Origin of the sequence: Nocardia takedensis NBRC 100417, assembly GCF_000308695.1 — a bacterium.
Classification (GTDB): domain Bacteria; phylum Actinomycetota; class Actinomycetes; order Mycobacteriales; family Mycobacteriaceae; genus Nocardia; species Nocardia takedensis.
In genome coordinates, this window is sequence record NZ_BAGG01000002.1 from 1 (window position 1) to 57671 (window position 57671).

Annotated in this window: 52 protein-coding genes, 1 tRNA gene and 1 pseudogene (1 of these 54 running past the window's edge); 25 read left to right on the top strand and 29 right to left on the bottom strand. The window is 69.8% G+C overall.

Going from position 1 to position 57671, the window contains the following annotated elements; translation table 11 throughout:
* A pseudogene (locus ON30_RS00180) lies at nt 1-785 on the bottom strand (adenylate/guanylate cyclase domain-containing protein); the annotation flags it as partial.
* Nucleotides 786-955: 170 nt separating this feature from the next.
* On the bottom strand, nt 956-2605 hold the full coding sequence (locus ON30_RS00185) for a DUF4407 domain-containing protein (protein WP_051028771.1): 1650 nt from the start codon (nt 2603-2605) through the stop codon (nt 956-958).
* A gap of 1128 nt (nt 2606-3733) precedes the next feature.
* On the opposite strand from ON30_RS00185, the gene gltB reads away from it, so the two are divergent.
* Nucleotides 3734-8386, top strand: a complete 4653-nt coding sequence (gltB, locus tag ON30_RS00190) for a glutamate synthase large subunit (RefSeq protein ID WP_040703196.1) — start codon at nt 3734-3736, stop codon at nt 8384-8386.
* 44 nt (nt 8387-8430) lie between these two features.
* Nucleotides 8431-9900, top strand: coding sequence for a glutamate synthase subunit beta (locus tag ON30_RS00195; RefSeq protein ID WP_040703197.1), 1470 nt, complete (start codon nt 8431-8433; stop codon nt 9898-9900).
* Nucleotides 9901-9956: 56 nt separating this feature from the next.
* On the opposite strand, the gene ON30_RS00200 is transcribed toward ON30_RS00195, so the two are convergent.
* Nucleotides 9957-10142, bottom strand: a complete 186-nt coding sequence (locus ON30_RS00200) for a hypothetical protein (RefSeq protein ID WP_157183562.1) — start codon at nt 10140-10142, stop codon at nt 9957-9959.
* A gap of 269 nt (nt 10143-10411) precedes the next feature.
* On the opposite strand from ON30_RS00200, the gene ON30_RS00205 reads away from it, so the two are divergent.
* A complete protein-coding gene (locus ON30_RS00205) occupies nt 10412-11308 on the top strand; it encodes a cutinase family protein (protein WP_040703199.1) in 897 nt (298 codons plus the stop codon).
* Between the two features lie 76 nt (nt 11309-11384).
* Here ON30_RS00205 and ON30_RS00210 read toward each other — a convergent pair whose 3' ends face one another.
* From ON30_RS00210 to lysX, 3 genes are all read right to left on the bottom strand, one after another.
* Nucleotides 11385-12011 carry a histidine phosphatase family protein gene (locus ON30_RS00210; protein ID WP_040703201.1) on the bottom strand — a complete coding sequence of 209 codons (627 nt, stop codon included), beginning with the start codon at nt 12009-12011 and terminating at the stop codon, nt 11385-11387.
* Between the two features lie 56 nt (nt 12012-12067).
* The gene (locus ON30_RS00215) at nt 12068-12304 is read right to left on the bottom strand and encodes a hypothetical protein (protein ID WP_040703203.1); all 237 of its coding nucleotides are present in this window, start codon (nt 12302-12304) and stop codon (nt 12068-12070) included.
* Nucleotides 12305-12441: 137 nt separating this feature from the next.
* On the bottom strand, nt 12442-15765 hold the full coding sequence (lysX, locus tag ON30_RS00220) for a bifunctional lysylphosphatidylglycerol synthetase/lysine--tRNA ligase LysX (protein WP_218006220.1): 3324 nt from the start codon (nt 15763-15765) through the stop codon (nt 12442-12444).
* Nucleotides 15766-15874: 109 nt separating this feature from the next.
* Between lysX and ON30_RS00225 the strand changes: the two genes are divergently transcribed.
* Nucleotides 15875-16096: an RNA-binding S4 domain-containing protein gene (locus ON30_RS00225; protein WP_040703207.1), complete on the top strand. Its 222-nt coding sequence runs from the start codon at nt 15875-15877 to the stop codon at nt 16094-16096.
* A 1-nt stretch (nt 16097) separates the two neighbouring features.
* Here ON30_RS00225 and rraA read toward each other — a convergent pair whose 3' ends face one another.
* The 6 genes from rraA to ON30_RS00255 all read right to left on the bottom strand — a co-directional run bounded on the left by rraA (nt 16098) and on the right by ON30_RS00255 (nt 20080).
* Nucleotides 16098-16574 (bottom strand): ribonuclease E activity regulator RraA, encoded by a 477-nt coding sequence (gene rraA / locus ON30_RS00230; protein ID WP_040703209.1) that lies wholly within the window; start codon nt 16572-16574, stop codon nt 16098-16100.
* 124 nt (nt 16575-16698) lie between these two features.
* Nucleotides 16699-17631 (bottom strand): CopD family protein, encoded by a 933-nt coding sequence (locus ON30_RS00235; protein WP_083911056.1) that lies wholly within the window; start codon nt 17629-17631, stop codon nt 16699-16701.
* 9 nt (nt 17632-17640) lie between these two features.
* A complete protein-coding gene (locus tag ON30_RS00240) occupies nt 17641-18174 on the bottom strand; it encodes a copper resistance CopC family protein (RefSeq protein ID WP_040703213.1) in 534 nt (177 codons plus the stop codon).
* Entirely contained in the window at nt 18171-18869 is a 699-nt protein-coding gene (locus tag ON30_RS00245) for a YcnI family copper-binding membrane protein (protein ID WP_083911068.1), read from the bottom strand. Before ON30_RS00245 ends, ON30_RS00240 begins: the two co-directional genes overlap by 4 nt.
* Before the next feature lie 46 nt (nt 18870-18915).
* Nucleotides 18916-19437: a hypothetical protein gene (locus ON30_RS00250; protein ID WP_051028772.1), complete on the bottom strand. Its 522-nt coding sequence runs from the start codon at nt 19435-19437 to the stop codon at nt 18916-18918.
* 10 nt (nt 19438-19447) lie between these two features.
* Nucleotides 19448-20080, bottom strand: a complete 633-nt coding sequence (locus tag ON30_RS00255) for a DUF6474 family protein (protein WP_040703215.1) — start codon at nt 20078-20080, stop codon at nt 19448-19450.
* Between the two features lie 185 nt (nt 20081-20265).
* Here ON30_RS00255 and ON30_RS00260 point away from each other — a divergent pair, with 185 nt between their 5' ends.
* From ON30_RS00260 to ON30_RS00270, 3 genes are all read left to right on the top strand, one after another.
* Nucleotides 20266-22047, top strand: a complete 1782-nt coding sequence (locus ON30_RS00260) for a TM0106 family RecB-like putative nuclease (protein ID WP_083911057.1) — start codon at nt 20266-20268, stop codon at nt 22045-22047.
* 38 nt (nt 22048-22085) lie between these two features.
* Nucleotides 22086-24041 (top strand): molecular chaperone HtpG, encoded by a 1956-nt coding sequence (gene htpG, locus ON30_RS00265; RefSeq protein ID WP_040703216.1) that lies wholly within the window; start codon nt 22086-22088, stop codon nt 24039-24041.
* Between the two features lie 178 nt (nt 24042-24219).
* Nucleotides 24220-25041, top strand: a complete 822-nt coding sequence (locus tag ON30_RS00270; protein WP_040703217.1) for a class I SAM-dependent methyltransferase — start codon at nt 24220-24222, stop codon at nt 25039-25041.
* A 68-nt stretch (nt 25042-25109) separates the two neighbouring features.
* On the opposite strand, the gene ON30_RS00275 is transcribed toward ON30_RS00270, so the two are convergent.
* Nucleotides 25110-25877, bottom strand: a complete 768-nt coding sequence (locus tag ON30_RS00275) for an SDR family NAD(P)-dependent oxidoreductase (protein ID WP_040703416.1) — start codon at nt 25875-25877, stop codon at nt 25110-25112.
* Nucleotides 25878-26029: 152 nt separating this feature from the next.
* On the opposite strand from ON30_RS00275, the gene ON30_RS00280 reads away from it, so the two are divergent.
* Entirely contained in the window at nt 26030-26908 is an 879-nt protein-coding gene (locus ON30_RS00280) for an SDR family NAD(P)-dependent oxidoreductase (protein ID WP_040703218.1), read from the top strand.
* A 24-nt stretch (nt 26909-26932) separates the two neighbouring features.
* Nucleotides 26933-27592: a TetR/AcrR family transcriptional regulator gene (locus ON30_RS00285; protein ID WP_040703220.1), complete on the top strand. Its 660-nt coding sequence runs from the start codon at nt 26933-26935 to the stop codon at nt 27590-27592.
* Here the strand turns inward: ON30_RS00285 and ON30_RS00290 are convergent.
* The 4 genes from ON30_RS00290 to ON30_RS00305 all read right to left on the bottom strand — a co-directional run bounded on the left by ON30_RS00290 (nt 27585) and on the right by ON30_RS00305 (nt 30718).
* Complete coding sequence (locus tag ON30_RS00290) at nt 27585-28289, bottom strand: TMEM165/GDT1 family protein (protein WP_040703221.1); 705 nt, start codon at nt 28287-28289, stop codon at nt 27585-27587. The two genes, ON30_RS00285 and ON30_RS00290, sit on opposite strands and share 8 nt — an antisense overlap.
* 240 nt (nt 28290-28529) lie before the next feature.
* A complete protein-coding gene (locus tag ON30_RS00295; protein WP_040703223.1) occupies nt 28530-29057 on the bottom strand; it encodes a hypothetical protein in 528 nt (175 codons plus the stop codon).
* A gap of 180 nt (nt 29058-29237) precedes the next feature.
* Nucleotides 29238-29861 carry a superoxide dismutase gene (locus ON30_RS00300; RefSeq protein ID WP_040703225.1) on the bottom strand — a complete coding sequence of 208 codons (624 nt, stop codon included), beginning with the start codon at nt 29859-29861 and terminating at the stop codon, nt 29238-29240.
* 245 nt (nt 29862-30106) lie between these two features.
* Nucleotides 30107-30718 (bottom strand): hypothetical protein, encoded by a 612-nt coding sequence (locus tag ON30_RS00305; RefSeq protein ID WP_040703227.1) that lies wholly within the window; start codon nt 30716-30718, stop codon nt 30107-30109.
* A 493-nt stretch (nt 30719-31211) separates the two neighbouring features.
* On the opposite strand from ON30_RS00305, the gene ON30_RS00310 reads away from it, so the two are divergent.
* From ON30_RS00310 to ON30_RS00325, 4 genes are all read left to right on the top strand, one after another.
* Entirely contained in the window at nt 31212-31568 is a 357-nt protein-coding gene (locus ON30_RS00310; protein ID WP_051028773.1) for a rhodanese-like domain-containing protein, read from the top strand.
* A gap of 60 nt (nt 31569-31628) precedes the next feature.
* Nucleotides 31629-32717 (top strand): DUF4328 domain-containing protein, encoded by a 1089-nt coding sequence (locus ON30_RS00315; RefSeq protein WP_040703228.1) that lies wholly within the window; start codon nt 31629-31631, stop codon nt 32715-32717.
* Nucleotides 32714-33475 carry a glycerophosphodiester phosphodiesterase gene (locus ON30_RS00320; RefSeq protein WP_040703229.1) on the top strand — a complete coding sequence of 254 codons (762 nt, stop codon included), beginning with the start codon at nt 32714-32716 and terminating at the stop codon, nt 33473-33475. The genes ON30_RS00315 and ON30_RS00320 overlap by 4 nt, the downstream gene beginning before the upstream one ends.
* Nucleotides 33476-33546: 71 nt before the next feature.
* A complete protein-coding gene (locus ON30_RS00325; RefSeq protein ID WP_040703230.1) occupies nt 33547-34467 on the top strand; it encodes a DUF5926 family protein in 921 nt (306 codons plus the stop codon).
* A gap of 328 nt (nt 34468-34795) precedes the next feature.
* Here the strand turns inward: ON30_RS00325 and ON30_RS00330 are convergent, their stop codons facing one another.
* The 4 genes from ON30_RS00330 to ON30_RS00345 all read right to left on the bottom strand — a co-directional run bounded on the left by ON30_RS00330 (nt 34796) and on the right by ON30_RS00345 (nt 38712).
* Complete coding sequence (locus tag ON30_RS00330) at nt 34796-35344, bottom strand: ferritin (RefSeq protein WP_040703231.1); 549 nt, start codon at nt 35342-35344, stop codon at nt 34796-34798.
* A gap of 112 nt (nt 35345-35456) precedes the next feature.
* The gene (locus tag ON30_RS37025; protein WP_083911059.1) at nt 35457-36929 is read right to left on the bottom strand and encodes an LCP family protein; all 1473 of its coding nucleotides are present in this window, start codon (nt 36927-36929) and stop codon (nt 35457-35459) included.
* 97 nt (nt 36930-37026) lie between these two features.
* Complete coding sequence (locus ON30_RS00340; protein WP_040703233.1) at nt 37027-37815, bottom strand: CPBP family intramembrane glutamic endopeptidase; 789 nt, start codon at nt 37813-37815, stop codon at nt 37027-37029.
* 135 nt (nt 37816-37950) lie between these two features.
* A complete protein-coding gene (locus ON30_RS00345) occupies nt 37951-38712 on the bottom strand; it encodes a DUF2470 domain-containing protein (RefSeq protein ID WP_040703236.1) in 762 nt (253 codons plus the stop codon).
* A gap of 126 nt (nt 38713-38838) precedes the next feature.
* Here ON30_RS00345 and ON30_RS00350 point away from each other — a divergent pair, with 126 nt between their 5' ends.
* Genes ON30_RS00350 through ON30_RS00360 form a run of 3 tightly spaced genes read left to right on the top strand, consistent with a single transcriptional unit; the run spans nt 38839 to nt 40882 of the window.
* Nucleotides 38839-39261 carry a hypothetical protein gene (locus ON30_RS00350; protein ID WP_040703420.1) on the top strand — a complete coding sequence of 141 codons (423 nt, stop codon included), beginning with the start codon at nt 38839-38841 and terminating at the stop codon, nt 39259-39261.
* Between the two features lie 47 nt (nt 39262-39308).
* The gene (gene pheA, locus ON30_RS00355; RefSeq protein ID WP_040703238.1) at nt 39309-40223 is read left to right on the top strand and encodes a prephenate dehydratase; all 915 of its coding nucleotides are present in this window, start codon (nt 39309-39311) and stop codon (nt 40221-40223) included.
* Entirely contained in the window at nt 40220-40882 is a 663-nt protein-coding gene (locus ON30_RS00360; protein WP_040703240.1) for a histidine phosphatase family protein, read from the top strand. The genes pheA and ON30_RS00360 overlap by 4 nt, the downstream gene beginning before the upstream one ends.
* Before the next feature lie 13 nt (nt 40883-40895).
* Here ON30_RS00360 and ON30_RS00365 read toward each other — a convergent pair whose 3' ends face one another.
* The 5 genes from ON30_RS00365 to ON30_RS00385 all read right to left on the bottom strand — a co-directional run bounded on the left by ON30_RS00365 (nt 40896) and on the right by ON30_RS00385 (nt 44963).
* A complete protein-coding gene (locus ON30_RS00365; protein ID WP_051028775.1) occupies nt 40896-41729 on the bottom strand; it encodes an ESX secretion-associated protein EspG in 834 nt (277 codons plus the stop codon).
* Nucleotides 41726-42898: a PPE domain-containing protein gene (locus tag ON30_RS00370; protein ID WP_040703241.1), complete on the bottom strand. Its 1173-nt coding sequence runs from the start codon at nt 42896-42898 to the stop codon at nt 41726-41728. The genes ON30_RS00365 and ON30_RS00370 overlap by 4 nt, the downstream gene beginning before the upstream one ends.
* Before the next feature lie 46 nt (nt 42899-42944).
* Nucleotides 42945-43268, bottom strand: coding sequence for a PE domain-containing protein (locus ON30_RS00375; RefSeq protein WP_040703242.1), 324 nt, complete (start codon nt 43266-43268; stop codon nt 42945-42947).
* A gap of 214 nt (nt 43269-43482) precedes the next feature.
* Entirely contained in the window at nt 43483-43833 is a 351-nt protein-coding gene (locus ON30_RS00380) for a metallopeptidase family protein (RefSeq protein WP_040703243.1), read from the bottom strand.
* 2 nt (nt 43834-43835) lie between these two features.
* The gene (locus ON30_RS00385; protein ID WP_051028776.1) at nt 43836-44963 is read right to left on the bottom strand and encodes a septum formation family protein; all 1128 of its coding nucleotides are present in this window, start codon (nt 44961-44963) and stop codon (nt 43836-43838) included.
* 106 nt (nt 44964-45069) lie between these two features.
* Here ON30_RS00385 and serS point away from each other — a divergent pair, with 106 nt between their 5' ends.
* The 6 genes from serS to ON30_RS00415 all read left to right on the top strand — a co-directional run bounded on the left by serS (nt 45070) and on the right by ON30_RS00415 (nt 52356).
* Nucleotides 45070-46332, top strand: a complete 1263-nt coding sequence (serS, locus tag ON30_RS00390) for a serine--tRNA ligase (protein WP_040703245.1) — start codon at nt 45070-45072, stop codon at nt 46330-46332.
* A gap of 84 nt (nt 46333-46416) precedes the next feature.
* On the top strand, nt 46417-48267 hold the full coding sequence (locus tag ON30_RS00395) for a putative bifunctional diguanylate cyclase/phosphodiesterase (protein WP_245553881.1): 1851 nt from the start codon (nt 46417-46419) through the stop codon (nt 48265-48267).
* Nucleotides 48268-48393: 126 nt separating this feature from the next.
* Complete coding sequence (locus ON30_RS00400) at nt 48394-49713, top strand: MFS transporter (protein WP_174387334.1); 1320 nt, start codon at nt 48394-48396, stop codon at nt 49711-49713.
* Nucleotides 49714-49748: 35 nt separating this feature from the next.
* Entirely contained in the window at nt 49749-50714 is a 966-nt protein-coding gene (locus tag ON30_RS00405) for a DMT family transporter (RefSeq protein WP_245553882.1), read from the top strand.
* 91 nt (nt 50715-50805) lie between these two features.
* On the top strand, nt 50806-51837 hold the full coding sequence (locus ON30_RS35775; RefSeq protein ID WP_051028777.1) for a MauE/DoxX family redox-associated membrane protein: 1032 nt from the start codon (nt 50806-50808) through the stop codon (nt 51835-51837).
* A gap of 180 nt (nt 51838-52017) precedes the next feature.
* Nucleotides 52018-52356, top strand: coding sequence for a BP74-related protein (locus tag ON30_RS00415; RefSeq protein WP_040703249.1), 339 nt, complete (start codon nt 52018-52020; stop codon nt 52354-52356).
* A gap of 54 nt (nt 52357-52410) precedes the next feature.
* On the opposite strand, the gene ON30_RS00420 is transcribed toward ON30_RS00415, so the two are convergent.
* Nucleotides 52411-53946 carry an MBL fold metallo-hydrolase gene (locus ON30_RS00420; RefSeq protein ID WP_040703251.1) on the bottom strand — a complete coding sequence of 512 codons (1536 nt, stop codon included), beginning with the start codon at nt 53944-53946 and terminating at the stop codon, nt 52411-52413.
* 68 nt (nt 53947-54014) lie between these two features.
* Nucleotides 54015-54926: a hypothetical protein gene (locus tag ON30_RS00425; RefSeq protein WP_051028778.1), complete on the bottom strand. Its 912-nt coding sequence runs from the start codon at nt 54924-54926 to the stop codon at nt 54015-54017.
* A 108-nt stretch (nt 54927-55034) separates the two neighbouring features.
* Here ON30_RS00425 and ON30_RS00430 point away from each other — a divergent pair, with 108 nt between their 5' ends.
* The 3 genes from ON30_RS00430 (at nt 55035) to ON30_RS00440 (ending at nt 56382) form a co-directional block, all read left to right on the top strand.
* On the top strand, nt 55035-55826 hold the full coding sequence (locus ON30_RS00430; RefSeq protein WP_040703252.1) for a lysophospholipid acyltransferase family protein: 792 nt from the start codon (nt 55035-55037) through the stop codon (nt 55824-55826).
* Between the two features lie 100 nt (nt 55827-55926).
* Nucleotides 55927-55999 (top strand) — tRNA-Gly (locus ON30_RS00435).
* Nucleotides 56000-56202: 203 nt separating this feature from the next.
* A complete protein-coding gene (locus tag ON30_RS00440) occupies nt 56203-56382 on the top strand; it encodes a hypothetical protein (RefSeq protein WP_040703253.1) in 180 nt (59 codons plus the stop codon).
* 34 nt (nt 56383-56416) lie between these two features.
* On the opposite strand, the gene ON30_RS00445 is transcribed toward ON30_RS00440, so the two are convergent.
* On the bottom strand, nt 56417-57671 hold the 3' portion of the coding sequence (locus tag ON30_RS00445; RefSeq protein ID WP_040703254.1) for a heavy metal translocating P-type ATPase. Its footprint extends 995 nt past the window's final position; only the last 1255 of its 2250 coding nucleotides appear in the window; its start codon lies beyond the right edge, outside the window; its stop codon occupies nt 56417-56419.

Below are 57671 nucleotides of genomic sequence, written 5' to 3' on the forward strand. Positions count from 1 at the left end.
AGGGTCTGGATCATCAGCATCGACCCGAACAGCAGCGTCGCGCTGCCCAGCGCCAACACGCAGATCGCGAGGCGTTCGGTGCTGACCTCGTCGGTGGACAGCGCCAGCACCGCCAGCACCATCGCCCCCGCGACGGGGACGCCGGAACCCAGGAACCAGACCAGCAGCGACCGCCCGAACACGCCGATGCCGCGGGTGCGCCGGGTGCTGGCCGCCTCCAGTACGCGCGCGGTGACCGGCCGCAGCGCGAATTCGACGATCAGGTAGCTGTTGGCGCACACGACGATCGCGCTGAACACGACGCCGAACGCGACCTTGGGGATCAGTTTCGGGTCGGCCAGGCCGTAGAGCGTGGTCAGCGCGACGAGTCCGCCGAACCACAGCACGGCCTGCACGGTGACCAGGCGGCGCGGCACCGCGATCGAGGCTTCCTGTTCGGCCTCGTCCGGCACGTGGTCGGGGTCGATGGCCCAGCGCAGTGCGCGCAGTCCGCCCCTGGTGCCCCACCACGCGCCGCAGACGATCGCCACCACCGAGTAGATCGGCGCGGCGAGCACGTCGAGCATGAGCAGGTCGCCGGTGAACACCGACGGGCCGGGCAGGACGAAGCCGACCAGCACGATCGTGACGACCATCCCGGTCACGTTGGCGACCAGCAGCGGCAGCGTCAGCAGCAGTTGGATGCGGACCCGGCGCACACCGGAGGGCTCGGCGGGCGTGCCGAGCAGCCGCGACCCCCACGGTGCGGGCGCGGGCGGTGTCCGGCCGGGTGTCGTCTGGGCCATCAGTGCAGAGTAGGGCGAACGGCGGGGACGGCGGGAGAATCGGGTCGCGGGCGGCCCACCCGGCTCCGGAAGCGGGTCGGCGCGCGAAGTGTTCTCCACACGCACACGGGCGACCGTGGGATGCCTCGCGGCCTGCGGGATGTCTCGGGCGCGGCCCGGTCGCCGTGCGGTCAGCTGCCCGGGGGGAGTTCGCGGGTGCCGCGTCCGCGGTGGACGGCCGCGCCGCGCGAGCCGCCGACCTCTCCGCGCGGGGGTTCCGCGTCGATGACGTACCCGTCGACCACTTCGGCGGCGACCTGTCGGGCGTAGGACGCCCGCGCCTGCTCGGGACCGGTGATCGGCGTGCCGTGCGGATCGACCGTGATCGGGGTGTCGACGGTGACCTTGCGGGTGCGGCGCAGCGTGAAGGTGATCTCCTCGGCTTCCTCGAAGACCTGGCGCACCGTGCGCAACGGGTGGGTGGCGGTGTCGATGGCCTCGGCGACGAAACCGGGCACCAACGGGCGGATCCAGCGCGCGGCGGTGTCGGTGAACGGCACCTGCCCGATGATCGGCAGGGCCAGGCCGCCCTGTGGCGCGGGCTGGGCGGGCACGGCGGCGGGTAGGTGGCTGGGGCGCTCGGTCACGATGTCGTCCTTCGGGTCGGCGGCGGGCAGTTCCGCGAGGCGCGGCGTCGCGTCGATCCCGCGGGTCTCGCCGCCGCGGCGGGGTTCGGTGATGCCGAGTTCGAGGCCGCCGATGGCGGCGATGACGCGGGTGCGCTGCCGTTCCCGGTCGATGGCCGTGTCGGCTTCGACGGCCAGCCTGGTGGCGGTCAGTTCCTGGTCGGCGCGCAGCGCCTCGGCTTCGGCGCGCACCTGCGCGCGTTTGCGCGCGATGGCGGTGTCGGCCTCGAGTTCGGCCTGTTCGGTGACCGCGCGGTAGGCGGCCCTGCGGTCGTGCGAGGTCTCCCCGCGCCACCAGCGCAGGATCAGCGGCAGCAGCGCGAGCAGTACGAAGGCGGCGAGGGTGAGAAGCCGCAGCAGCAGAGTGCCCGCGTCGCCGAGGCTGCGGTCGTGCAGCGCGAGCCAGCGCGCGCCCAGTCCGCGGTCGGACTCGGCGAAGGCCGCGCGCTCGGCGGCGGTGCGGGCGAGGTCGCGCTCGGCGACGCGGTCGTCCACGGCGCCGACGCGGGCGCGGGCGGCGGCGAGTTGGGCGCGCGAGTCCTCGAGCATCGACTCGGCGGTCCTGGCCTCGGGGCCGCGGCCGGGTACGCCGGTGATCCGGGTCTGCGGGCATTCGGGCGTCGGATTGAATTCGCAGCGGGCGATGATCAGCGCGCGGTCGATGTCGGTCTGCGCGGCGGTGATCTCGCGGTCGAGGGCGGCGCGTTCGGCGCGCGCGGCGTCCAGCGCGGTGGTGGCGGCCAGGACGCCGGGCGCGGCGGCGACTTCGCGCTGCGCCTGCTCGTCGAGCAGGCGGTCCACGGTGCCGTCGAACAGGACGGTGCAGGCCAGTTCGCCGACGAGCAGGCCCGCGACGACGCCGACGCCGATCCGCGCGCCGAGGCCGAACCGGTCGGGGACGTGGCCGGGGCGGCGGGTGGCCAGCGCGCGGCCCAGGGTGGCGGCCAGCACGGCGGTGAGCAGGGCGAGGGCGATGATCCCGGCGGCGGGCCAGCGGTGCGCGAGGTGGACGGCCAGTGCCGTGACCACGCCGGTGACGGCGGCGAACAGCAGGACACCGAGCCCGGTGACGACGTACCCCGACCGTTCGTGACCTTCGGGCAGGTCCCGGGCCGGACCTCCGCCGAGCCAGGCGAGCGGGCCGGTGACGGTCATGGGGATCTCACATCCTCTCCGAACCGGTCGGGACGGCGTAGCGCGGAAACCGTCGCGCATTCGTTGTGACAGCGTGACAGGCGGTGGCCCGACACAGCGAGTACGGGCCGCGGTATGTGGGAAGGCTCACAGATCATCGGGTCACCGACCGGTGTGACCTCGAGTTTCGGCGTCCGCGACGGGGTCGATCGGCGGTCCGGCGACGGGCTCGCACCTTCGTGGCTAATCTCCGCCAACCGAGGGCCGCGGCCCCGGTCGGACGGGGCGATCGGGACGCGTTCGAGTGCGGCGAAGGCCACTTCCCCGGCGCGTCGCGTCGCGACACGAACTATGTGGCGAATGCCACCCCCGGGGGTAACCAGAAGTGTGCTGATGGCCACTGAACGGAAAAGAACCCGGACGGTCGGATCTGGTTGCCCGCTCGTCGCGACGGTATCGGAACGGTTTCGGCGCACCGTCCGTGTCGATAGCCGTTACCAGGTGGTTTGTCCCGACCCGGGCCGGGGAAATCCAGTTCGACGCAGGTGAGCGCCGGTTCGCCCGTCGGCAGGCGGGCTCCTCGTCGGCGAGCCCGACACCCGTCGTCGCTGGTCGGTGCCCGGTATCCGGGGATCGATCCCGGTGCGTTCGCTGCTTTACACTGGAAAACGCGCACAAGTGGAGGACGGAAAGAATTGGCCCAGCTAGACCGGTTTATTAGTACAACCTAAGTTGGTCGGGCCCCGGACCTGACTTATCGTTTGCTCTTACGCCGAACACAAAAACGGTCGGCGACATCGCCCGCTCGGGCTCACCAAGCCGGTGCCCAGAGTAGCGGGCGAACACCCGCGAGGGAGTAAGGAACGCGTAAGCGTTCCGTTACCTCCGAGCACCCCACTACGTAACAACAAACGCGGGTGGACAACTGGAGACGTGACTGTACCCGCGGTGCGAACCAGGGCTCGAGGAGGAAGCATGCGAAACCACGCAGAGCCCGGCGAAACCGTTCAGAGCCCCTGAGCACCGCAAATCCTGGACAGAGACCATCAGCGCGGCTGGTTTCCTGGAACGTACGGGCGCAGTCTTGACGAAGGCGTTCGACGAAAGGCCCCTTTTTCATCGAAGGCCGACTTTCTTGAAGGCAGAGGCATGACGCAACTTCCTGGCCACAGGTCACCTGGACCCATCGGTCTCTACGACCCGGCGAACGAACACGACGCCTGCGGCGTCGCGTTCGTCGTCGACATGCACGGCCGCCGCAGCCGTGACATCGTCGACAAGGCTATTACGGCTCTGTTGAACCTGGAGCACCGCGGTGCTGCGGGCGCGGAACCGAACTCCGGCGACGGCGCGGGCATCCTGTTGCAGATCCCGGATCGTTTCTTCCGGGCGATCGTCGATTTCGAGTTGCCGCCCGAGGGCTCCTACGCCTCGGGTATCGCTTTCCTGCCGCAGGCCCGTCGCGAGGCCGCCCGCGCCGCGTACGGCGTGGAGAAGATCGTCAAGGAGGAGGGCCTCGAGGTCCTCGGTTGGCGCGAGGTGCCGATCGACGAATCCTCGCTGGGCGCGCTCGCGCGCGACGCGATGCCGACCTTCCGGCAGATCTTCGTCGCCTCCCCCAAGGGCGGCGCCGAGCAGTTGACCGGCATGGACCTCGAGCGCCGCGCCTACGTGGTGCGCAAGCGCATCGAGCACGAACTCGGCAAGTCGGGCGCGGGTGAGGGCGCGGTCGGCAAGGAGTCGGTCTACTTCCCGAGCCTGTCCGGCCAGACCTTCGTCTACAAGGGCATGTTCACCACGCCCCAGTTGCGCGCGTTCTACCTCGACCTGCAGGACGACCGCGTCGAATCGGCGCTGGGCATCGTGCACTCGCGCTTCTCCACCAACACCTTCCCGTCCTGGCCGCTGGCCCACCCGTTCCGCCGCGTCGCGCACAACGGTGAGATCAACACCGTCACCGGCAACGAGAACTGGATGCGCGCCCGCGAGGCGCTGCTGCGCTCGGACGTCTTCGGCGTCGACGAGGCGGGCAAGAACCGACTACAGAAGATCTTCCCGGTCTGTACGCCGGGGGCCAGCGACACCGCCCGCTTCGACGAGGTGCTCGAACTGCTGCACCTCGGCGGGCGCAGCCTGCCCCACGCGGTGCTGATGATGATTCCCGAGGCGTGGGAGCGCAACGAGAACATGGACCCGCAGCGGCGGGCGTTCTACCGCTACCACTCCATGGTCATGGAAGCCTGGGACGGCCCCGCCTCGGTCTGCTTCTCCGACGGCACGGTCGTCGGCGCGGTGCTCGACCGCAACGGCCTGCGCCCCAGCCGCATCTGGGTCACCGAGGACGGCCTGGTCGTGATGGCCTCCGAGGTCGGCGTCCTGGACATCGACCCGGCCAAGGTGGTCCGCAAGGTCCGGTTGCAGCCGGGCCGCATGTTCCTGGTCGACACCTCCCAGGGCCGTATCGTCGGCGACGAGGAGCTCAAGTCCCAGCTCGCCGGTGAGCACCCGTACCAGGAATGGCTGGACGCGGGCGTCACCAAGCTGGCCGACCTGCCCGACCGCCCGCACGTGCACATGTCGCACGACCGCGTGCTGATCCGTCAGCAGATCTTCGGATACACCACCGAGGAACTGAATCTGCTGCTCTCGCCGATGGCCAAGACCGGCGGCGAAGCGCTCGGCTCGATGGGCACCGACACCCCGATCGCGGTGCTGTCCTCGCGTCCGCGCCTGCTGTTCGACTACTTCTCCCAACTGTTCGCGCAGGTCACCAACCCGCCGCTGGACGCTATCCGCGAAGAGGTCGTCACCAGCCTGCGCCGGGCCCTCGGCCCGGAGTCCGACCTGCTGCATCCGAGCCCGGAGTCCTGCAAGCAGATCACCATCCCGCAGCCGATCCTGGACAACGACGAGCTGGCCAAGCTCGTACACATCAACGACGACGGCTCCCACCCGGGTCTGCGGTCGGTCGTGGTGCGCGGTCTGTACCCGGTGAAGAAGGGCGGCAAGGGCCTGCGCAAGGCGCTCGAGGCCATCAACATCCAGATCTCGGCCGCCATCGACGGCGGCGCGCGCATCATCGTGCTGTCCGACCGCGAATCCAACGAGAAGCTGGCCCCGATCCCGTCGCTGCTGCTCACCGCGTCGGTGCACCACCACTTGGTGCGCGAGCGGACCCGCACGATGGTCGGTCTGGTCGTGGAGGCCGGTGACGCCCGCGAGGTGCACCACATGGCGATGCTGGTCGGCTTCGGCGCGGCCTGCATCAACCCCTACATGGCCTTCGAGACCATCGAGGACATGCTCGAGCGCGGCGGGCTCGCCATGCCGGGCAGCACCGGCGATCTGGCCGCCGACTACACCGCGGCCGTCGCGAACTACATCAAGGCCGCGAGCAAGGGCGTGCTGAAGGTGATGTCCAAGATGGGCATCTCCACCATCGCCTCCTACACCGGCGCGCAGTTGTTCCAGGTGATCGGCCTGTCGCAGGAACTGGTCGACGAGTACTTCACCGGCCTGCGCTCGCATCTGGACGGCATCGGCCTGGACGAGATCGCCACCGACGTGGCGGCTCGGCACCGGGTGGCCTTCCTGGAGAACCGCAACGAGCGCGCGCACCGCGAACTCGAGGTGGGCGGCGAGTACCAGTGGCGGCGCGAGGGTGAATACCACCTGTTCAACCCGGACACCGTCTTCAAGCTCCAGCACGCCACCCGCGCCGGCCAGTACTCGATCTTCAAGGAGTACACCAAGCTGGTCGACGACCAGTCCGAGCGGCTGGCCTCGCTGCGCGGTCTGTTCGAGTTCAAGAAGGGCGAGCGCGCGCCGATCCCGATCGACGAGGTCGAGCCCGCCGCCGAGATCGTCAAGCGGTTCTCCACCGGCGCGATGAGCTACGGCTCCATCTCGGCCGAGGCGCACGAGACCTTGGCGATCGCGATGAACCGGCTCGGTGGCCGCTCCAACTCCGGTGAGGGCGGCGAGCATCCGGCTCGCTTCGAGGTGGAGGAGAACGGCGACTGGCGTCGGTCGGCGATCAAGCAGGTGGCCTCCGGCCGCTTCGGCGTGACCGCGCACTACCTGACCAACTGCACCGACATCCAGATCAAGATGGCCCAGGGCGCCAAGCCGGGCGAGGGCGGTCAGCTGCCCGCGCACAAGGTGTACCCGTGGGTCGCCGAGGTACGGCACTCGACGCCGGGCGTCGGCTTGATCTCGCCGCCGCCGCACCACGACATCTATTCGATCGAGGATCTGGCCCAGCTGATCCACGACCTGAAGAACGCGAACCCGCAGGCGCGGATTCACGTGAAACTCGTCGCGGAACCGGGTGTCGGCACCGTCGCCGCAGGCGTGTCCAAGGCGCACGCCGACGTGGTGCTGATCTCGGGCCACGACGGCGGCACCGGCGCCTCGCCGCTGACCTCGCTCAAGCACGCGGGCGGTCCCTGGGAGCTCGGCCTGGCCGAGACCCAGCAGACGTTGCTGCTCAACGGTCTGCGCGACCGCATCGTCGTGCAGGTCGACGGCCAGATGAAGACCGGCCGCGACGTGATGATCGCCGCGCTGCTCGGAGCCGAGGAGTACGGCTTCGCCACCGCGCCGCTGGTGGTCTCGGGCTGCATCATGATGCGGGTGTGTCACCTCGACACCTGTCCGGTCGGCGTCGCGACGCAGAACCCGGTGCTGCGCGAACGCTTCACCGGCAAGCCGGAGTTCGTCGAGAACTTCATGCTCTACATCGCCGAGGAAGTCCGGGAACTGCTGGCGCAGTTGGGCTTCCGCACGCTGGACGAGGCCATCGGCCGGGTCGACCTGCTCGACACCAGCAAGGCCAAGCAGCACTGGAAGGCGAGCAAGCTGGATCTGTCGCCGATCCTGGACAACGTCGAGACGGCGTTCATGTACCAGGACCGTCGCCGCACCAAGACCCAGGACCACGGCCTGGACAAGGCGCTGGACCAGCAGTTGATCACGCAGAGCCGCGACGCGCTCGAGCGCGGCGCCGCGGTGAAGTTCGAGACCAAGATCACCAACGTCAACCGGACGGTCGGCACCATGCTCGGCCACGAGGTGACCAAGCTCTACGGCGGCGCGGGCCTGCCCGACGAGACGATCGACATCACCTTCACCGGTTCGGCGGGCAACAGCTTCGGCGCGTTCGTCCCGGCGGGCATCACGCTGCGGGTCAACGGCGACGCCAACGACTATGTCGGCAAGGGCCTCTCGGGCGGCCACCTGGTGGTGCGTCCCTCGCTCAACGCCCCGGCCGATTTCGCCGCGGACGAGAACATCATCGCGGGCAACGTGATCCTGTTCGGCGCGACCAGCGGCAACGCGTTCATCAGCGGCATCGTCGGTGAGCGGTTCGCGGTGCGCAATTCCGGCGCGATCGCGGTGGTCGAAGGCGTCGGCGACCACGGTTGCGAATATATGACCGGTGGCCGCGTGGTCATCCTCGGCGATACCGGACGCAATTTCGGCGCCGGTATGTCGGGTGGTCTCGCCTTCGTCTACGACCCGAACGGCACCTTCGCCGATCGGGTCAATCCGGAGCAGAGCGACGCGATCGAGCAGTTGTCCGGCGACGATTTCACGTGGCTGCGCGACATCATCACCCAGCATCGTGACCAGACGGGTTCGGCGGTCGCCGAACGCATTCTCGGCGATTGGTCGCAGCAGGTGAACCATTTCGTGAAGGTCATGCCGCGCGAATACAAGAAGGTCCTGCTCGCCATTTCCGAGGCCGAGAAGAGCGGTAAGGACGTGGACGCCGCGATCATGGAGGCCGCTCGTGGCTGACCGACTCTGCCCCCTATCGTTCGGAGAGAATACGGAGGCCGCTCGTGGCTGACCCGCAGGGATTTCTGAAGCACACATCGCGGGAACTGCCGAAGCGCCGTCCGGTTCCGCTGCGCCTGATGGACTGGAAAGAGGTCTACGAGGAGGGTTTCGAGCATTCGACCCTGCAACGTCAGGCCGCGCGCTGCATGGATTGCGGCATTCCGTTCTGTCACAACGGTTGTCCGCTGGGCAATCTGATCCCGGAATGGAACGACCTGGTCTACAAGGGCCAGTGGCGTGACGGCATCGATCGTCTGCACGCGACCAACAACTTCCCGGAGTTCACCGGGCGGTTGTGCCCGGCCCCGTGTGAGGCGTCGTGTGTGCTGGGGATCAACCAGGACCCGGTGACCATCAAGCAGGTCGAGGTCGAACTCATCGAGAACGCCTTCGACGAGGGTTGGGTCGCGCCGGTCTACCCGACGCGCATCACCGGCAAGAAGGTCGCCGTGGTCGGTTCCGGCCCGGCCGGTCTGGCCGCCGCCCAGCAGTTGACCCGCGCGGGCCACACCGTGACGGTGTTCGAGCGGGCCGACCGCATCGGCGGCCTGCTGCGCTACGGCATCCCGGAATTCAAGATGGAGAAGCGCTTCATCGATCGCAGGCTCGCGCAGATGGAGGCCGAGGGCACCATCTTCAAGACCGGCGTGAACGTGGGCGTCGACATCACCGCGGAGGAACTGCGCGAGCGGTTCGACGCCGTGGTGCTCGCGGGCGGCGCCACCCTGGCGCGCGACCTGCCGATCCCGGGCCGCGAACTCGACGGCATCCACCAGGCGATGGAGTTCCTGCCCTGGGCCAACCGGGTGCAGCACGGCGACGACGTCACCGATGCCGAGGGCCTGCCGCCGATCCACGCGCGCGGCAAGAAGGTCGTCATCATCGGCGGCGGCGACACGGGCGCGGACTGCCTGGGCACCTCGCACCGGCAGGGCGCGGAGTCGGTCCACCAGTTCGAGATCATGCCGCGTCCGCCGGAGGAGCGCGCCGGGTCGACCCCGTGGCCGACCTACCCGCTGATGTACCGCGTCTCCTCCGCGCACGAGGAGGGCGGCGAACGCGTGTTCTCGGTGAACACCGAGCGTTTCGTCGGCGCCGACGGCAAGGTGACGGGTCTCGAGGCGCACGAGGTCAAGATGGTCAGCGGGCGTTTCGAGAAGGTCGAGGGCACCGAGTTCACCCTCGAGGCCGATCTGGTGCTGCTGGCGATGGGCTTCGTCGGCCCGGAGAAGCGCGGCCTGCTCGAGGATCTGGGCGTCGGCTACGACCAGCGCGGCAATGTCCAGCGCGACAAGGGTTGGTCGACCAATGTGCCGGGCGTGTTCGTCGCGGGCGACATGGGTCGCGGTCAGTCGCTGATCGTGTGGGCGATCGCCGAGGGTCGCGCCGCCGCGTCCGCGGTGGACACCTACCTGGAGGGTGAGACGGCGCTGCCCGCGCCGATCACGCCGTCCATGGTCGCCCAGCGCTGACCCACTGAACGCCGGAACGGCGCTCACGGACTCCGGTCCGTGAGCGCCGTTTCTTTTCACCGGTACCGCCGGCGACACGACAGCGATGATTTGCCCGCGCCTCGTCGGGATGTGTCGGTGATCGTGCCGTGATCGGGCGCGACGTCGATCACGGACGCGACGGTGATGTCCGACGCGCACCGCTCGCGCGGGATTCGCGCCACGCCGATGGCATCGGACACGCGGAACACGATCCGGCGCACCGACACTCACATCCCCGGTCGGCGGTCGGGTCGGGTGTCGGAATTCCGACACGTCCCGGGGTTGGAATGGCGTCCGTGCCGACGTGGCTCTATTGTGATCAGCGGCGTGACGCGGACTGTGGGAAGTGCAACGGGTCACTGCCGCGCATTGTGGGTAACTTCAGTTAACCGTCTGTGCACTGGCGTGACATCCGTCGAGTTCAGCATGGTTAGCGGCAAACGTGTCGGGATTGCTCCCGTGGTGGGGCAGAGTGTCGAACTGGAGCAGTATGCGGTGGAAGAAGGTTGTCGCGGCCCTCGGTGCGTCCGCGACGGTGGCGTCGGGCCTGGTCCTCGGTAGCGCGTCCGCGAGCGCGGACACCTGCCCCAGCCTGTACGTGGTGGCGATCCCCGGCACCTGGGAGACCGGACACGAGAAGACCCCGCAGCCGGGCATGCTCGCGGGCGTCACCCGCGGTCTGCCGCGCTCGGTCGAGGTCGACTACGTGACCTACGCGGCCACCGCGTTCCCGTGGGAGGGCGACGTCTACGGCGCCTCCAAGAAAGAGGCCACCGACAACGCGCGCGGGCTGGCCCTCGATATGGCCCAGCGCTGCGGCGGCACGAACATCGCCCTGGTCGGCTACAGCCAGGGCGCCGACGCGGCAGGCGATCTGGCCGCCGAGATCGGCACCGGTGTCAGCCCGATCCGCCCCGAGCGCATCGCCGGCGTCGGCCTGATCTCCGATCCGCGCCGTTCGCCCACCGACATCCAGATCGGCCCGCCCGCGGGCGGCGCGGGCGCGGGCGGCCCCCGGGTCGGCGGCTTCGGCTGGGTCAGCGACCGCACCCGCACGATCTGCGCGGTCGACGATCTGTATTGCGCCACGGCCGACGACGATTTCGTCACCCGTTTCGCGGGCTTCCTGGCGCAGAGTTCGGACGCCAACCCGGCCAACATCTGGCGCTACCAGCTCGAAGCGGGCGCGATCATGAACGATCTGATGGCCAACGGCGGTATCCCGCTGTTGCAGTCCCAGCTCACCGAGTCGGCGACCCAGCGGCGCGCGCAGGATCTGGAGAACTTCTACCGCTCGCAGTCGCACACCCTCTACGGCAGCTACAACGTGGGCGGCGGGCAGACGGCGATCAGTTGGATGCACAACTGGATCGCCGGAATGGCCTGATCCCACCGGTACTCGAACGGGCCCGCTCCCCACGGAGCGGGCCCGTTTCGCGTTTCGGGCGGTGGCGCGGCCGGCCTCAGCCCGTGGTGCGCTGGGCGATGTTGCGCGGCAGCAGGTCCCAGACGTGGCCGTTCTCGTTGACGGTGGCGGCGGTGCGCCTGCCGGTGCGCGAGAACAGGATCCGGGTGATCGAGCCGTAGTCGATCGGGAAGGTCAGCGGCCTCGCCAGCCCGAGGACGTCCTGGAGCAGCACGTTGACGACCCCGCCGTGGGCGAAGGCGACGACGGTGTCGGCCGGGTCGGTGGACGCCGCGATCTCGGTGACCGCGTCGCGTACGCGGGTGACGAAGGCCGGGCCGTCGATCTGGTCGGGCAGGTAGCCCGCTTTGATCCGTTCGTAGGCGGCCCGGAATTCGGTCTTGGCGTCCTCGATCGGGATGTAGGCGGGCAGGTCGCGGTCGTATTCGGCGAGATCGTCGACGACCTCGACCGGCAGTCCGAGTTTCGCGGCGGTCGGGACGGCGGTTTCGCGGGCCCGGCGTTGCGGACTGCTCAGGACCCGCGCGATCCGGTGGTGACCCAGGGCGGCGGGCACTCGTTCGGCCTGTTCGCGCCCGATCTCGGAGAGTTCGGGGTCGGCGGGCCCGGCCGCCGCGTTGTCGATCCGGAGCGGCTGCGCGTGGCGAACGAGTATCAACTGCACTCTGACACTCTGCCGTATCGCTCAGCCGACCACGAGGTCGGATCGCGCGGGGTCGGTCAGTTGTTCTTCTTGCGCTTGGTGAACAGCACGATCGCGACGATGATCGCGACGACCACGAGCACACAGCAGATCAGGCCGAAGATCAGGCCGCCGCCGCCCTTTTTCTTCTTCTTGGCGGCCAGTTCCATCGCGGTGTTCCAGGTGTCGGAGCCGACCAGATCGGGGCTCGCCCAGACGGTGTGGTCGAAGGTGGTCGCGGTGGCCAGCAGGTCCAAGTACATGGTGTTCCCCATCTCGTCGGTGAACGGCCTCCTCCCGGGCCGAATCTTCCAAGGTTATCGGCCCGTGACCGGCGGCGTTAACGGTTCGGTCCGCGACCGTTCACGCCGAATTCCGCGCCGCGTCGGGCCCCTCGCCGGATCGGGGCAGCTCAGCGCGGTTTCACCAGCGGGAAGGGCAGGGTCTCGCGAATGCTGCGGCCGGTGATCAGCATGACCACGCGGTCGACGCCCATGCCGAGTCCGCCGGTGGGCGGCATCGCGTGTTCGAGGGCTTGCAGGAAGTCCTCGTCCAGTTCCATCGCCTCCGGATCGCCGTTGGCCGCGAGCATCGACTGCTCGGTGAGCCTGCGCCGCTGTTCGATCGGGTCGGTGAGTTCGCTGTAGGCGGTGCCGAGTTCGACGCCCCAGGCCACCAGGTCCCAGCGTTCGGTGACGCCGGTCTTGGTGCGGTGGGCGCGGGTGAGCGGGGAGACCGAGGTGGGGAAGTCGATGTAGAAGGTGGGCGCTTCGGTGCGCGCCTCGACCAGGTGCTCGTACATCTCCAGCACGATCTGCCCGGCGTCCCAGCCGTGCTGGTAGGCGATGCCCGCCTTGTCGCACAGCGCCCGCAGATCCTCCAGCGAGGTCTTGGCGGTGACCCGCGAGCCGATGGCCTCGGTGACCGCGCCGTGCACCGTCTTGACCGTCCACTCCCCGGAGATGTCGACCTGCTCGAATTCGCCGTCCGCCGAGGGACGCAACGCCACCTCCGCGCCGTTGGCCGCCAGCGCCGCGTTCTGGATGAGTTCGCGGCAGGTGTGCATCATGCGTTCGTAGTCGCTGTGCGCCTCGTAGGCTTCCAGGATCGTGAATTCGGGGTTGTGGCTGAAGTCGACGCCCTCGTTGCGGAAGGTGCGCCCGATCTCGAACACCTTCTCCATACCGCCCACGCACAGCCGCTTGAGATACAACTCGGGAGCGATGCGCAGGTACAGGTCGAGGTCGTAGGCGTTGATGTGGGTGCGGAACGGGGTGGCGTTGGCTCCGCCGTGGACCTGTTGCAGGATCGGCGTCTCCACCTCGAGGTAGCCCCGGGCGTCGAGTGAATCGCGCAGCGACCGCAGTACCGCGCTGCGTTTGGCCAACACCTCGCGGGTCTCCGGGTTGATCGCCATGTCCACGTAGCGCTGACGGACCTTGGCCTCCGGGTCGGCCAGTCCCTTCCACTTGTCCGGCAGGGGGTGCAGGCATTTGCCGTTCATCCGCCAGTCCGCTGCCAGCAGCGACAACTCGCCGCGGCGGCTGAGCCCGATCTGCCCGCTGACCTCGATGAGGTCGCCGAGGTCGAAGTACTCGCCGAATTCGGCGCTGCGGCGCGCGCCGACCCGGTCCCGGTCGATGACCAGTTGGATCTCGTCGGACCAGTCCCGCAGCACCGCGAAGATGACCCCGCCGTAGTCGCGGATGCGCAGCAGTCGTCCGCAGACCCGCACGGTGGTGCCGCGCGGGGAGCGTCGCGCGGCGGCGACGGTGTGGGTCGGGGGATAGGCGACGGGGTAGGCGTCGATCCCGTCGGCGGTCATCCTGGCGAGTTTGTCCATGCGCACCCGCACCTGCTCCGGGCGGCGGGCGACCGGTTCGGCCAGTTCGGTCTCGGCGAGGATCGGCGCGCGGCCGTCGGGATTGAGTCCGGTGAGGGTGCCGGGCACCGCGCTGTGCAGGCCGGTGTGCGCGGAGGTGACCGGTTGCTTGCCGAAGCGGGGTAGGAACCCTTCGGCCAAGCCGCTGGCCATCGCGACGCGCGGCAGGTGCCTGCGCTCCTCGAACAGGAAGAACCGCGGCACCCAATTCGGTTGGTACTTCACGTTGGAGCGGTACAGCGCCTCCAACTGCCACCAGCGCGAGAAGAACAGCAGCACCCCGCGCCACAGTCGCAGCACCGGGCCCGCGCCGATGCGGCCGCCCTCCTCGAAGACCGAACGGAACACCGCGAAGTTCAGCGAGACCCGGGTGATCCCGAACTGCTCGGAGTTCAGCGCCAGTTGCGAGACCATCAGTTCCATCACGCCGTTGGGGCCGCCCGGGTCGCGGCGCATCAGCTCCAGCGACACCCCGGTGCGCCCCCACGGCACCAGCGACAGCATCGCCAGCACCCGGTCCTGGGCGTTGACGGCCTCGACCAGCAGGCAGTCGCCGTCCAGCGGATCGCCGAGTCGGCCCAGCGCCATGGAGAAGCCGCGTTCGGTCTCGGTGTCGCGCCACGCCTCGGCGCGCCCGACGATGTGCGGGAACTCCTCGGCCGGGATGTCGCGGTGCCGCCGGATCCGCACGGTCAGACCGTGTTTGCGCAGCCGGTTGGCGGCCTGGCGCACCTGTTTCATCTCCGGCCCGGCCAGCGAGAACGTGCGCGTGTCCAGGACCGCTTCGTCGCCGAGGCGCAGCGCCGACATCCCCGCCCGCCGATAGGCTTGCGCGCCGAGTTCACTCGCGCCCATCACCGCGGGCGCCCACCCGAACCGGTCGGCCAGTCGCAGCCAGGCGTCGATGGCCTGCGGCCAGGTCTCGCGCAACCCGATCGGGTCGCCGCTGGCCAGGCACACCCCGAGTTCCACGCGGTAGGTGATGGCGGCCTTGCCGCTGGGCGCGAACACCACCGCCTTGTCGCGGCGGGTCGCGAAATAGCCCAGGGAGTCCTCGATGTCGGAGCGTTCCAGCAGACCGCGGATCGCCGACTCGTCGGTACCGGTCATCGCGTTCTCGGCGCGCTGGGAGCGCAGCAGCACGATCACCGCCGCCAGCAGCGCGAGCGCGCCGAACAGGCCCAGCAGGAAGTTGACGAACCCGGGCGGATGCCCGTCGAAATGCTCGTTGTCGACCAGGATCGCCGCCGTCACCCGGTAGACCGCCCAGCCGGGCCGCTGCCACCCGCCCGGCAGCGAACCCGGGAACAGTTCCACCAGACCCCAGCCGACCAGGCAGCCGACCGCAAGTCCGCCGACCAGCACGCCCAGCGCCCGCCACCCGGCCCCGCGCCGGACCTTGGTGTAGAACTCGCCCCACGCGGCGATCAGGACACCGATCACCGCCAGTTGCGCGACCAGGCCGACCAGCGCGTTGACGTTGTGTCGCGTGACGAAGTCGAGCACGTTGGTCAGCCCGAACAGCGCCAGGTAGCCGACCAGCAGCCACCACGCGATCCGTTTGCGGCCCGCCACCGCGCCCGCCATCAAGCCGACGATCAACGCCCACATCAGGTTGGTGTCGGGGGCGTCGAAGAAATAGTCGTCGATGTAGCGGCGCGGCACCTGGGTCAGGAACCGCAGCGCGGGCGAGAGGCTCCACAGGAAACAGGCCACCGCGATGACGCCGAGCACCGTCCCCGCGATGTGGGGGACCTCGGAGAGTTTGCCGCGCCCCCGGTGGGGGACCGGTGGCGTGGGTCTGGCCGGCTGAGCTTCGAGGTCCGTGCGCGGAGCGGCGTGCGTGGATGTCACCGAACCAGTGTGTACGGTCGCCTCCCGACTCCGTCCCAAGGCCGGCCGGGATGTCGGGAAGCGGTGCCCGGCGTGGCGGCGCAATCCGGACAGGGTAAGGATGTATCCCATGTCAGAACCAGTCGATGTACCGATCGATGACGACGTCATCCGGCTCGGTCAGTTCCTGAAGCTGGCCAACCTGATCGAGTCCGGCGCCGAGGCGAAGACGGTCATCGCGGCCGGACTCGTCCGGGTCAACGACGAGGTCGAACTGCGCCGGGGGCGACAGTTGCAGGCGGGCGACGTGGTCGCCCTGGCCGGTCACCGGGCCCGGGTGTCGCCCGTGTGAGTCAGTCCTCGGCGCGGACCACGACGCCGTCGTGGTCGCTGTAGAGCATTTCGCCGGGAACGAAACGCACACCGCCGAATTCGACGGGCACATCCCGTTCGCCGCTGCCGGTCTGGGTGCTCTTGCGGGGATTGGTGCCCAGCGCCTTCACGCCGATGTCGAGGGTGGCCAGGATCGCCGAGTCGCGGACCGCGCCGTTGACGATCACGCCCGCCCAGCCGTTGTCGACGCCGCGGCCCGCGATGATGTCGCCGACCAGTGCGGTGTGCACGCTCGCGTCGCCGTCGACCACGAGGACGCCGCCGTTGCCCGGTTCGCTCAGGGTCTGCTTGACGAGCAGGTTGTCCTGGAAGCAGCGGATGGTGGTGATCCGGCCGGAGAACACCGCGCGACCGCCGAACTGGCGGAACTGCGTATCGCAGCTGCGGATCTCGGGTCCGATCTCGTCGGCAAGGTCTGCGGTGGCAACTTCGTCCATGGCTCGATCTTGCCGTGCCCGCGTTCGCCGCGGGTTCGCGACCCCGCCGCGACGGGAGGTGGGTCACAACGACGGCGGCGCGGGTCGCCGCACCCTCTCACCGCTCGCGGTGGAACGCGGCGATCTACGCGGTGACCGCCAGCGCCGCGGCCAGCCCGAAGGCGACCGCCATCACCGCCACTTCGGCCACGGCGCGGCGCAGCGAGGCGTCCGCGCCCATCCGGTGGTCGGCGGCGGGCCGCACCCAGGTGCGCCGCCACCACCAGCCAAGGCCGAGCAGGACCAGCAGGATCGCGGTCTTGGCGAGCAGGATGCGCCCGTAGCCGGTCCCGAACAGCGCGTCCACGCCGCCGACCCGGACCAACCCGTTGACGATCCCGGTCAGCGCGACCACACCGACCAGCGGCAGCGCCACGGCCGAGTACTTCGGCAGCGCCGTCGCCCATTCCCCGCGCGTGCGCACTGCGAGCGCCATCGCCACCAGCAGGCCGAACCAGGTCGCGGCGGCCAAGGCGTGCACCGCGGCCAGGACCGATCCGAATGCCTGCTGGGACATGTGCCCGGTGATCGGCCGCAGCGCGAGCGCGACCGCGGTGAACACCAGCACCAGATCGGGCGAGGCGTTCTCGGGCCGCCGATAGGACAGCGCGCCGTAACCGGCGACCGCGGCGGCCGCGAGCAGGATCGCGATCCCGATCTGTCCGCCGCTGATCTCGGTCAGGAAGGTGGCGAACCGGTCGGCGTCCAGATCGCGCAGGGGAACACCGACGACCTCGGCGGCCTCGAACAGCAGCACCGCGAACTCCGCGCAGCACCACAGTCCGGCGAGGCCGGCCAGCAGTCGCCAGCGCGGTTCGGCGCGCGGATGCAGACGCGGCAAGGCGGCCAAGCCGAGCACGCTCGCGCCCGCGCAGTCGGCGAAGACCCGCGCGACTCCCGCCGCGGGGGCCGGGCCCGGCACGGTCAGCAGCCAGGCCAGCCCGACCCCCAGCAAAGCCGCGGGAACGACCAGCAGCAATGACCGGAGGTCGCCGCCGCCGGTCGTCCCACTTCGCACGGTTCTCGCCTAACTCTTGGTCCGCCCGCGACCGCCGAACAGGGCGAACGCGAGTCCGCCGCCGAACAGGACCACGCCGCCGACGATGAACACCCACAGCGGCACGCCGTCGTCGTCACCCTCGCCCGATGCCTTGGCGTCGGGACGCGGTCCGGGCGTGCCGTTGCCCGGGGTGGTCAGGGTGAAGGCGCGCTTGCCGCTGACCGGATGCCCGTCGGCCGAGGTGACCCGGTAGGCGACGGTGTACTGCCCGGCGGGGCCGAGATCGCCGACCTGGACCGCCACGGATCGGCCCGTCACGACCGGTTCGCCCTTGGACCACAGGTTGCCGTCCGGGCCGACCACCGTCAGCGACGGGAAATTGGTCTGGAGTTCCTCGTTGAAGGTGATGCTGACCTGCGCCGGACCCGTCGCGACGCTCGCGCCGTCCTCGGGCACGCTCGACACCGGCGCGGAATGCGCCGCCGCCGGTCCGGCGGCCGCGAGTCCGCCGCCGACCAGCGCGAGGCCGGCCGCCAGCGCGGCCAGCAGGCGGCGGCTCACGATCGCCGTCCGCGCAGCACGTTGCCCAGGCCCAGGGCGACGCCGAGCAGGCCCAGCGCCAAGCCGATGCCGCCGAGCCACCGCGCGGTCTGATCCTTGTCGTCGGCGGAGTCCGCACCGGCGGCGTCGGCATGCTCGGAACCACCGCCGTGGGCGTGGCCGTCCGCTTCGCTGGCCTGCGCGAGCGTCACCGTCGGCGCGGGGTGCTCGGGTTCGGACCCGTCGGGGCCCGCGGGCTGATCCCAGGCCACGACCTTGCCGTCGCTATAGGTCTGGCGGGCCGCGAAACTGACGCTGTCCTGTTTCGGCAGCGGGCCGAGCGAGACCACGAAACGCTGGAACTGGCCCGGCCCGACACCGGGGTTGCCCGGTTCGGCGGTCCAGGTCACCGCGACGGCGTCGGACTTGTCGTTGCGGTCGACGGTGGCCCGCCAGCCCGGAAGGGGTTCGGTGCGCGCGCTTTTCACCGCGGGCAGGGTGACGGTCAGCGCCGTGGTGGCGGCGGTGTCCGATTCGGTGGGCACCCGGAAGGTGACCACCGAGTACCCCCCTTGCTGTGCGCCGGGCGCGTCGGCGGTGACGTGCGCCGCGGCGATGCCGCCCCCGAGCAGGATCAGGCCGGCGGTGGCCGCCGTCGCGCCGCAGGCACGCAGGGCCGTGGTCGTGCCGCGGGCGCGCAGAACTGAACTTCGCATGATGGAATGCTTTCTCTCCGAATGGAAATGGTGCGAGATGTGCGGGTCACCGGAAGGCCGGTGGCGCGCGCGGTCCGATCGCACCGTTCGGGGAGAGCGAGGGGAGGGCGAACCCGGCGGGGACCGGGGCCGCGAGTCGGGGGAGCGGGTCGACGCCCGGACGTGTGGTCACCGCGCGCAGCGCGGTGGTGACGACGGCGTAGAGACGGTGGGCGAGCAGGATCAGCGCGCCGCAGACGACTGTCGCGACGGCGTGCGCGAAGGTCATCCACAGGCCGGGCGGACCGTCGGTCTCGGCGTGCCCGTGCCCGACCAGACCGCCGAGGACGGTGTGGGCCGCGCCCTGACCGGCCGCCAGCAGACCGAACACCGCGAGTCGATTCGCGGGCAGGGCGGCGACCAGCGCGCCCGTGAGCACCGCGGCGAGCAGGACGAACGCGCCCTCGGTGGAATCGGGGAGACCGCCGCCCGCCGCGCCGTGCGCGGCGACCGCGAGCACCGCCACCGACGCGCCGACGGCACCGCCGCGCACGGCGGCGGTGCTCGAATCCCCGCGCGGCGCGGTCATCCCGGTCCGGTCAGTTCACGCCGAGGCGGGCCAGCACGTCGGCTTCGATACCGGACAGCTCGTGGGAGATCGAGGTGTGCACGGCGCGGCGGCGCTGCGCGGGCATCTGCTCGGCGGTGCGCACGGCCGCGGTCAGGCCCGCCAGCCGCTCCTCGGTGGCGGCGACGAATTTCTTGTCCTCGGACTTGCCGCCGGAGATCTTCTCCAGCGCCGCTTCGACATTGACGATGCGGGCCTGGAGCTTGCCGCCGTGGCCCGCGAAATCGCCGAGTTGTTCGACGCCGACGCCGAGTTGGTGGGCGCGCCGGTTGTCGAGTTGGGCGCGCAACAACGTGGCGCCGCGGTAGGCCAACGGGGCCAGCACCGGGACGAGCACGCGCGCGACGCCGAGATACTTCTTGACCTGGCCAGGGCTGAACGGATCGCGTTCGGCCTTGGCCGCCACCTTCAGCGCGGCCTTCTCCTCGGCCTGGAACGCGGCGATCTGCGCCTTGGCGACCTTGCGGTCGGTGCGGGCCTGCTGCCGCTGGGCCTTGCGTTCGTTGCGCGCACCGAGCTTGGCCTCCAGACCGGCCTTGTGCTTGAGGGCCTTGGCCTCGGCCCGGCGGCTCGGCCGCGGCTTGCGCTTGGTGAACAACCCCATCGAAGGCCTCCGTCATGCTGGTTCGCCATGGCAGGACGACGCCGGGGAACGTTCGTCCGCCCATGTCACACGGTTCGCCGTAACACTATCGGGTCGACGCGCCGCGTCGCGAGTGGGTGAGTCGTCCACGGGCCGGCGATCATGCGGTGCGCGGGCTTGTCGGGGGCAGGGACCATACTGCTTACGTGGAATCGGGCATCGGTGACAGGAGTGAGCGCGTCGAGGGCGGTGCGATCGACGCGGACGCGGCCGCCACCGGTCGGGCCGAATCCGGTCCGACCGTGTTCATCGATGCCCGCGCGCTGATCGGGTGCAGACATCGCCTGCACCTCACCGCGACCCACCCCGAGATGCTCACCGACGTGGTCGAGGACCCGGGTGTCCGGCAGCGCCGTGAGGCCGCGAGCGACCATCGCGCCAAGGTGCGCGCGGCGCTGGTCGGGGCCGATCCCGCGGGTTGGCTGGTGATCGATCCCACGCTGCGGGCGCGTGAGCGGGCCGCGGCCACGCTGCGCGCGTGCGCCGAGGGCGAACGCAACATCTGGGGCGGTCTGCTGCCGCAGGAACCCGACACGGGCAGGCGCGGCGGCTCGGAAATCCTGCTGCGCGACCGGGATCGGGGCGGCTACATCCCCGTCATCGTGGTCAACCACAAGGTCAGTGATCCGCGCAAACCCGAACCCGCGGACTTCCATCCCACCACCACCGCCCCGTATCACTGGGCCCCGCAACCGGATCCGTACCACAAGCTGCGCCAGCAGCCCCGCGATCTGCAACGCCTGGCCCACCTCTACCGCATGTTGCAGCGCCACGGCCTGGCCAGTCCCGCGCTGGTGGGCGGGGTGATCGGCTACCAGTTCGGTCGCGACGACGCCCCGCGCCGCGACGACGCGCGTCCGGGCGCGCCCGCGCCGGGCGGCTACGACCCCGACCGCATCCTGGTCCACGATCTCGGCCCCGTGCTCGCCGACTACGACCTGCGCTACGCCGACCGGATCGCGGTGGTGCGCAACGAATTGCCGACCACGCCCTCCAAGGTCCCGGAGTGCAGGCAGTGCCCGTGGTGGCAGCGCGGCCCCGAGGGCGGCGTGAGCTGCGAGGGCTGGTTGATCGAACACCGCGACGTCAGCGTGGTGGCCCCCGGATCGCGCGCCGACGTGCTGCGCGGCCACGACGTGCAGACCATCGATGAACTGGCCGGCTGGGTCGGCGCGGGGCCCGAGGATTGGCAGCACGGCCCCTTCGAGGAGGCCGTGGTCACCGCGCGGGCCTGGCTGGCGGGCGCGCCGCTGGTACGCCGCGGCGAGAAGGTGTGGGTGCGCCGCGCCGACGTCGAGGTCGACGTCGACCTGGAGAGCTATCAGGAGTACGGGGCCTACCTGTGGGGCACCCTGCTCGACGGCGTCTACCGGCCGTTCGTCACCTGGGACCCGCTGCCCACCGAGGACGAGGGCCGTTCCTTCGCCGAGTTCTGGACGTGGTTGATGACGGTGCGCGCGGGGGCGATCGCGGCGGGCCGCAGCTTCGCCGCCTACTGCTATTCGCGCACCGCCGAGGACAAGTGGCTCTACGAGTCGGCCCGGCGCTTCGCGGGCAGGCCCGGGGTGCCCACCGTCGACCAGGTGCGCGCCTTCGTGGACGGCCCGGAGTGGGTCGACATGTTCCAGGCCGTCTCCGAACAGTTCATCTGCCCGAACGGCAAGGGCCTGAAGAAGATCGCGCCGGTCGCCGGCTTCGCCTGGCGCGACCCGGAGGCGGGCGGCGAGGCGTCGATGAGCTGGTACCGCCGCGCGGTCGGCTACGACGCCGAACCCGACCTGTCCCAGCGCACCCGGCTGTTCGAATACAACGAGGACGATGTGCGGGCCACGATGGTGCTGCGGGAGTGGATGTGCCCGCGCACCGAGGTCGAGCACTGCGCCGAACGCGAAGTGCCCGGTCTCGCCGATTTCCGCGCCTGGGTGTAGTGCCGAACGGGCCCCTCGGTGCGAGGTAATATCGCGACGTGACAGAGCACGTCGAACAACTCGAGTTCCAGGCCGAGACCCATCAGCTGCTCGAGCTGATGATCCACTCGGTCTACTCCAACAAAGACACGTTCCTGCGGGAGCTGATCTCGAACGCTTCCGACGCCCTGGACAAGCTACGGCTCGAATCCTTCAAGGACAAGGATCTCCAGGTCGACACCTCCGATCTGCACGTCGAGTTGGAGGTCGACAAGGACGCGCGGATCCTGACCGTCCGGGACAACGGCATCGGCATGTCCCGCGCCGAGGTGGTGGATCTGATCGGCACGCTGGCCAAATCGGGCACCGCCGAGCTGCGCAAGAAGCTCAACGAGGCGAAGTCCGAGGCCGCCGCGGAGGAGCTGATCGGCCAGTTCGGCATCGGCTTCTACTCCACCTTCATGGTCGCCGACAAGGTCGCGCTGACCACCCGCAAGGCGGGCGAGACGGAAGGCACCCGCTGGGAGTCCGAGGGCAAGTCCACGTACACGATCGAGACCGTGGACGACGCCCCGCAGGGCACCGCGGTCACCCTGCACCTCAAGCCCGCCGACGAGGACGACCACCTCTTCGACTACACGCTGGAGTGGAAGCTCCGCGAGATCGTCAAGAAGTACTCCGACTTCATCGCCTGGCCGGTGCGGATGAGCGTGGAGCGCACCGTCACCGAGGGCGAGGGCGAGGAACAGACCGAGAAGACGATCGTCGAGGAGCAGACGCTCAACTCGATGAAGGCGTTGTGGACCAGGCCCAAGAGCGAGGTCTCCGACGAGGAGTACAAGGAGTTCTACAAGCACGTCAGCCACGGCTGGGACGAGCCGCTGGAGATCATCCCGCTCAAGGCCGAGGGCACCTTCGAATACCAGGCGCTGCTGTTCATCCCCTCGCACGCCCCGTTCGACCTGTTCACCCGCGAGCACAAGCGCGGCGTGCAGCTCTACGTCAAGCGGGTGTTCATCATGGACAACTGCGAGGAGCTGATGCCGGAGTACCTGCGCTTCGTCAAGGGCGTGGTGGACGCGCAGGATCTCTCGCTCAACGTCTCGCGCGAGATCCTCCAGCAGGACCGCCAGATCCAGATGATCCGCAAGCGGCTGGTCCGCAAGGTGCTCTCCACCGTCAAGGACATCCAGGGCGCCGAGGACAAGACGAACTACCAGACCTTCTGGAAGGAGTTCGGCCGCGTCCTGAAGGAGGGTCTGCTCTCCGATTTCGACAACCGCGAGACGTTGTTGCAGGTGTCCTCGTTCGCCTCGACCCATTCGGAGTCCGAGCCGACGACGCTGGCCGAGTACGTCGAGCGGATGGCCGAGGGCCAGGAGTCGATCTACTACATGACCGGCGAGAGCCGTCAGCAGATCGAGTCGTCCCCGCATATCGAGGCGTTCAAGGACAAGGGCCGCGAGGTGCTGATCCTGACCGACCCGGTGGACGAGATGTGGGTCGGTTCGGTGACCGACTTCGAGGGCAAGCCGTTCCAGTCCATCGCCAAGGGCGAGGTGGATCTGGAGACCGAGGAGGAGAAGAAGGCCTCCGAGGCGCTGCGCGAACAGCAGGACAAGGATTTCGCGGACGTGCTCGGCTGGCTGGGCAAGACGCTGGAGGACAGCGTCAAGGAGGTGCGCCTGACCAGCAGGCTCACCACTTCGCCCGCGTGCCTGGTCGGTGACGTCTACGACTTCACCCCGATGCTCGAGCGCATGTACCGGGCCTCGGGGCAGGCTGTGCCGGAGAGCAAGCGCATCCTGGAGCTGAATCCGACGCATCCGCTGGTCACCGGCCTGCGTGAGGCGTACTTCAGCCGTAAGGAGGACGCCGACGCGGACAAGGTTCCTGAGTTGTCCGAGACGGCGGAGCTGCTCTACGGCACCGCGGTGCTGGCCGAGGGCGGTGAGTTGAAGGATCCGGCGCGTTTCGCCCACATCCTGACCGATCGCCTGACCCGCACGCTCTGACGCGGGGTTCGGGGGTCGCCGCCCGACCGGCCGTCGACCCCCGAACACCACCGCCGAAACCGTCCGGTCTATTACGATCTTCGAAGGCATTCGGCCACAGCGGTATTCGCCCCCGTTTCCGGGTTTGCGGGGCGATCGCGCGCGTAGCCTGATGCGGTCGAAAGGATCGTCGAGAACCATGTCCGCACACCACCCCTACGCCGCGGCCGACCTGTGGGATCTCGTCGCGGACGGCTACGCGGAGTTCGCGCCGACGATCATGCGGCCCTTCGCCTCGCACGCGCTCGAGGTGGCCGGTCCCGCCGCGGACGCGCGGATCGTCGACGTGGCCGCGGGCAGTGGAGTGCTGACGTTGCGCGCCGCCGGTCAGGTCGCCTCGGTGCACGCCGTCGACATCTCCGAGCGGATGCTCGCGCGATTGCGGGCCGCGGTGCGCACCGCCGACCTGGACAACGTGACGGTCGACCGCGCCGACGGGGAAGCGCTGCCGTTCGACACCAACACCTTCGACGCCGCGTTCTCGCTGTTCGGCCTGATGTTCTTCCGCGATCGCGGCGCGGGTTTCGCCGAGTTGTTCCGGGTGCTGCGGCCCGGCGGGGTCGCGGTGGTGTCGAGTTGGGCGCCGATCGCGGACTCCCCGCTGATGATGATGATGTTCGAGGCCAACGCCGCGGCCGACCCCGATCTCCAGGAACCGCAGCCCGACTTCCTGAGCCTGGAGAATCCGGAGGTCTTCGCCGGGGAGATGCGCGCGGCCGGCTTCGCGGGGGTCACCATCCAGCGGCACACGGCGGCGATCTCCTTCGACAACTCCGAGGAGTTCTGGGAGACGATGGTGCTGGGCAGCGCGTCGATGCAATGGCTGCGCCGCGAGTGCGGAGAACGTCTCTGGGCCGAGCGGTCGCGCACGATGCGCGCCTACCTGGACGAGGTCTACCGGCCGCACCGGCCGTTGACGACCACGGCCTTCCTCGGCATCGGCCACAAACCGCGCCTCTGACTCCCGACCCCGGAGACGACGACGCTCCCTCGCCCGGGGGACGAGGGAGCGTCGAGAGGGTGCGGAGATTACCGCGGCGCCATGCGCAGCGCGCCGTCCATGCGGAAGGTCTCGCCGTTGAGGTAGTCGTGCTCGACGATGTACTGCGAGAGCTGAGCGTACTCGTCGGGGCGACCCAGGCGCGACGGGAACGGCACGCCGGCCTCGAGGCCCTTGCGGTAATCCTCGGTGACGCCGGCCAGCATCGGGGTGTCGATGATGCCGGGGGCGATGGTGTTGACGCGGATGCCGAACTGGGCGAGGTCACGCGCGGCCGGAACGGTCATGCCGTGCACGCCGCCCTTGGAGGCCGAGTAGGCGATCTGGCCGATCTGGCCCTCGAAGGCCGCGACCGAGGCGGTGTTGATGATCACGCCGCGCTGGCCGTACTCGTCGACGGCTTCGGTCTTGGCGATCGCGTCGGCGGCCAGGCGCATCACGTTGAAGGTGCCCAGCAGGTTGACGGTGATGACCGTGCGGAACAGTTCCAGGTCGTGCGGGCCGTTCTTGGACAGGATGCGACCCGCCCAGCCGACACCCGCGCAGTTGACGACGATGCGCAGCGGCGCGCCGGATTCGACGACCTTGGCGACCGCGGCGGCCACCTCGTCGTTGCTGGTCACATCGGCCGGGATCAGGGTGACACCCTCGGGCACGTTGTCGCCCGCGCGCTCGATGGACTGCGGCACGTCGAGGCCGAAGACGGTGGCGCCGAGGTCGGCGAAGCGCTTGGCGGTGGCGGCGCCGAGGCCGGACGCGCCTCCGGTGACAATGGCGGCGGAACCCGAAATCTCCACGATGGTCCTCTCGTTCGTGACAGCCAGTTGGCCTATCGTCAATTGCACCCTAACCAATCGATCATGAGAAGCCGATGAGGGCTCCCTCTCACTCCGGTACCGAACCGGCTTTATTTGCGAACACGGATGTTCGTTGGTGGTATCGTCGACCCATGAAACTGTGGGCCGTGCCCGACGTCGCAGGCCGCAAGGTGTTGATCACCGGGGCCGCACGGGGGATCGGAGCGGCACTCGCCCGGCAACTGCACGCGCACGGGGCCTCGGTCGCGCTGCTCGGCATCGAACCCGAACTCCTCGCCGAGGTCGCCGCCGACTGCGGCGACGCGCCCTGGCGCTACTGCGACGTCGGCGACCACGCGCAGGTCGAACGCGTCGTGGAGACACTGGTCGCCGAACTCGGCGGACTCGACGTCGTCGTGGCCAACGCCGGCGTCGCCCGCCAACTGGCGCTGCTCGGCGGCGACCCGACCGTCATGGAACAGATGCTCGCGGTCAACGTGCTCGGCGTCTACTACACGCTGCGCGCCGCGGGCCCGTACATCTCGCATCCGCGCGGCTACGCCTTGGTGGTCTCCTCGCTGGCCGCCTCGGTCAACCTGCCGTTGGCGGGCGCCTACAGCGCCTCCAAAGCCGCCGCGGAGACCCTCGGGCACACGCTGCGCCACGAACTGCGGCACACCGGCGCGAAGGTCGGCGTCGGCTATTTCGCCGAACTCGACACCGAGATGACCTCGCGCGGTTTCGGCACCGCCGCGGCGCACGCTATTCTCGGCCGCTCCACCGTCTCCGGCGTCGCACCCCTCGCCCCGGCCATCGACGGCATCGAACGGGCGATCGCGCGTCGTCGCCGCCAGGTCGTCTCGCCCTGGTGGGTCGCCGCGGTCCTGCCCTTCCGAGCCGTCGCGCAGTGTCTTGTCGACTTCACCCTGCGCAGGGGCGTCGCCGAGGCGCTGGAGATCGCCCGTGCCGAAGACGCACCCTTCACGACAGACCAACCGGTACGAAAGCGCAGAATGGAACGGCCGGCGTAGTACCCGAGATATCCGGAGCCACGTATGACCGAAACCGCAGGCGCGCACCGTCAACTCCCGCGCGGCCGTCACGGACTGCCGAGGGAACAGGTGGTCGCCTCGCAGCGGGAGCGGATTCTGACCGCGCTGGCCGACGCCATGGCCGAGAGCGGATACGTCGGGACCTCGGTCGCCGCCGTCCTCAAACGCGCGGGCGTCTCCCGCGAAACCTTCTACGAGCAGTTCCGCTCCAAGGAGGACTGCTTCGAGGCCGCGTTCGAACGCGCGGTCGCGGGGATCGTCGCCAAGATCGCCGCCGCCTCCGACGAGGTCGAGGCGCCCTCCGGCGCGCCCGTCGCGGCCGAGCGCATGGCCCGCATCCTCGACGCCTACTTCGAGGGACTGCTCGAGGAACCCGCCTACGCCCGGCTCTACCTGGTCGAGGTGTACGCGGTGGGGGCCAAGGCGGTCGCGCGCCGCGCGGCGTTGCAGGCGTCGTTCGTGGACGTCATCGCCGAAGCCCTGGACGCGCGCAGCGACGCCCAGCGCTTCGCGTGCGTGAGCTACGCCGCCGCGGTGGGCGCGATGGCCACCGCCAAGATCGCCGCCGACGATCTGGACGGCCTGCTCGCGTTGAAGGAACCCCTGCTGGCGATGGTCCTGCGCAGCGGCGACTTCTACGGCGAGGGAATGCTGCTCACCTGAGGTGGGTCTGCGGTTCGGGAACCTCGGCGGCGGGACGGGCGCGTCCGCGCACGGCGAGTGCTACGCCCGCCACGGCCGGAATCAGCAGGGCGGAGCCCGCAGCCGCCGCGAGGGCCAGATCCGGCAGCGCGGCCGTCAGCAGGGTCAGCGCGCCGAAGTACAGGAACAGCAGACCCGCGCAGATCCCGATGACCCGCTCCGGCAGATGCTTGCCGACCAGGATGCCGAGACCGATGGCGAGCGCGTCGGCGGCGACCATGCCGATCGTGGAGCCGAGCCACACCCCGAACCAGTTGTTGTCGGTGGCCAGCGCGGCGGTCGCGAACATGGTCCGATCGCCGAGTTCGGCCAGCAGAAACGCCGACAGCACCACGAAGTAGGGGGCGCGGTTCGAGCGGGCGGGCGGGGCGTCTTCGTCCTCGTCGGCGGGACCGAAGTGCTCGCGCAGGGTCCACACGCCGACCGCGAGGAACAGCAGCGCGGCCACCAGCGCGATCGCCCTGGTCGGCAGTGCCGCGCCGAGGAAATGACCGACGCCGACGGAGATGATGTGCACCGCCGCGGTCGCGGTGGCGATACCGCCGAGCACCACCCACCACCGATAGCGCAGCGCGAACGTCAACGCCATGAGCTGGGATTTGTCGCCCAGTTCGGCGAGGAAGACGATCCCGATGGCGAGCAGAATCGTGGCGGTCATCGGTGGGTCTCCAGAGATCGGCGTGGCGGGGTCGGTCCCCGTCGTCGCGACCGACTCTACCGGCGACGATGCGCTCTGCCAAGCGCGTCGTTCTCGAAAGTGTCACCGCCACAATAAGTTTGGCGATCCACGTCAAAAGTTCAGGTAACCCTGACTCGATGGTGCGGCTGGGTGGGCGCACAGAGTTCGGCCCCCGGCGCCGACCGGCACCGGGGGACGAAATTCGGAGATCCGCGCTGCTCAGGCGGCCAAGAGCATGGCCAGCACGGCCGTGTCGGGATCGCTGATCGGGTCCAGGCCCACCCGGCTGACCAGGGAGGTCACCGTGCCGTCGGACTCCGCCTCGGCCCACGCCGCGCGATGCTCCAACCCCAGATGCGGCACACCCGGCAACAGCACGCACCCCGAGGCCGCGCCCGTGCACTCGGGCAGCGACGGGCGGGTCTCCGACGGCGGATGCAGCATCAGCAGCGCGGCGGGCACGTGCTCGGCGAAGCGGCCCGGCGCGAGCGCCTCCTCGCCCAGGACCGTGCCCTCGGCCATGACCAGCCCCACCGTGCCCGGCATCGGCTCGTCCGGCAATTCCTCGCGGACGCCGAAGACCGTGGTCGTGGTGAGCAGGCCGGGCAGCGTGGCCACCCGCACCGCGAGCACCAGGACCTGCGCCCATTCCTTGGTGGTGTCCGGCCACCGGCCGGAGATGACGAATCCGCGCAGCGATCCTCGCGCGTGGAACGGTGTGATCCCGATGGGTTCGTTCGCCCGCATGATGCCTCCCGTCAGGGAACCGGGGGCGGCTCTGCCCGTCCTCGAACTGTGGAATCCGACAATGACCCATGGATCACCTGGCACACAAGTACCAGAGAGTGCCGGCGGTCGGGCTCGGGAAACGAGCGAGCCCCGACCCCCGCGTGACGCGGTGACCGGGGCTCGAGCGGAAGGGTCGGCTCAGCCGAAGATCAGACCCTTGCCCTGGCTGACGGCGCGGGCGAAACGCTCCTGCACGTCCTCCCAGTTGACGACGTTCCAGAACGCGGTCACGTAGTCGGCCTTGACGTTCTTGTACTGCAGGTAGAAGGCGTGCTCCCACATGTCGACCTGCAGCAGCGGGATGATGCCCAGCGGGACGTTGGCCTGCTGGTCGTAGAGCTGGAAGGTCAGCAGCTTCTGGGCGAGGGTGTCGTAGCCGAGCACCGCCCAGCCCGAGCCCTGCAGTCCGTTGGCCGCGGCGGTGAACTGCGCGCGGAACTTGTCGAACGAGCCGAACTGGTCGTCGATGGCCGCGGCGAGCTCGCCGACCGGCTTGTCGCCACCGTTGGGGGAGAGGTTCTTCCACCAGATCGAGTGGTTCACGTGACCACCGAGGTGGAAGGCGAGGTTCTTCTCGTTGAGGAAGATGGCGGCGTGATCGCCGGCCTCGCGAGCCGCTTCCAGCTTCTCGAGGGCGGTGTTCACACCCGCGACGTAGGCGGCGTGGTGCTTGGAATGATGAATTTCGTTGATCTGCCCGGAGATATGAGGCTCCAGGGCGCTGTAGTCGTAATCCAGATCTGGCAGCGTGTACTCAGCCACGATGTCCCTTCCTATGTCGGGCTGGATGCGCCCGGACTCTCCGACACACCCAACCATCATTCGTACACCCGCTGGGTCCAACCCGGTCCCGAGCCCCCGCATTCCGACATACCCCCGTTTTCCCGGCATATCGGAACCGATTGCGGCGGTGTGATCCTCGAACGGACCCCGCGCGTGTTCGATCGAACCATCTCGACCACCGGTCGGCCACCGGGCCCGCGCGGGTGTCGCGGGGCGGGGCCGACTCAGAGCGGCGGGGTGATCCCGGGGCGGATGGTCCGCGGATCGCCCGCGTCGTGGGCCTCCCACCAGCGCACACCGCCCGCGATGAAATCGGCCAGCGCGATCTCGCGGCCCTCGGCGTCGTGGATCGTCATGGTGTCGAACCACACCCGCACATCCAGTTCGCGCGGGTCGATGCCTTCTTCTTGGGAGAACTCGATGACGTGCGGGCAGATGTGGTCGTCGAAGCGGGCGTCGAAGCTCAGCAGTTCCCGCCACAGCGCCCACCCGCTGTCGTCCAGGTCGACGAATTCCCAGCCGTGCAGTCGGCCGCCGCCGAAACTGCGCACGGCTTCGTCGAGGCCGTCGAGTTCCAGGGGCAGGACGCGGGCGTCCACGTCGTCCCAGCGGTGTTCGCGCAGCGAGGCGGCGATCCGGCCGACGCCGCCCAGGCTCAACGTGACTTTGGCGTCGTGGCCCGGCAGCGCGTCGCCGGGCAGTGTCAGCACCTCGAGGTCGAGTCGGAACGCGCGTGCGCCGACGTCGACCCGCAGTCCGCGGCAGGTCGCCTCGGAGAGCGCGGTGTTGAGTCCGATGGTGTCCGATCCGTCGAGTAACCCCCTGCTGACGTTCATGCGTTCAGGCTACCGAGCACCGGGACGGGAACCCGGTATTTCACTTTTTCGCCGGTGTTCTCGTTTTCGGTGGAACCGAATCGATGTCTGTTCCGTCCAAGTAGATGTCGGAACCGGTGCGGCCCACTCGCCCGTCTGCAGTGACGGAACGGGGGAGTCATCGGCCTCCGCGGCAGTGGCGAATGACCGATCCGGGATGTCAGGAGGGGAGTTCCGGAACGGTCGTTCGCAACGCAACGTTTCCCCGCCGGACATCTCGATAGCCGAACGGTAACGCGCAGGCCCGATCTCGGTGCCGCAGCCTGTGGATCAGCCTGTGGATTATGTGGATAACTCCCGGTGAGATATGCACAGCCCGGTACACAACGGGGCGGATAGCTGAAAATACGGCTGATAACAGACCTGAAGTCCACTTAGCCCCCGAATCCGGGCTCCGGGCATGAGGCGGGGCGGGTACTCCCCGGGGTCGCGGCGGTCGTGGCAGGATCGAATCGTGACGAGCCCCGAGATTCCGTCGGTTCCGGCCCGGGACCTCCCCGCCGAATTCGACCGGCCCCGGCCCGATCGGGCGATCCTGCTCGACGTCCGCGAGGACGACGAATGGGAACTCGGACATGCCCCGGGCGCGATCCACATCCCGATGGTCGACGTGCCCGCCCGCCTCGACGAACTCGACTTCGACGCCGAACTCTACGTGGTGTGCAGGCAGGGCGGCCGATCCCTCGAGGTGGCACGCTACCTGGCCCACGTCGGCGTGGAGGTGACCAACGTCAGCGGCGGGATGGTCGCCTGGCAGCAGGCCGGACGCCCGCTGACGGCCGAGGGCGACCGGCAGGCGAAGATCTACTGACGAGGACGAGGTGCGCGGCGACGAGCGCGGCGTCGCGCTCGTGTCGCTGAGGAGGCAGCCATGAGTACGGTGGTGCAGCCCTGCGCGCGCTGCGGTGCGCGCTGGGCGGTGCAGGGGTCCCCGATGCACTGGTGCCCGCGCTGCCGCGGCGTGCTGCTGTCGCCCGCGCCCATCGACGCGCCGCCGGAGCGACGCAACTACCGGTGGGTCGCGCGTCGCCCGGACCACCGGCCGCGCCGTCCCGACGCCGAATACCGGCCCGCTCCCGCCACGGCCGTCCCCGCCTACGACCACATCCCGCGCTGGGGGCTGGTCGATCGACCCCGACCGGACGCCGCTCCCGCCCCGCGCGGCTTCGCCCGCCTGGCCACCCGGGTCCGGCTGCTGCTCGTGCTGACCGCGCTGGCCTTCGGCGTCACCGCGTTCGGCGAACTCCTGCGCTACCTGCTGTTGCTGCGCAATCGCACCCGGCTGATCGACCCGCTGGTGCTGCGGCTGTCCGACGCGCTGGTCACCGTGCCCGCGCTGCTGGCCGTCGGCGTCGGTTTCGCCGCCGCCATCGCCCTGGTCGCCTGGTTGGTCGGCGCGCGCGCCGCCGCCTACGCCGCCGTGGGGCAGCGCGATCCGCGCGCGCCGCGCACGCTGGTGCTCGGCTGCCTGATTCCCGTGGTCAACCTGCTGTGGCCGGGTGTCTTCCTCACCGAGTTGGCCGACCGAAGCGACGATCCGCGCGCGTCCCGGGTCGTGCGGGCCTGGTGGGGCGCGTGGCTGGTCGGCGGCGCGCTGGTCGCGGCGGCGCTGGTGTGGCGCACCGCCGACTCGTTGCAGGCCCAGGCCGACGGCGTGCTGTTCACCGCCTTCACCGACGCGTGGGCGGCCGGGCTCGCCGTGCTGACCCTGGTGGTGGTCCGCTACCTCGACGGCCGCGACCCGCGCGGCGGACCGCGCGCTCCGCGCCGCTGGGTCGTGGCCGCCGATCCCGCCGTCCCGGTGATCGAACCCGTCCAACCCGGTGCGGTCGCCGCCGAGTCGCCCGCCCTCGAGGGGGGCCGGGATGCGGACGAGGCGCGCATCGCCGAAGATCGGGTGACCGATCGGGAGATCGACAACGCCGTGGACCGTCGGAAAGAGGAGGTTGTGGCCAAGTGAGCCAGGGCAGTCGCGCACCATTCGTCGTCGCGCACCGAGGAGCGTCGGCGGCGCGCCCCGAGCACACGCTCGCCGCGTACGAGCTCGCCCTCGAGGAGGGGGCCGACGGCGTGGAATGCGACGTCCGACTGACCAGGGACGGCCATCTGGTCTGCGTGCACGATCGCACGGTGGACCGCACCTCCTCCGGGTCCGGACTCGTCAGCGAGATGACGCTGGAGGAGTTGCGCGCCCTCGACTTCGGCGGCAACGGCGAACCCTCGCCGGTCCTGACGCTGAGCGAGCTGATCGGGCTGGTGCTGGATTGGCGCAGCAGGCCGACCAAGTTGTTCATCGAGACCAAGCACCCGGTCCGCTACGGCGCGCTGGTGGAGAACAAATTGCTCGCCGAACTCCAGCGCTTCGGCATCGCCGCCCCGGCCTCGGCCGATCATTCGCGCGCGGTCGTGATGTCGTTCGCCGCGACGGCGGTGTGGCGCATCCGCCGCGCCGCGCCGCTGCTGCCGACGGTGCTGCTCGGCGAATCCTCGCGCTACCTGGGCGGCGGGGCCGCGACCACGGTCGGCGCCACGGCCGTCGGCCCGTCGGTCAAGACGCTGCGCGAACATCCCGAACTGGTCGACAAGGCCGCCGCGGCGGGCCGGGCCACCTACTGCTGGACGGTCGACGATCCGGACGACGTCCGGTTGTGCGCGGATCTCGGCGTCAGCTGGGTGGCCACCAACCATCCCGGCCGCACCAAAGCGTTGCTGGGTTAGTCGAACCCCGCCGCGAGACATCCGCGCCCAGCGACGAGTGTGGCGCGCGCGGGGGAGTAGTTTGACCATCCGTGGGAAAGAGCAAGCGCAATACTCCGAAGCCCGGAGGTAACCGGGCCCAGCGGCTGGCCGAGCGTCGGGTCGCTCAGGAGCAGGCGGCCGCCGCGGTCGCGCGTCCCTTCGAGGGTCTGGCCGCCGAATGCGATCTGGTCGCGCTGCGGGAGTTCGTGCCGTCGGCGACGGCGACGCTGAAGTTGTCACCCGACGTGGCCGCCGAGCGGTCGGTGGTGCTGGCGACGGTGCTGCCCGGCGCGGTGGCGGCGCTGGTGCGCGCGGGTGAGCAGCCGGTCGGCTACGTGGGTGTGCAGGTGCAGGCCCAGGGCCTCGATCCGGCGGCCGACATCGCCGCGGCGATCCTGTGGACGCAGTCCGCGGAGCCGGGCGATTCGCTGAGCGCGGTGCACGCCACCGAAGGCGGTCCGTCGCTGGCCGACGTGCTGGATCGCGGTGCGGACCTCGAGTTGACCGTGCACCAGGACTTCGACTGGTGGGTGCCCGAGGGCGTGCAGCCCGACGCGCAGGTCGCGGCGACCATCGAGCAGGCCAAGGAAGCGATCATGCCGTCGGCGCGACTGGATCTCGGTCCTGACGCGATCGGCGCGGCCTGGTGGGTGGACGCGGGCGAGAAGGCCCACATCCGCTGGGTGCGCCCCGAGGACGAGGACGATCTGATGTTCGCGCTGGCCCGGCTGCACGCCGCGGGCGGACTGCATCTGGGCGAGGGTTCCCGGTTCGCGGGTTCGTTCCGCACGCACGGTCTGCTGGTGCCGGTGTTCGATCTGGACCCGGAGCGTCATCCCGACGAATGGGTCGCCCCGGCACGGGAATTCGGTGTCCGGCTGGCCCAGGCGGTGGCGGTGGACGCGCCGCTGACCAGCGAGGAGCGGCGTTCCCGGGACGGATTGCGGTCGCGGCAGGTCACCCTGCGCTGATCCGCGCCGGTCGCGGCGGGGGCCGAAAAATTCGCCGGAAGAATTTTGTGAAAAACGCTTCTTTCGGATCTGTGCGTCGGATAGGTTCTCCTCATCACCATAAAGGTGGTGATGGTGAGGAAGACCTCACCGTACAGATGAGGAAAGTAGGTCCCCCATGGAAATCATCACCGCGCTGCTCACCGCCCTCCTGAGCTCGCTGAGCGCCGAGTAAAGGCTCCACCAACGGCATTTCCGTGGCCGTAGCGCACACTGCGGCCACCACTGTGTTTCCAGTGATCGGTCCAGCTCGTCGCGACGAGCTGGACCCTCACGGAAAATTCGGAATTCAGATGCTTCCGCCCGCGACCGACGGCGCGCCGGAAGCATCGGCGGGTTTGTTCATCTCCCTGGCGACGAAATTCTCCAGATCGAAGAGATTCGATTCGGCGCGCCGGGCGACGGTGAGCAGGGTGGTCATCTTGGCGACCTCCTCGACCTGCTCCTTCAGGAACCACTGGACGAACTGCTCGCCCAGGTAATCGCCCTCCTCGCGGGCCGTGCTCGCCAACTGCACGATCTGGTCGGTCACCGACTTCTCCTGGGCCAGCGCGAGGGCGATCGGCTCACGGACGTCCTCGAACGACGACTTCGCCGAATCGACGCCGGTGAACTCGACACTGATATCCCGGTCCAGGAAGTACTGCACGATCATCAGCGCGTGATTGCGCTCCTCCTCGGCCTGCTTGTAGAAACGCTTCGCGAGGACGGGCAGATCCGATTTGTCGAACCACACCGCGATCGCGATGTATTGGTGTTCGGCATTGAATTCGTGACGGATCTGGTCGTGCAACAGTGCGTGGAATTTACTGCGCGGGGATTCGAGCTGGCTGGACATACCTCGACATTAACGCCGGTCAGCGCGGCTGTCATCCAAGCTCACCCTTATTGAGGCAAGTATTGCCTAATCAATTGCGCGGTGCGCCCGACCTTTTCGGGCGCACGCGTCGTCAATTCGTCAGAAGGTCTTCGGGGACAGGTCGATCCGCCGCCAGCGCCTCGAAGAAGCGGCTCGCCTTGGTCTTGTCCCACACCACGACGTTGCCGCTCGCGGTGTCCTCGAACCCGCCGATCGGCACCGTGGTCGCCACCGTGTCACCGCGCAGCGACCATCCCAATTTGCCCAGATGCCACAGGTGGTCGCCCTCGTCCACCTTCAGCGATCCGACGGTGTCACCGGCCAACGGCCACAGCGTGAACGGGTTGGCCAGCGTCGAACCGCTGGTCGCCTTCTTCAACAGCGCCGCCATGAACAGGCGCTGATTGTTCATGCGATCGATGTCGGCGAGCGCGGTGGCGCGGGTGCGCACGAAACCGAGGGCGGTGGGACCATCCAGTTTCTGGCAGCCCGGTTGGAGGTTGATGCCCGCCAACGGATCATCGATGGCCTGCGGCACGCACACGTCGATGCCGCCCAGCGCGTCCACGATGCCCGCGAAACCGGCGAAACCGACCTGCGCGTAGTGGTCGATGTGCAGGCCCGTCGCCGTTTCCACCGTCTGCACCAGCAGTTGGGGTCCGCCGATGGCGAAGGCGGCGTTGAGTTTGTCGCGGCCGTTGCCCGGAATACTGACGTAGGAGTCGCGCGGCAGGCTGATCAGGGTCGTGTTCCCTGATTCCGGGATGTGCACCAGCATGATCGTGTCGGTGCGTTCCGGGCCGACCTCGCCGCCGGTGGCCAGTTCCTGTTCCTGCTCCGAGGACAGTCCGCCGCGCCCGTCGGAGCCGACGAGCAGCCAGTTGGTGCCGGGGGTGTCGCCCACCCGGTCGGTGTAGTCGGTGAGCGCGTCGATGCGTACGAGTTTGCCGTCCAGATGGACGACGGCGCCGACCACCGCGAGGATCAGCGCCAACAGGATCACCAGGGACCACCGGAACAGGTGGAGTTTGCGTCTGCGGCGCGGGGGACGCGGTTGACCTCCCTGCTGTCCCGGCCCGGAACGCGACGGCGGCGGCGGGACTTCGCCGGAACGGCGCGGTCGCCGGGCGGGCGCGGGTGCGTGCGCCGAATCGTCGAACGGTTCGGGCTTCTGCGTGGGCGCGTGCTGTTGGCGCGGCGGGCGCTGCTGTGGCGGGCGCTGCTGCGGGGGGCGTCGCTGGGCGGGCTCCTGCGGCGCGCGCGAATACGCGAGGGGCTGAGCGTGATTCTCGTCACCGCGCAGAACCCGGGTGGGCTCCACGCGCCGCGGACCCTGCTGACGGGCGCCGGGCTGCTGCGGAACCTGCTGATTCGGCCCCTGCCGCTGCGGCGGACGCGGGCCGGGCTGCCCCTGGCCCTGCGGCCGCGGCGGTTGCCCGCGCCCGGGCGGCATCGGCGGCGGCACCGGTCGATCGGGGCGCTGCCCCGGCCCGCCGCGGTGTCCGGGGGGTGGCGGCGGTACCCCGCGCCTGCGGGCGTTGAACTGGGGATCTTCGCCGTTCATCGTTCCGACTCTACTGATCGAGGAATGCTGCGGGTGGTCGCGCCGAGGCCATCGCCGCGCACGTTCCATCGATGAATCCCGCCCGCGAGCGCCGCCGTTACGGCAGCCAGGAAACGTGACCCTTCAGCAACGTATAGCCGATGTAGGCGACCGCATCGATGGTCGCATGCGCGAGCACCAGCGGCCAGAGTCGTCCGGTGCGTTGCCAGAACCGGCCGAAGATCAAACCCATCACCACGTTTCCGAGCCCGCCGCCCACCCCCTGGTACAAGTGATAGCTGCCGCGCAGCGCGGCCGAGGCCAGCAGCGCGGAATTGTCCGACCAGCCCAGCGACCGCAGTCGGGTGAGCAGGTAGGCCACCACCACGACTTCCTCGGCCACCGAATTCGCGCAGGCCCACAGGATCAGCGCCGGCAACCGCCACCAGTGCTCCTCGAGCGAGCTCGGAACTATGGTGACGCTCACACCCATGGCGTGCGCGATCAGATACAGCCCCAACCCCGGCAGTCCGATGATCGCGGCCAACGCCAGACCGGGCAGCACATCGCCGCGCAGTCGGATCCGCGCCAGCCCCACCAGTCGCGGACCGATCCCGCTGCGCCACAGCAGATACAACGCCAACGCCGCCCACGCCGTGAGCCGCAGCACCCCGAGCAACTGGAACAACAGGTCGATCAGCGAATTCGTCGACCGGGAAGCGTTGAGCGCGACAGTCTTCCCGCCCACGCCGCCCGGTGCCAGGGCGCTCTCGATCAGCGAGAGCAGGGCGCTGAGCCCGCTCAGCCCGAAGGTGACCGTCAGCACGATCGCGATCTCGACCCGGATCGCGAAGCGCCGCCGCCGCTCCGATTCGTCGCTGTCCCATCCGCCCTCGGCCGCGCTCATGCGGTCGAATCTATTGCGCCCCGAGCATCGGTGGGGGACCGGACGGGCGAACCGCGGGTGACGCGCACGCACAGGCCGTGCGCGATGAGGTGGGGTGTCGGATCAGGTGCGGTGTCGGATCGGCTGCGGGGGAGGTCAGATGCGGCGCAGGCCGTTGAGGAACGGGCAGCCCGCCAGGGTCCTCACCGCGCGCCCCAGGGATTCGACGTCGTCGGCGGGCGCGTTGAAGGGCAGGCGGAAGTCGTGGTCGCCGTTCACGCCCTCGACGCGCAGCGTGATGCCGTAGCGGTCGATGGCCAGCGGATGCACCGAACCGGTCTGCAATTTCGGCGGCAGGTGCCGGGCGAGTTGGGCGATGACGTCGCCGTGGTCGGTGTCCATGTGTTGCAGCCAGGCCGATTCGACCGCGCAGAACGGGTCCGGTTGGGCCAGGCGCAGATCGTCGACGCGGACCGCTTCGGCGCCCGTCGCGTCGGCCATCACCGCCGATCCGATGACCAGGCGCAGCAGGGTGGCGGTGTAGCCGATGTCGAGCAGTGCCGGATGCGGGTGGTCCTTGGCCACTTCGGCCGCCAGGGCCCGCTGCGCGGGGGCGGGCACCGAGCGGACGACGCCGCGCAGCCAGACCAGCGCCCGCACCGGTTCACGCAGCGCCAAAGGCGCGTGGTCGGTGAGTTCGAGGACGGCGGCCGTGCCGCCGGGACCGGTGCGGCCGATGAGGCAGGCCGCGGTCGAATCGGAGGGGACCGCGATGACGACGTCACCGCAGTGGCGCAGGTAGTGCACCGAGGTCTGGGTGGGGTCGACGCCGGGCAGGGCCAACACCGCGTGCTCGGCGTGGGCGCATGCGTTGCGCACCCGCTCGGCAGTGGACGGTGCGACGGTCTGGTTCGGCATGCGGACCTCCGGAAGGGCGCGACGGAGAATTAGGTAAACCTAAGCTAAGTCACGAAGGTCACTTCCGCAACTGTTCCGTGCACCGGGATTCCCGTGTCGCGCACCGCCCGCGATACCGTGGAGCGCGTGGTGAACGGAACGCGGCCCGCCGGCGACGAACCGGTGCTGCTCTCGCTGACGACACCGTCGCGCCGCGACCTCGTCACCGGCCTCACCCGCCCCGTCGGCGCGACGGAGGCCACCGTCCCCCGCCTGAACGCCGACCTGCCCGACCCCGACGTTGCCGACTTCCTCGCGGGCATCGCCCACACCGACAGCGGATTCGTCGCCCGCACCGACGACGGCGAACGCGCGGTGGCAATCCTCGCGGCAACCGCCGCCGCCCTGTGCGGCGAGGACATCCGCGCGGCGCTGGCCGCCCCCGACCGCGCCTTCCTGCGCGGCCTGAAACCGGCCGCTGTCGAGGCGATACGCGAAGTTCTGCACGCCGTCGAAACCGACCGGCCCGACCTCGTGGACGCCGCCCTCGCAGGTCTCGCCCCCGGCTGACCCGCGATCTTGGAGCATCCGCCGTCCACGCCAGTAATCTCGTAGACGTGCCGCGAATCGCGTACTTCGGACCCTCCGGAACCTTCACCGAGATGGCCCTCGCCGACCTCGAGACCTCGGGCGCCTTCGACGCGCCCGTCGAACGTGTCCCCGCCCCCAGCCAAGGCGCCGCCCTCGACCTCGTCCGCGCGGGTGAGGTCGAAGCCGCCGTCGTGCCGATCGAGAGTTCGGTGGAGGGCTCGATCGCGGCCACCCTGGACTCCCTCGCCATCGGCGCGCGCCTGCAGATCATCGCCGAAACCGAACTCGAGGTGAGCTTCGCCATCGTCGCCGCCCGCGAGATGGCGCTGAGCGAGGTGAAGGTGCTGGCCGCCTACCCGGTCGCGGGCGCGCAGGTCCGCGAATGGGTCGCCCGACACATGCCGCAGGCCCGCGCCTACACCTCCTCCTCCAACGCAGGGGCCGCCGAGGACGTGGTGGACGGCCACGCCGACGCCGCGGTCTCCACCGCGCTGGCCGGGCAGCGCCGCGGACTCACCGCCCTGGCCACCGGCGTCGCCGACCACGACCAGGCCGTCACCCGCTTCGTGCTGGTCACCCTGCCGCGCGTCGCCCCGGCGCCGACGGGCGCGGACCGCACCTCGATCGTGTTCGAGTTGCCCAACGAGCCGGGCTCGCTCATGCGCGCCTTCGCCGAATTCGCCACCCGCGGCATCGACCTGACCCGCATCGAATCACGGCCCACCCGAACGGGAATGGGCACCTACCGCTTCTATCTCGACTGCGTCGGACATATCGACGACACCGCGGTGGCCGAGGCGCTCAAGGCGCTGCACCGCACGGCACGGATACGTTTTCTCGGCTCCTGGCCCGCCACCTCGGCGACCGGCACACCGCCGCCGTCCGACGAATCGGCGGCCCAGTGGCTGATCCAACTACGAAAGGGGGTGGCGGACCTATGAACGGCAGACTGATCCTGGTCCGGCACGGGGAGACCGAAGGCAACGTCGCCAAGATTCTCGACACCAGGGTGCCCGGACTACCGCTGACCGAACGCGGTGCGGCGCAAGCGAAGACGTTCGGCGCGGGCCTGCTCGCGCCGCCCACCGCGCTGTTCTCCTCGGCGGCGCTGCGCGCCCGCCAGACCGCGAGTCACATCGAGGAGGCCACCGGGGTGTCCTCCTCGATCCTCGACGGCGTGTTCGAGGTGCAGGTGGGCGATATGGAAGGGCTCAACGACCCGGCCTCGCACGAGAAATTCCAACGCGTCTACCGGGCCTGGCACGAAGGCGATCTCGCGCAACGCCCGCCGGGCGGCGAATCCGGGCACGAGGTGCTGGCCCGGTTCCTGCCCGCCGTGGAGACACTGCGCACCGACTTCCTCGCCGCTCCCGACGCGGGCGATGTGCTGGTGGTCAGCCACGGCGCGGCCATGCGCCTGGTCGGCCGGGTCCTGGCCGGTGTCGAACCGCCCTTCACGACCAACAACCACCTCGACAACACCGAGACGATCGAACTGATCCCGCGGGTGGACGGCGGGTGGGAATGCCTCCGCTGGGGACGCTTCGTCCCGCCGTTCACCTACGAGGTCTCGCCCACCCCCGACGATCCGATGGGCTGATCCGGTATCCCGCTCACCCGCGCCGACGCGCGATGGGCGGGAACTCCTCCCGCTCGGGCAGCGAATTCATCAGATCCAACAGGGCCTGCCGCAACCGCGCGGTGGTGCCGCCGCTGATCGAGGACCACTTCGTGCCGTCGTCGGCCACGCTGGCGGTGATGAGGAAACGTCCACCGCGAGTGTTGAATACGGCGATGTGGTTGTCCGCGATCTCGCGGGTGCCGTCGCCGTAGACGATGCCGGTGATCTGCGCGTGCGAATGGATGTCGACCAGGGCCGAGGCCAACACCTGCGCGTCCCGCCCCGGGTGGCCGACCTTCGCGAGCCGGTTCGCGGTGGCGGCCGCGTCCCCGGTATCGCCGAAGATCGGTGCCAGCAGGTCGGTCTGGGCGTTCATGCCCGTGAGATCCATCGCCTCGGCGGGGCCGAGGGCGGCGATCACCGGTGCCGGCAGATCCTCCTCGACCTCATCGATGACGTAGGACTCCGGCCCGCGAAGGGCGACGACCGTGAGTTCGTCGCCCTTGGCCAGACACATCCGGCTGACCTGCCCGTCGACCACCCAGCGCACCGCGAGAACCCAGTGCGGGTGGTTGAGCGTGCGCAGCCTGTCCTCGAGTTCCTGGTGGACGGCGCCGTCGATCAGGAGATCCCGATCGATCAGCGACTGGGCGGCCACGGCCATCGCGGCATCGTGGGCCGTCTCGTTGTCGTAGCGACCCACCACCTGGAGCACGATGGGCATCTCGTCGGTCTGCAATTCCTCCATGAGGTACTGCATCTCGTCGAGTGACAACACGACGCCCCCGAGCATCGACGGGCCGCGGCCCTCGCCCAGAATCGTCACCTGGCGGCCCCGGAGGGGTCGGCCCCGATCACACCGTCGGCGGCGTACCGGCCGTCGTTGAACAGGTCGTCGCGCAGGTAGCCGGCGCCCTTGTGCTCGGTCTCGTCGTCCTCGCCGCGGGCGTTGCCCATCAGCGGGCTGCCCGCGGAGCCGGAACCGGTGCCGCGCACGGGGGCCGCCGCGTCCACCCGGGCCACCGACGCCTCGGCGATCGGGGCGGCCGCGCCGGCCGCGGAGCCGATCGAACCGCCCGCGCCCCAGCCTTCGGGCAGCTTGAGCTGACCGCCGTTGACGTTCACCGAGACACCGCCCGTGGAGGCCGTGCGGGTGGCGGTGTTGCTGCCGCCCGCGCCGAGGCCGCTCATACCCGTCATCATCGGGGCGACGGGCGTGCTCGCGACGCCGGGCGAGGCGAAATTGCCCGCCGCGGCGATCGCGCTCGCGCCCAGGTTGCCCACGGTGCTCACACCGCCGGTGGCGACCGTCCCCGCGACGTTGGCGACCTGGGTGGCCGCGCTCGCGAAGGCGGGATTGTTGACCGCGGACAGCGCGGCGCCGACGGCGGCCTGGATCGGATCGCCGCCGAACGCGCCTTCGGGCGACTGCGCGCCCTCGACGGTGCCCGCGCCTTCGGCGATCGACGGCGGTGCCTGGAATTCGCCGGGCGTGACTACCAGTGCGGTGGTGGCGGCCTCGTAGGTCTCCATCACGGCCGCGGCCCGCAGGTCCATGAGGTGCTTGGCGAGTTCGGCGGCCTCGAACGCGCCCGACACCGCGCCGGGCGGGTTGGCCGAGGCGACTACCGCGGCGTTGGTGCCGACGATCTCGGGCAGGCTCGGCATCGTCAGCGAGGCGACGGTGTAGGCGGTGGCGTTGGCGGCGGCCTTGGAGCCCATCGCGGCGGCCATCGCGCCCTGCTGTTCGGCCCAACCGGCAAAGCCGACCAGCTTGGACAGCGCGGCGATGCCGTTGACGCCCTGCATGCCGACGCCGAGTTCGGCCATGACGCGGGTGACGGTCGCGGTCGCGTCCACCCACGCCGCCGTCAATCCGCCCCACGCCGTCGCGGCGGCCGAGATCGGGATCGCGTGCGCCCCCGCGTTGAGCAGTGTCGAGTTCATCTCCGCCATGCGCGGCAGCCAGAAGACCCCGGTGATTCCTGCGGTCATATCAGTTCTCCCCTTAGTAGTGAACGACGCGCGAGGCGTCGGGCGCTCAGGCCCCGATCGTCCCGGCGACTCCGTGCATGACGCCCGCCTTGACGGTGTCCTCACCGATGTGGGTGGCCAGCTGCATGCGCAGGATCGTCGCGGCGTGGTGCAGCTGGAGCTGGGCGTTGGCGATGGAGGTGTCGTGGGTGACGGCGGCGCGGTTGAAATGGTTGGCCGCGTGCAGCGACACTTCGTCGGCGCCGGAGGGGATGACGTGGGTCGCGGGCGCGGTGACCGCGGCGGCGATTCCCAGCCGCTCGGCGAGCAGATCCAGCTCGGCCGCGGCCAGGAGCACGGCTTCGGGTGTGATGTTTACCAGGCCAACCATGACTCGACTCCTTCTAGTGGCGGCTGTACGGCGGAACCACGAGAATTCCCCCTTCGAGTGATAGGACGCGACAGCATTGCGATCGGTTCCATCGAATCCCCTACTCCACGTGCGATCTTGCCCAGTCGTCGGCGAACACGCAAGACCGACACGTCGCCGCGGCGAACGGCGCCGGACCCGCACGTGTCCGACCGTCGAAGGGTCGCCTACGAGATTATCCCCAACCGAGCTCGTGCAGGCGGTCTTCCTCGATGCCGAAATAGTGCGCGATCTCGTGGATCACGGTGATCGCCACCTCCTCGACGACCTCGCGCTCGTCGGCGCAGATCTCCAGGATCGCCTCGCGGTAGATCGTCACCGTGTCGGGAAGCGAACCGCCGTAATGACTGTCGCGTTCGGTCAGCGCGATGCCGTGGTAGAGCCCGAGCAGATGCGGGTCCTCGGCGTTGCGCGGTTCGATGAGCACGACGACGTTGTCGATGGCCCTGGCCAATTCGGGCGGGATGAGATCGAGCGCGTCGCCGACCAGTTCCTCGAACCGGTCCTCGGTCATCGGTACGGCCATCGTCAGCGCGGTTGCGGCTGCGGCGGCAGCGGCGCGGCGCCCGGCAGCGGGGCGGGGGTGGAGCGACCGGAATTCGGCGGCGGCACAGGGGCCTGGCCGTTGATGAGGATCTCCCCGCGCGCCGAGCCGACGATGGGCGCGAAACCCTCGCGGTCGGCGCCCTTGCCGATCATGCAGTCCAGCCTGCGACTGCCCGCCAGCCAACTGCGCGCGTCGAGGTAGTCGAAGAACAGCGTCAGCGTCTTGTTGCGGACCGCGTCGGGCGAGCCGAGGTAATCGGTTGCGGCGCGGGTGCATTCCTCCTCGACGAAGCGGTCCTGGTCGTCCTTGGCGGGCGGGCCGCCGGGGAACTTGGCCGACAGGTCGACGGTGGAGACGATCTCGACCGCGTGCGGTTGGGCGCAGTCGACCGGATCGGTGGGCAGGTTCTGGTTGATGCCCAGGCAGGTGCCCGGCTCGAACACCTTCGACTGGTCGTGTTCGACCACGCTGCCCGAAGCCGTCAGCGGCGTACCCGAACTGCCCGAGTACTGCACACCGCAGCGCAGCGTCCGATCGCCGTTCTTCCAGCCGTCCGGACTCGGGTACATCAGGCCGACCACGTAGCGGCCGCGCGGGTCGAAACGGCCGCCGGTGTACTCCTGCACCGCCGGGTCGCAGTGCTCCTGCTTGAGTTCGGTCAGCCGCAGCGAATCCGGGAACCGGGAGCCGGGACCGAATTCGACGCCGGGGTACTTGCTCATGTCGATGTCGGCGGCGACCTCGAACAGGTGCTTGGCCGAGCAGTCCACCTTGACCAGATCGGAGCGGTCGTTCTTGGTCCAGCTCAGGCAGTCGCCGCGGGCGGCGGTGCCGAACTCCTTGTCGAGCACCGTCTGCGCCGGTTCGCTCGGATTGTGCGCCTCGAGGCCCTTCTCGTTGTCGTAGCCGGTGATGAACAGCCCGACCAGCGAGGCGATGACCGCGCCCACCGCGACGGCCAGCAACGCCCAGCGCAGCTTCGGCGCGGTCAGGTGCGAACCCGACTTCCGGTCGATGATCAGCGACCGCGGCAGCGACTCGGCGCGCGGGGACGCACCCGGGTGCGGCTCGGGTGTCGGCGTTTCGGTGGGCACATCGGCGGGGGACATCGCGGTCCATCATGGCAGTCCCGGTGCCCGGGTGCCACGACCTCGCCCCATTCCGGGCGTCGGGCGCGCGTATCGCGTCCGACGGGGCCGACTAGGCTCTGAGCCCATGATCGACCTCCGACACCTGCGGGAGGACCCGGAAGCGGTCCGCGCCTCGCAGCGTGCCCGCGGCGAGGACCCCGCCCTCGTCGACGCCCTGCTCGCCGCCGACACGGCGCGGCGGGCGGCGGTGGCCACCGCGGACACCCTGCGCGCCGAACACAAGTCCATGGGCAAGCTGGTCGGCAAGGCGTCTCCGGAGGAGCGTCCGGCGCTGCTGGCGCGCGCGCAGGAGATGTCCCAGGAGGTCAAGAACGCCGAGGTCGCCCAGCACGCGGCCGACGCCGACCTCGACGCCGCGCACCGCGCGATCTCCAACCTCGTCGAGGCGGGCGTGCCCGCGGGCGGCGAGGACGATTTCGAGGTGCTCGAAACCGTCGGCACGCCGCCGGAATTCGATTTCGAGCCCAAGGACCACCTGGAACTCGGTGAGGCGCTGGGCCTGATCGACACCGAACGCGGCGCGAAGGTCTCCGGCGCGCGGTTCTACTTCCTCACCGGTTACGGCGCGCTGCTGCAACTGGGTCTGCTGCAACTGGCCGCCCAGCGCGCGGTCGCCAACGGGTTCACCATGATGATCCCGCCGGTGCTGGTGCGGCCCGAGGTTATGGCGGGCACCGGCTTCCTCGGCGGGCACGCGGCCGAGGTCTACCACCTGGCCGAGGACGACCTGTACCTGGTCGGCACCTCGGAGGTGCCGTTGGCGGGCTACCACTCCGGGGAGATCCTGGACCTGAGCGCGGGGCCGAAACGCTACGCGGGGTGGTCGTCGTGCTTCCGTCGCGAGGCGGGCAGTTACGGCAAGGACACCCGCGGCATCATCCGGGTGCACCAGTTCGACAAGGTGGAGATGTTCGTCTACACCACCCCCGACCAGGCCGCGGCCGAGCACGAACGCCTGCTCGGCTGGGAGCGCGACATGCTCGCCGCCGTCGAGGTCCCTTACCGGGTGATCGACGTCGCGGCCGGTGATCTGGGCAGTTCGGCCGCGCGCAAGTTCGACTGCGAGGGCTGGGTGCCGACCCAGCGCACCTACCGCGAGCTGACCTCCACCTCCAACTGCACCACCTTCCAGGCCCGCCGCCTCGCCGTGCGCTATCGCGACGAGAACGGAAAACCACAGATCGCGGCCACGCTGAACGGCACGCTGGCGACCACCCGGTGGATCGTGGCGATCCTGGAGAACCACCAGCAGGCCGACGGTTCGGTGCGGGTGCCCGCGGCGTTGGCGCCGTTCGTCGGCACGGAGGTGCTCACCCCGCCGAAGTGAGCTCGGCACAATAGCCGTCGGTTCGCCGTACCGGAATTGTGGGATGTGGCAACCGACCAGATGCGTTGTGTTTAGGCTGTGTCCGTGCGAGGAATCGGGGCGCGCGGCGATACCCGAACCCGGGTGCGGGCGGCATCGGCGCTGGCGACGGCAATGGTCATGGCGCGGACCACCGGGGCGTTCTACGTCATGGGTGGTGTGCTCGGCCTGGTGATCACGGCCATCGCCCCTGGCGACGAGGGAAATCGACCGCTGGTCGGTACGGCGGCAGCCATTGCGCTGGTGCTGGGTCTGACGCTGCTCGCATGGGGTCCGCGGTTGCCGCACGGCATCCACCACGTGTACGTCGCGATCGCGACGGTGCTGGTGACGGTGGCGGTGTACTCGTTCCCGAACATGGTCGGCGCGATCAGCCTCGCGGCCTTCTACGTCTTCGTCGCGTGCGACGCGGCGCTGTTCTTCCGCTGGTCGCAGGCGTCGGCGCATATCGCGTTCGCGATGGTGCTGTGCCTGTGGGTGTTGCCTACCCGGGATCTGCCGTGGTGGTCCGGGATGATCGCGGCGGGCGTCACCTTCGGGGTGGGCGTCGTGGTCGGCATCCTGACCAGGATGGCCTCCGAGGCCGATATCGACGTGCTGACCGGTTTGCTGAACCGCCGCGGTTTCGACCGCGCGCTCAACGCCGCCATCGAGCTCGCGGGCCGCAACGGTCACGGCCTGGCCCTGGTCCTGGTCGACCTCGACCGGTTCCAGAAGATCAACGACCACCTCGGTCACCGCGCCGGCGACGCCGTGCTGCAACGGGTGGCCGACACCTGGGCCACACTGCTCACCCCCGATCAGCGGCTGGCCCGCTACGGCGGCGACGCCTTCGCCTTGCTGCTGCCCAACACCACCGAACAGGCCGCGATCCTGCTCACCGAGAAACTGCGCGCGGCGGTGACCACCGGCTGTTCGGCGGGCGTCACCTCCTGGCAGCCGGGGGAGTCGGGATCGCTGCTGGTCAGCCGGGCCGACGTCGGCCTGTACCGGGCCAAGCAGGCGGGCCGCAACCGGACGGTGCTGGAGTCCTCGCGGCAACTGCCGCTCGCGGTGGAACTGCGCGAGGCCATCGATCGGGGCGCGCTGGACGTGCACTACCAGCCGATCGTCAGCCTGAGCGAGGGCGGCGGCAAGGCCGTCGGCGTGGAGGCGCTGCTGCGCTGGTCGTCGAGCGCGCAGCCCGACGTCACCACCGAGGGTCTGATCCGGGTGGCCGAGGAATACGACCTCATCTCCGATCTGGACGAACTGGTGCTGCGCCGGGCCTGCGCCGACGCGGCACGGTTGCAGGAGACCTTCGCTCAGCTCGATCTGACGTTGAACGTGAACGTCAGCGGGTTGGAGCTGGCCGAATCCGGCTACGCCGAACGGGTCGCGGGCATCCTGGAATCCACCGGTTGGCCGGCCGATCAGCTGGTCCTCGAGGTCACCGAGAGCGAACTGGCCGCCGAATCCCAGACCGCGATCGCCAACTTGCACACCTTGCGCGACACCGGCGTGCGGATCGCGATCGACGATTTCGGCACCGGCTACTCCTCGCTGAGCCGGTTGGCGACGCTGCCCAGCGACATCCTCAAGGTCGACCAGTCCTTCGTGGCGGCGATCCGCTCGGATTCGCCCGCGCCGCCGCTGCTCGGGGTGATCGCCGCGCTCAGCAGCGCGCTCGACCTCCAGGTCATCGCGGAGGGCGTGGAGACCGAGTACCAGGCGGCGGTACTCACCGAACTCGGCTTCGCGCTGGCCCAGGGCTACCACTACAGCGATTCGCATCCGGTGTCGGCGCTGATCAGCGACCTGAACGAGGGCAAGGGCCGGGTCGGTACGGGCGCCGCGGGCGGGCCGATGGACGAGGACGCCCGGCACGCCGCCAACGGCTGGCTCCCGCTCGGATAATCACTTGACGATCGCGCGGGAGCGGCCGAAGCTGATCGTATGCGCTTGGTCTTCTACGGCTGTTGATCCGTCACCACGTTGACGGCCCTGCTGCGGGGTCGTAACCACGACGTTCGTGGTCTCACCGTGCGTGCCGTCCTGTTCCGGGGCGCACGCGATCTCATCCCGCTGTACGCGCTGTACGCGCTGCTGTTCGCCGATCACGGGCTGAACACCGCGCAGATCTCCGCGCTGTTGGCGATGTGGTCGATCACGGCTTTCCTGCTGGAGGTGCCCTCCGGCGCGTGGGCCGACACGGTCTCGCGCCGGGGCATGCTGATCCTGAGCGCGCTGCTCCTGTGCGCGGGTTTCACGGTGTGGACGCTGTTCCCGTCCTTCCTGGGCTTCGCCGTGGGGTTCGTGGTCTGGGGTGTCGCGGGCGCGCTGGAATCGGGCACCTTCGAAGCGCTGGTCTACGACGAGTTGACGGCGGCGGGCGCGGCCTCGGCCTATCCGGAGGTCATGGGGTACGCCAGGGCCGCGCAGGAGACGGCGGTGGTGGTCGCGATCCTGGCGGCCACGCCGCTCTACGCCTGGGGCGGCTATCCGCTGGTCGGCTGGGCGAGCGTGGGCGTGGCCGGTGTGCACTTCCTGATCGCGCTGACCATGCCGAGCGCGCCGAAGGCCGTCTCGGCGGCCGAGGTCGACGAACTCGACGACGATCTGCCGACCCCGCGCCCGAACACGCCCGGTTCGGCGACGGCTCCGGCGGGCGCGCCGCCGCTGTTCGCCCGCTACTGGTCGATGCTGCGGGCCGGGCTCGCCGAATCGCTGCGGGTGCGCCGGGTCCGCAACGGCGTGCTGTTGGTGGCGCTGATCTACGGCGTGACGGCCTACGACGAATACTTCGCGCTGCTCGCGCAGGACGCCGGGGTCCCGACCGCGCTCGTGCCGCTGCTGGTCGGCATCACGGTGCTCGGGTCGATGGCGGGCTCGCTGCTCGCCGGTCGCACGGTCGCCATGTCGGGTGCGGTGATGGGCGCGGCGCTGGCGGTGGGCGGTGTGCTGTTCATCGCGGGAGCGTGGGCGGCCGGACTGGCCGCGCGCCGACCCGACCTGGTGTACCCGCTGTCGGTCGCGGGGTTCACCGCGATCGGCCTCTCCTACGGCATCGTCTTCAACACCGAGGTCGTCGCGGAGACGCGATTGCAGGACGCCATCGAAGGTCCGGCGCGCGCCACGGTGACCTCGGTGTCCGGCCTGCTCTCGGAGGTGGTGGCGCTGGCGGTCTTCGGCTTCGTCGCGGTGTCGACACGCTGGCTGTCGCTGTCGACCACGGTCGCCCTGCTGGGCGTGGTGATGCTCGTCATCGCCGCGACGGCCCCGCTCTGGCTTCCGCCGCGCGCGGCCCCCGACAGCGAGGATCGACCGGTCGGACCGTCGCGCCCCGGCCCGGACGGTGGGTGATCCGGTCGTCGCTCGTGCGGCGGTAGCGTGCGGGAGTGGATGTGCGCAGGGCCTGGGGAATGGTGTGCGGGTTGGGCATCGGCGCGGGTGTGGCGGTCCAGGGGCGGATCAACGGTGCGCTCGGGGTGCGGTTGCAGGACGGGATCGCCGCCGCCACGATCAGTTTCGGCGTCGGATTCGTGCTGCTCTGCGTCGCGTTCGCGGTCAGCGGACGAATGCGGGACGGGATGGTGCGGGTCCGGGCGGCGGTCGCCGGGCGGACCTTGCGGCCGTGGCAGTTGCTCGGCGGACTGTGCGGTGCGCTGTTCGTCGCCTGCCAAGGGCTGACGGTAGCCGCGATCGGGGTCACCGCGTTCACCGTGGCGGCGGTGGCGGGTCAATTGTTGAGCGGTCTCGCGGTGGATCGACTCGGCGTGGGTCCGAGCGGACGTACGCCGATCACCGTGCCGCGCGCGGTCGGCGCGCTGGTGGCGATCGGCGCGGTGCTGATCGCCGGACTCGGGCACGGGCGGGTCGGCGGTTCCTCGGCGTTGCCCGAGGCGCTGGGTTCCGTGCCGACGTGGCTGCTGCTGACGTTGCCCGCGCTGGCCGGTGTCGGACTGTCCTGGCAGCAGGCGGTCAACGGCCGGGTCGGTGCGGTGGGTGGGCCGTTCGCGGCGGCGCTGGTGAATTTCGGTGTGGGCGTGGCCGTTCTGCTCGTCCTCGAGTCGATAGTGTGGGCGGTGTCCGGGCCGCGCCCCGCGCCGCCGACCGCGCCGTGGCTGTACCTGGGTGGTGTCATCGGTGTCGCGTTCATCGCGTTGGCGGCGTTGGCCGTCCGCTGGATCGGTGTCCTGCTGCTGGCCTTGACCTCGGTGGCCGGTCAACTCGGCGCCGCGCTGGTGTTGGATCTGCTCACCCCGACCGACGCGCGGGTTTCGGCGACGACGGTGCTCGGCTGCGCGTTGACGGTGACGGCCGTCCTGATCGCCGGTTTCCGGCGCGCCGATCGACCCGACTGAGCGACACGGACCGGTCGGTTGCCCCGCGATCGCCGAAGCCGTTCTCCGTAATCGTGATTCACCGGCCGCGCGTGTGTGCGATGGTGCCGGAATGCTGATCGAATACGGGGTGTGGGTGACACGGCTTGTGCTCGGTGTGGTTTTCGGGCTCTCGGCGTGGGGAAAGTTCGTCGACGGCGCGGCGACGCGCACGGCGGTCGCCGATTTCGGCGTGCCGTTGCGCTGGGCCCCCGCGGTGGCGGTGGCGCTGCCGATACTGGAAGCGACGGTCGCGGGGGGATTGCTGATCCCGTGGGCGGCGGTCGTCGCGGCCCCGCTCGCGGTCGCGGTGCTCGCGGTCTTCACGGCGGCGATCCTGCGTCTGCTGGCGCGTGGGGAACGGCCCGCCTGTTCGTGTTTCGGCGCGTCGAGCGCCGCGCCGATCGGTCCGGTGACGGTGGTCCGCAACGTCGCGCTGCTCGCGTTGGCCGTCCTCGCACTGGTCGGCACGATCGCGCGGCCCGAAGTACCGGTGGGTCTACCCGCGCGTGACGCGCTCGCCCTGCTCGCCGCCGCGCTGCTGACCACCGCGCTGCTGCGTACGGCCGCGGTGGTGGCGGCGCTGCGCAGGCGACTGGACGAGCAGGCGCTGTCCACGCTCGGAGCCGAGGGACTTCCGGTGGGCGCGGTGGCTCCTGAGTTCGAGGTGTTCGACGCCGCGGGCGACGGCACGACCCTGGACGCCCTCCTGGCGCGCGGCGGTCACGTGCTGCTGGTGTTCGTGCATCCGGGGTGTGAGATGTGCGCGGCGCTGGCTCGCGAACTGCCGAGGTGGCGGCGGCGCGTGGGCGACCGACTGACCATCGTCGTACTCGGCAACGGCGACGCGGCCGAGCAGGCCGAATGGGGTGCGGCGCAGGGCTTGGGGGAGATCCCGTCGCTGGTCCAGCGGGGGAACGAGGCGGCGCTGCGGTTCCGGGTGCGCGGAACGCCGTCGGGAGTGCTGATCGATCCGGCCGGAAGAATCGCCGCGCCCGTCGCACGCGGTGCGATCGCGGTGCGCGAGTTGATCTCTACGGTCGAAGCGGTCCGCCGTTCGCGAACCGACCGCGCGGACCGTACCCGCGTCGCGAGCGTCAGTTGACTCGCGTTCTCCCTTCCCGATAATTCCGTACGAAACCGAATACAAGTTTCAAATACTCTGCCGGGCACGGATTCTCGAGGCGAAAGCATCACTCGATTCCTCGGGACGGCCCTATGATCGACAACGCATCGATGCTGCTCTGCGTGCGGGACCTATCGAATCCATCGAACAGGGAGAGTCATGGCGGACTTCGCATTCACCGATTACTCGGGCAAGGAATTCATCATCCGGCTCAACAACGAGCAGCGTATCTCCGAGGCGCGCCGCATCCTCTCCGGCGAGGAAGCCATGTCCATCCACGTGATGGGCCGCATCCGCAAGAGCCGGGCGGACTACAACCCGGGCTGGAACTTCCACCTCGACCCCGACACCATCAGCTTCTTCACGATGGCGATCGAGGTGTGCGATTCCAGCATCACCTATCTCGACGACCACCTCGACGAGGCGTGCGGCGCGTTCCTGCCCGGCTGTTTCTGGTGCCCCTGGTCCTCCAAGCTGACCAGGGAGATCGCGGCCTGACCCGCTGAACCCGCTCTCCGGTCGGTGCGCGCGGCCCGACCGGACAGCGCGGAATCACAGTCGGCGGGAGCGCAGTTCGTGGCCCTTGGAGGTCTTGCAGCGACCCGATTCCAGATCCCACTGCCAGCCGTGCAGATTACAGGTCAAGGTCTCGCCCTCGACCACACCGAATTTCGACAGATCGGCCTTCAAATGCGGGCAGCGGCGCTGGATCTCCCAGCCCGCCAATTCGGTGGAAGCCGAATCGTCGTGCGCCTCGGAGAACCAGCCGTCCGCGTAGGCGATGCGCTCGTCGGTGAGGCATTTGAAGAAGGTGTAGAGGAATTCGTTGTAGCCGCCGATCCGCCACGCCTGGAAACGGGTGGACAGGAAGATCGTGTTCACCCAGTCCGGTTCGCGGTCGCGCAGGACGGTGTGCACGAGTTCCGGCGCGATCCGGAATCCGTAGCGGTAGCGGCCCTCGCCCTCGACGGGTTCGCGCACGACGCGCTGCGGGAAGTCCAGCACCACCGTCCGCTCGCCCATCACCAGGCCCACCGGGTAGCCGATGCCGTCGCAGATCAGGTCCGACTGCTTCATGATCGGCTCGAACAGTTCGCGCAGCGGTTCGAGCAGCGAACCCTCCGGCCCCGCCCACGTGGCCTTCTCCGCCGCGAGCACGGGCGCGAACCGCTCGGCCATCCGCGCGATGTAGGCGGCCTTGTCGTCGTAGATCACACCCGGGTCGAACGGGTGGGTCAGCGCCAGTTCCGCACCGCGCACGTCGGCGACCGAACCGGGGATCATCAGGACCCCGCCCGCGTTGCCGTGGATGCGCATCTGCTCCAGGAACACCATCTGATCCGGGAAGATGTTGCCTTCGTCACCGTGATCGTCGTTCAGGTCGCGCAATTCGTCGTCCAGGAAGACCGGCGGGCCCGCGGAGGGCACCACCCAGGTCGCGCCGACCTGCTCGATGTAGCTGCGCGCCCGGTCCATGCCGCGCTGACGCTTCTGCTTGCCGAAGTTGGTCTTGGTGCGCGCCGGGATGTCGTAGACCATCGGATACCAGATGGCCCCGGAGTACTGGAGCAGGTGCACGTCGATGTGGCCGAACGCCTCGTGGATCACGTCCATGTCGACCGGACGGGCGTCGTTCATGTTGAAACAGGTGGTCTCGCCGTCGGAGACGAGCAGACCGGAGTCGCCGATCGGTCCGTCGGCGGGCGCGCGCAACGCGACGATCATGATGTCGACGTCGCCGCCCGGGCCGGTGACCGTGTGCTTGACCGAGTCCTCGGTCTCGAAGAACCGGTGGAAGCCCAGCTTCTCGAGTTCGCGGCGCAGGTCCGGCACCGGGTAGTCCGGGAGCAGCACCAGCGCGTCCTTGTTGACGTGCTCGGCGAGGTGCTTCGCGTCGAAGTGGTCGCGGTGCAGATGCGAGACGTAGAGGAAGTCGCAGTCGCCGAGTTCGTCCCAGTCCAGTTCGGTGTTGTCCGGGAACGGGACCCACGAGGCGAAGTACGCGGGGTTGACCCAGGGATCGCAAAGGATCGACCCGGCCGCGGTGCGGATGTGGAATCCGGCGTGTCCGACGCTGGTGATCTGCACGAGCTGTTTCCTCCTGACCGATGCCAGCCATCAAGGGTAGTTCCCCGGGTGAAAGCGCAGGTTGGCGGCTACGGCGTGATGTCGCCGATGCAGTAGCCCCGTGGACTCTCCGCCAAGGTGAAGGTACGGGTCTTCGTCGTCCCCGTCGAATCGGTCACCGGCGCGGCGACCGTCAGGTATTCGGCGCTGATCCGGCTCGAGCTGATCTCCTGACCGTCGAATTCGGTGACGCCCTTCAGCGCGTCGGCCGCGGCGGCCAACGGCGGCCGGGTCGGCGTGCCGGTGCCGCGCGGGTCCCATTCGGTCTCGCCGACCGCGCAGACCAACGGGTAGTCGGCTTCGGCGTCGGCCGGGTCGAGTGGTTCGCCGACCACCCGGGCCAGGTAGCGGCGCACGGTGTGGCGCGCGTCGGCGTCGTTGTAGCCGACCTGCGTACCCGCCGGGAAGACCCGCGGGCAGGCGTAACCGGTGTCGATGAGCGAGCGTTCCACGGTGACGGTGGTCGCCCGCGTCTTCCAGGTGACGGTGGTCTCACTCGCCGTGCCGGGTTGGGCCAGCGCCGCCAGGATCGCCGCTTCGCCCTGGTACATCTCGCTCACGTTGCCCGGGGCCATCGACCAGCACTTGGCCTGGAGGTCGTCGGGGTCGGCCGTGCGCAGGTCCGCGGCCCAGCGCCGGACCGCGGTCGCCGCCTCCGGCAGGCCGGCGACTTCGCCGACCGGCGGGGCGTCGGCGGCGGGCGGCGGCAGCACCGGGGTGGTCGAGGTCGGCGCGGGCGGCGCGGTGGTGGTGCTGGTGGTCGCTTGGGCGCGCGCGGGCGCGGGGTCGTCGCCGGGGATGCCCGAGACCGAATCGCAGGCGCCGAGCAGCAGCGCGCTCGCGAGGACGCCGCCGACGATCGCGCCGCGCGCTCGGGAGCCGCGGGGGCCACCACGCGCATGACGGTCGAGCTCACGCGAGGGTGTTCGGGCGCGTTGCACTTCGGCGATCCTCTTTCGTCCGGGAATTGGCCGTTTCGGAGTATCCGTCTCCGGTGGGTGGCCACACCACTCCCGGAGGATTCCGTCTGCGACTACGCTAGCGGAATTGTGGAACCCGTCTACCGGACGATCATCGGCCTTGCCCGAACCGTCTTCTTCGTCGAAGGTCTGAAATTCACCGTCAAGGGGGATGAGCACATCCCCGCCTCCGGTGGTGCGGTTCTCGCCGTCAATCACACCGGATACATGGACTTCACCTATGCCGGTCTGCCGGTGCGCACCCCCAAGCGCTACATCCGGTTCATGGCCAAGAAAGAGGTGTTCGACAGCGGCGTCTCGGGGCCGATCATGCGCGCGCTCAAGCACATTCCGGTCGACCGGGGCGCGGGCGCGGATTCCTACAAGGCCGCCGTGGACTATCTGCGCCGCGGCGAACTGGTCGGGGTGTACCCCGAGGCCACGATCAGCCGCAGCTTCGAGATCAAGGAATTCAAATCCGGTGCGGCGCGCATGGCCATCGAGGCCGGGGTGCCGATCATCCCGATCGTCATCTGGGGCGCGCAGCGGGTGTGGACCAAGGGCTTCCCGAAGCGCCTCGGCCGCACCAACACTCCGATCTCGATCGCCGTCGGGGCACCGATCCAGCCCTACGAGCCCGCCGCCGACCTCACGGCCGAACTCCGGTCGACGATGCAGGCCATGCTGCTCGATCTCCAGCGCGACTACGTCCACGAACCCGGCGCCTACTGGGTGCCCGCCCGCCTCGGCGGCAGCGCGCCCACCCTGGCGGAGGCCGACGCCCTCGACGCCGCCGAGATCGCCGAACGCGCCGCCGCCAGGGCCCGCAGAACCGAGGAGCGGGCCGGCGAGAACTCCACGCGGGAGCGTCCGGACGTGTGACCGCACGACCAGCCGATTTCCGTTTTTCCGCGATGTTCGATTACAGTTCACCCTCGCACGAGGGGGCTGGTCCGGACATCCGGAAGCGGTCGGCGTGCACGCGGATGTAGCGCAGCTGGTAGCGCATCACCTTGCCAAGGTGAGGGTCGCGAGTTCGAATCTCGTCATCCGCTCTTCTTCTCAGCGCCGCTTGTCGGCCGCCCGCCGACGGCACAGTTCGGCGCGAAACGCGCACGACGCGCCCCACGCTTCCGGTTACCGGACTACTCTGCGCAACCGGACCGGATCCGAGGGTTCAGCAGCCGGGTGTCCGGGTACATCGTCAGCGAACCGGTCTCGAATCAGCGCCGTTTCTCGAGACACAGAAGGAGATCCCGTGACCAAGGTCGACGCGATGCGGTTATCGAATGTGTTGGGCATCGATCTCGCGCATGCCGTCCTACGGCTGCGCAACGAACGCCGTCCGGGGGAATCCGAACACGACACCTGCCTGCGCATCCTCGCCGCCGAGGGTCCCGGGGCGACGACGACCGAATTCCGCCGCGCCGCGCGCTGAGACCCGGGGCCGCAAGTCCGACCCCGGGACGCGCTCAGTTCGCCGTCGCGCCGAAGCGACGCAACCGCAGGCTGTTGGTGACCACGAAGACCGACGAGAACGCCATCGCCGCGCCCGCGAGCATCGGATTCAGCAGGCCGGCCATCGCCAGCGGTACGGCGGCGACGTTGTAGGCGAACGCCCAGAACAGGTTGCCTTTGATGGTGGCCAGGGTGGCGCGGGAGAGCCGGATCGCGTCGGCCGCCACCCGCAGATCGCCGCGCACCAACGTCAGGTCGGCGGCTTCGATGGCGACGTCGGTGCCGGTGCCCATCGCCAGGCCCAGGTCGGCGCGGGCGAGCGCGGCGGCGTCGTTGACCCCGTCGCCGACCATCGCGACCACCTTGCCCTCGCCCTGCAACCGCTCGATCACCGCCGCTTTGTCCTGCGGCAGAACTTCCGCGATGACCTCATCGATGCCGACCTGGTCGGCGATGGCGCGTGCCGCGGCGGTGTTGTCGCCGGTCAGCATGACGGGGGTGAGGCCGAGGCCGCGCAACTGCGTGATCGCTTCGGCGGAGGTGGGTTTGACGGCGTCGGCGACGACGAGCACGCCGCGCGCCCGGCCGTCCCAGCCGACCGCGACGGCCGTGCGGCCCTTCGCCTCGGCGGCTGCCATCGCCCGCGCGAGGTCGCCTTCGACCGGCAGTGACCAGTCGGCCAGCAGGCGCGGCCTGCCCACGACCACCGCGTGCCCGCCGACGACGCCCTGCACGCCGAGTCCTTCCAGGTTGGCGAATTCCTCGACGGGGTCGAGGGCGTCGAGTTCCTCACGGGCGGCCGCGGCGATGGCCCGCGCGATCGGGTGTTCGGAGGAGTCCTCGAGCGCGCCCGCCAGCGCGAGCACGCGCCGCCGGTCCTCGCCGTCGGCGGTCACGACGTCGAGCAGGGTCATGACTCCGGTGGTGACGGTGCCGGTCTTGTCGAGGACGACGGTGTTCACCCTGCGGGTCGATTCCAGCACTTCGGGGCCCTTGATCAGGATGCCGAGTTGCGCGCCGCGTCCGGTGCCGACCATCAGCGCGGTCGGGGTGGCCAGGCCGAGGGCGCACGGGCAGGCGATGATCAGGACCGCGACGGCGGCGGTGAAGGCCGCGGCGACCGGGCCGCCGGTGCCGAGCCAGAAGCCCAGCGTCGCGACCGACAGCGCGATGACGACGGGCACGAACACCCCGGAGATCCGGTCGGCCAACCGCTGGGCCTGGGCCTTGCCGTTCTGGGCGTCCTCGACCAGCTTCGCCATCTGCGCC

Coding starts and splice junctions, on each gene's coding strand:
- ON30_RS00315 (WP_040703228.1), top strand. CDS start 31,629: ATGAGTACGGTGGTGCAGCCCTGCGCGCGCTGCGGTGCGCGCTGGGCG.
- ON30_RS00415 (WP_040703249.1), top strand. CDS start 52,018: ATGGCGGACTTCGCATTCACCGATTACTCGGGCAAGGAATTCATCATC.
- ON30_RS00345 (WP_040703236.1), bottom strand. CDS start 38,712: ATGCCGAACCAGACCGTCGCACCGTCCACTGCCGAGCGGGTGCGCAAC.
- ON30_RS00245 (WP_083911068.1), bottom strand. CDS start 18,869: ATGCGAAGTTCAGTTCTGCGCGCCCGCGGCACGACCACGGCCCTGCGT.
- gltB (WP_040703196.1), top strand. CDS start 3,734: ATGACGCAACTTCCTGGCCACAGGTCACCTGGACCCATCGGTCTCTAC.
- rraA (WP_040703209.1), bottom strand. CDS start 16,574: ATGGACGAAGTTGCCACCGCAGACCTTGCCGACGAGATCGGACCCGAG.
- ON30_RS00340 (WP_040703233.1), bottom strand. CDS start 37,815: ATGAGCGCGGCCGAGGGCGGATGGGACAGCGACGAATCGGAGCGGCGG.
- ON30_RS00285 (WP_040703220.1), top strand. CDS start 26,933: ATGACCGAAACCGCAGGCGCGCACCGTCAACTCCCGCGCGGCCGTCAC.
- ON30_RS00305 (WP_040703227.1), bottom strand. CDS start 30,718: ATGAACGTCAGCAGGGGGTTACTCGACGGATCGGACACCATCGGACTC.
- ON30_RS00255 (WP_040703215.1), bottom strand. CDS start 20,080: ATGGGGTTGTTCACCAAGCGCAAGCCGCGGCCGAGCCGCCGGGCCGAG.
- ON30_RS35775 (WP_051028777.1), top strand. CDS start 50,806: ATGCTGATCGAATACGGGGTGTGGGTGACACGGCTTGTGCTCGGTGTG.
- ON30_RS00270 (WP_040703217.1), top strand. CDS start 24,220: ATGTCCGCACACCACCCCTACGCCGCGGCCGACCTGTGGGATCTCGTC.
- ON30_RS00250 (WP_051028772.1), bottom strand. CDS start 19,437: ATGACCGCGCCGCGCGGGGATTCGAGCACCGCCGCCGTGCGCGGCGGT.
- ON30_RS00385 (WP_051028776.1), bottom strand. CDS start 44,963: ATGTCCCCCGCCGATGTGCCCACCGAAACGCCGACACCCGAGCCGCAC.
- ON30_RS00185 (WP_051028771.1), bottom strand. CDS start 2,605: ATGACCGTCACCGGCCCGCTCGCCTGGCTCGGCGGAGGTCCGGCCCGG.
- ON30_RS00205 (WP_040703199.1), top strand. CDS start 10,412: ATGCGGTGGAAGAAGGTTGTCGCGGCCCTCGGTGCGTCCGCGACGGTG.
- ON30_RS00295 (WP_040703223.1), bottom strand. CDS start 29,057: ATGCGGGCGAACGAACCCATCGGGATCACACCGTTCCACGCGCGAGGA.
- ON30_RS00215 (WP_040703203.1), bottom strand. CDS start 12,304: ATGGGGAACACCATGTACTTGGACCTGCTGGCCACCGCGACCACCTTC.
- ON30_RS00280 (WP_040703218.1), top strand. CDS start 26,030: ATGAAACTGTGGGCCGTGCCCGACGTCGCAGGCCGCAAGGTGTTGATC.
- ON30_RS00375 (WP_040703242.1), bottom strand. CDS start 43,268: ATGGTTGGCCTGGTAAACATCACACCCGAAGCCGTGCTCCTGGCCGCG.
- serS (WP_040703245.1), top strand. CDS start 45,070: ATGATCGACCTCCGACACCTGCGGGAGGACCCGGAAGCGGTCCGCGCC.
- ON30_RS37025 (WP_083911059.1), bottom strand. CDS start 36,929: ATGAACGGCGAAGATCCCCAGTTCAACGCCCGCAGGCGCGGGGTACCG.
- ON30_RS00225 (WP_040703207.1), top strand. CDS start 15,875: ATGTCAGAACCAGTCGATGTACCGATCGATGACGACGTCATCCGGCTC.
- ON30_RS00360 (WP_040703240.1), top strand. CDS start 40,220: ATGAACGGCAGACTGATCCTGGTCCGGCACGGGGAGACCGAAGGCAAC.
- ON30_RS00330 (WP_040703231.1), bottom strand. CDS start 35,344: ATGTCCAGCCAGCTCGAATCCCCGCGCAGTAAATTCCACGCACTGTTG.
- ON30_RS00380 (WP_040703243.1), bottom strand. CDS start 43,833: ATGGCCGTACCGATGACCGAGGACCGGTTCGAGGAACTGGTCGGCGAC.
- ON30_RS00290 (WP_040703221.1), bottom strand. CDS start 28,289: ATGACCGCCACGATTCTGCTCGCCATCGGGATCGTCTTCCTCGCCGAA.
- ON30_RS00370 (WP_040703241.1), bottom strand. CDS start 42,898: ATGACCGCAGGAATCACCGGGGTCTTCTGGCTGCCGCGCATGGCGGAG.